This window comes from Promicromonospora sp. NPDC050262, assembly GCF_040655935.1.
Classification (GTDB): Bacteria; Actinomycetota; Actinomycetes; order Actinomycetales; family Cellulomonadaceae; genus Promicromonospora.
In genome coordinates this window covers 226,590-273,607 of the sequence record NZ_JBFAKX010000008.1, presented here as the reverse complement: position 1 = coordinate 273,607, position 47,018 = coordinate 226,590, and the positions used below count along the sequence as shown (strand labels likewise).

Annotated in this window: 43 protein-coding genes, 3 tRNA genes and 1 pseudogene (1 of these 47 only partly in view); 25 read left to right on the top strand and 22 right to left on the bottom strand. The window is 72.8% G+C overall.

What is annotated here, in order from left to right; all coding sequences use genetic code 11:
- Positions 1 to 144 precede the first annotated feature (144 nt).
- The 3 genes from AB0I29_RS14975 to AB0I29_RS14965 form a co-directional block, all read right to left on the bottom strand.
- Entirely contained in the window at positions 145 to 1,428 is a 1,284-nt protein-coding gene (locus AB0I29_RS14975) for a hypothetical protein (RefSeq protein ID WP_357482578.1), read from the bottom strand.
- A 126-nt stretch (positions 1,429 to 1,554) separates the two neighbouring features.
- Positions 1,555 to 4,338 carry a DUF3516 domain-containing protein gene (locus AB0I29_RS14970; RefSeq protein WP_357482575.1) on the bottom strand — a complete coding sequence of 928 codons (2,784 nt, stop codon included), beginning with the start codon at positions 4,336 to 4,338 and terminating at the stop codon, positions 1,555 to 1,557.
- Positions 4,339 to 4,397: 59 nt separating this feature from the next.
- Entirely contained in the window at positions 4,398 to 5,477 is a 1,080-nt protein-coding gene (locus AB0I29_RS14965) for an EamA family transporter (protein WP_357482572.1), read from the bottom strand.
- Positions 5,478 to 5,516: 39 nt separating this feature from the next.
- Here AB0I29_RS14965 and AB0I29_RS14960 point away from each other — a divergent pair, with 39 nt between their 5' ends.
- Entirely contained in the window at positions 5,517 to 6,065 is a 549-nt protein-coding gene (locus tag AB0I29_RS14960; RefSeq protein WP_357482569.1) for a CGNR zinc finger domain-containing protein, read from the top strand.
- On the opposite strand, the gene AB0I29_RS14955 is transcribed toward AB0I29_RS14960, so the two are convergent.
- Both AB0I29_RS14955 and AB0I29_RS14950 read right to left on the bottom strand, forming a co-directional pair.
- Positions 6,047 to 6,667, bottom strand: coding sequence for an AAA family ATPase (locus tag AB0I29_RS14955; protein WP_357482566.1), 621 nt, complete (start codon positions 6,665 to 6,667; stop codon positions 6,047 to 6,049). The two genes, AB0I29_RS14960 and AB0I29_RS14955, sit on opposite strands and share 19 nt — an antisense overlap.
- Positions 6,664 to 7,482, bottom strand: a complete 819-nt coding sequence (locus AB0I29_RS14950) for an aminoglycoside 3'-phosphotransferase (protein WP_357482563.1) — start codon at positions 7,480 to 7,482, stop codon at positions 6,664 to 6,666. Before AB0I29_RS14950 ends, AB0I29_RS14955 begins: the two co-directional genes overlap by 4 nt.
- A gap of 202 nt (positions 7,483 to 7,684) precedes the next feature.
- Here AB0I29_RS14950 and AB0I29_RS14945 point away from each other — a divergent pair, with 202 nt between their 5' ends.
- Positions 7,685 to 8,935 carry a DUF418 domain-containing protein gene (locus AB0I29_RS14945; protein WP_357482561.1) on the top strand — a complete coding sequence of 417 codons (1,251 nt, stop codon included), beginning with the start codon at positions 7,685 to 7,687 and terminating at the stop codon, positions 8,933 to 8,935.
- Here AB0I29_RS14945 and AB0I29_RS14940 read toward each other — a convergent pair.
- From AB0I29_RS14940 to AB0I29_RS14925, 4 genes are all read right to left on the bottom strand, one after another.
- Positions 8,914 to 9,852 (bottom strand): phosphotransferase, encoded by a 939-nt coding sequence (locus tag AB0I29_RS14940; RefSeq protein WP_357482558.1) that lies wholly within the window; start codon positions 9,850 to 9,852, stop codon positions 8,914 to 8,916. The genes AB0I29_RS14945 and AB0I29_RS14940 overlap by 22 nt on opposite strands.
- Positions 9,853 to 9,988: 136 nt before the next feature.
- On the bottom strand, positions 9,989 to 10,615 hold the full coding sequence (locus tag AB0I29_RS14935) for a lytic polysaccharide monooxygenase auxiliary activity family 9 protein (RefSeq protein ID WP_285107198.1): 627 nt from the start codon (positions 10,613 to 10,615) through the stop codon (positions 9,989 to 9,991).
- A 405-nt stretch (positions 10,616 to 11,020) separates the two neighbouring features.
- Positions 11,021 to 11,629: a lytic polysaccharide monooxygenase auxiliary activity family 9 protein gene (locus tag AB0I29_RS14930; protein ID WP_285107200.1), complete on the bottom strand. Its 609-nt coding sequence runs from the start codon at positions 11,627 to 11,629 to the stop codon at positions 11,021 to 11,023.
- Positions 11,630 to 11,796: 167 nt separating this feature from the next.
- Positions 11,797 to 12,717 (bottom strand): 3-methyladenine DNA glycosylase, encoded by a 921-nt coding sequence (locus tag AB0I29_RS14925; protein WP_357482553.1) that lies wholly within the window; start codon positions 12,715 to 12,717, stop codon positions 11,797 to 11,799.
- Between the two features lie 105 nt (positions 12,718 to 12,822).
- Between AB0I29_RS14925 and AB0I29_RS14920 the strand changes: the two genes are divergently transcribed.
- A complete protein-coding gene (locus AB0I29_RS14920) occupies positions 12,823 to 13,785 on the top strand; it encodes an aldo/keto reductase (protein WP_357482551.1) in 963 nt (320 codons plus the stop codon).
- Between the two features lie 110 nt (positions 13,786 to 13,895).
- On the top strand, positions 13,896 to 14,768 hold the full coding sequence (locus AB0I29_RS14915; protein ID WP_357482548.1) for a PhzF family phenazine biosynthesis protein: 873 nt from the start codon (positions 13,896 to 13,898) through the stop codon (positions 14,766 to 14,768).
- Between the two features lie 56 nt (positions 14,769 to 14,824).
- On the opposite strand, the gene AB0I29_RS14910 is transcribed toward AB0I29_RS14915, so the two are convergent.
- Both AB0I29_RS14910 and AB0I29_RS14905 read right to left on the bottom strand, forming a co-directional pair.
- A complete protein-coding gene (locus tag AB0I29_RS14910) occupies positions 14,825 to 16,243 on the bottom strand; it encodes a hypothetical protein (protein WP_357482545.1) in 1,419 nt (472 codons plus the stop codon).
- Positions 16,244 to 16,551: 308 nt separating this feature from the next.
- Positions 16,552 to 17,832, bottom strand: a complete 1,281-nt coding sequence (locus AB0I29_RS14905) for a heparan-alpha-glucosaminide N-acetyltransferase domain-containing protein (protein ID WP_357482542.1) — start codon at positions 17,830 to 17,832, stop codon at positions 16,552 to 16,554.
- 374 nt (positions 17,833 to 18,206) lie between these two features.
- Between AB0I29_RS14905 and AB0I29_RS14900 the strand changes: the two genes are divergently transcribed.
- Positions 18,207 to 19,022 (top strand): class I SAM-dependent methyltransferase, encoded by an 816-nt coding sequence (locus AB0I29_RS14900; RefSeq protein WP_357482586.1) that lies wholly within the window; start codon positions 18,207 to 18,209, stop codon positions 19,020 to 19,022.
- Here AB0I29_RS14900 and AB0I29_RS14895 read toward each other — a convergent pair.
- Positions 18,994 to 20,487, bottom strand: coding sequence for a serine hydrolase domain-containing protein (locus tag AB0I29_RS14895; protein ID WP_357482539.1), 1,494 nt, complete (start codon positions 20,485 to 20,487; stop codon positions 18,994 to 18,996). The two genes, AB0I29_RS14900 and AB0I29_RS14895, sit on opposite strands and share 29 nt — an antisense overlap.
- Positions 20,488 to 20,659: 172 nt before the next feature.
- Here AB0I29_RS14895 and AB0I29_RS14890 point away from each other — a divergent pair, with 172 nt between their 5' ends.
- From AB0I29_RS14890 to AB0I29_RS14845, 10 genes are all read left to right on the top strand, one after another.
- The gene (locus AB0I29_RS14890; RefSeq protein WP_285107212.1) at positions 20,660 to 21,442 is read left to right on the top strand and encodes a fumarylacetoacetate hydrolase family protein; all 783 of its coding nucleotides are present in this window, start codon (positions 20,660 to 20,662) and stop codon (positions 21,440 to 21,442) included.
- Position 21,443: 1 nt separating this feature from the next.
- Positions 21,444 to 22,049, top strand: a complete 606-nt coding sequence (locus AB0I29_RS14885; RefSeq protein ID WP_357482537.1) for an NUDIX domain-containing protein — start codon at positions 21,444 to 21,446, stop codon at positions 22,047 to 22,049.
- A 7-nt stretch (positions 22,050 to 22,056) separates the two neighbouring features.
- Positions 22,057 to 22,905, top strand: a complete 849-nt coding sequence (locus AB0I29_RS14880; protein ID WP_357482535.1) for a GNAT family N-acetyltransferase — start codon at positions 22,057 to 22,059, stop codon at positions 22,903 to 22,905.
- 92 nt (positions 22,906 to 22,997) lie between these two features.
- Positions 22,998 to 23,450, top strand: coding sequence for a hypothetical protein (locus AB0I29_RS14875; protein WP_357482533.1), 453 nt, complete (start codon positions 22,998 to 23,000; stop codon positions 23,448 to 23,450).
- Positions 23,447 to 24,919 carry a glutamate--tRNA ligase gene (gene gltX, locus AB0I29_RS14870; RefSeq protein WP_285107219.1) on the top strand — a complete coding sequence of 491 codons (1,473 nt, stop codon included), beginning with the start codon at positions 23,447 to 23,449 and terminating at the stop codon, positions 24,917 to 24,919. The genes AB0I29_RS14875 and gltX overlap by 4 nt, the downstream gene beginning before the upstream one ends.
- Before the next feature lie 108 nt (positions 24,920 to 25,027).
- Positions 25,028 to 26,242, top strand: coding sequence for a type II CAAX endopeptidase family protein (locus AB0I29_RS14865; protein WP_357482530.1), 1,215 nt, complete (start codon positions 25,028 to 25,030; stop codon positions 26,240 to 26,242).
- The gene (locus tag AB0I29_RS14860; protein ID WP_357482528.1) at positions 26,239 to 27,027 is read left to right on the top strand and encodes an HAD family hydrolase; all 789 of its coding nucleotides are present in this window, start codon (positions 26,239 to 26,241) and stop codon (positions 27,025 to 27,027) included. Before AB0I29_RS14865 ends, AB0I29_RS14860 begins: the two co-directional genes overlap by 4 nt.
- Before the next feature lie 190 nt (positions 27,028 to 27,217).
- Positions 27,218 to 27,289, top strand: a tRNA-Gln gene (locus AB0I29_RS14855).
- An 89-nt stretch (positions 27,290 to 27,378) separates the two neighbouring features.
- Positions 27,379 to 27,451 (top strand) — tRNA-Glu (locus AB0I29_RS14850).
- Positions 27,452 to 27,488: 37 nt separating this feature from the next.
- Positions 27,489 to 27,561, top strand: a tRNA-Glu gene (locus AB0I29_RS14845).
- Positions 27,562 to 27,685: 124 nt separating this feature from the next.
- On the opposite strand, the gene AB0I29_RS14840 is transcribed toward AB0I29_RS14845, so the two are convergent.
- From AB0I29_RS14840 to AB0I29_RS14830, 3 genes are all read right to left on the bottom strand, one after another.
- On the bottom strand, positions 27,686 to 28,780 hold the full coding sequence (locus AB0I29_RS14840; protein ID WP_357482526.1) for a PH domain-containing protein: 1,095 nt from the start codon (positions 28,778 to 28,780) through the stop codon (positions 27,686 to 27,688).
- 126 nt (positions 28,781 to 28,906) lie between these two features.
- The gene (locus AB0I29_RS14835) at positions 28,907 to 29,077 is read right to left on the bottom strand and encodes a hypothetical protein (RefSeq protein ID WP_020013705.1); all 171 of its coding nucleotides are present in this window, start codon (positions 29,075 to 29,077) and stop codon (positions 28,907 to 28,909) included.
- Positions 29,078 to 29,292: 215 nt separating this feature from the next.
- Positions 29,293 to 30,012, bottom strand: coding sequence for an IclR family transcriptional regulator (locus tag AB0I29_RS14830; RefSeq protein ID WP_026365378.1), 720 nt, complete (start codon positions 30,010 to 30,012; stop codon positions 29,293 to 29,295).
- Positions 30,013 to 30,104: 92 nt separating this feature from the next.
- On the opposite strand from AB0I29_RS14830, the gene leuC reads away from it, so the two are divergent.
- Both leuC and leuD read left to right on the top strand, forming a co-directional pair.
- On the top strand, positions 30,105 to 31,634 hold the full coding sequence (leuC, locus tag AB0I29_RS14825; protein WP_285107227.1) for a 3-isopropylmalate dehydratase large subunit: 1,530 nt from the start codon (positions 30,105 to 30,107) through the stop codon (positions 31,632 to 31,634).
- A gap of 14 nt (positions 31,635 to 31,648) precedes the next feature.
- Positions 31,649 to 32,284, top strand: coding sequence for a 3-isopropylmalate dehydratase small subunit (gene leuD / locus AB0I29_RS14820; protein ID WP_357482523.1), 636 nt, complete (start codon positions 31,649 to 31,651; stop codon positions 32,282 to 32,284).
- A 115-nt stretch (positions 32,285 to 32,399) separates the two neighbouring features.
- Here the strand turns inward: leuD and AB0I29_RS14815 are convergent, their stop codons facing one another.
- Positions 32,400 to 33,266, bottom strand: a complete 867-nt coding sequence (locus tag AB0I29_RS14815) for an LLM class flavin-dependent oxidoreductase (RefSeq protein WP_357482521.1) — start codon at positions 33,264 to 33,266, stop codon at positions 32,400 to 32,402.
- A 135-nt stretch (positions 33,267 to 33,401) separates the two neighbouring features.
- Between AB0I29_RS14815 and rnhA the strand changes: the two genes are divergently transcribed.
- Positions 33,402 to 33,869 carry a ribonuclease HI gene (rnhA, locus tag AB0I29_RS14810; protein ID WP_357482519.1) on the top strand — a complete coding sequence of 156 codons (468 nt, stop codon included), beginning with the start codon at positions 33,402 to 33,404 and terminating at the stop codon, positions 33,867 to 33,869.
- An 88-nt stretch (positions 33,870 to 33,957) separates the two neighbouring features.
- Complete coding sequence (gene lpdA, locus AB0I29_RS14805) at positions 33,958 to 35,361, top strand: dihydrolipoyl dehydrogenase (RefSeq protein ID WP_285107234.1); 1,404 nt, start codon at positions 33,958 to 33,960, stop codon at positions 35,359 to 35,361.
- Positions 35,362 to 35,546: 185 nt separating this feature from the next.
- On the opposite strand, the gene AB0I29_RS14800 is transcribed toward lpdA, so the two are convergent.
- Positions 35,547 to 36,182 (bottom strand): DsbA family oxidoreductase, encoded by a 636-nt coding sequence (locus tag AB0I29_RS14800; RefSeq protein WP_357482517.1) that lies wholly within the window; start codon positions 36,180 to 36,182, stop codon positions 35,547 to 35,549.
- Between the two features lie 280 nt (positions 36,183 to 36,462).
- Here AB0I29_RS14800 and AB0I29_RS14795 point away from each other — a divergent pair, with 280 nt between their 5' ends.
- From AB0I29_RS14795 to AB0I29_RS14785, 3 genes are all read left to right on the top strand, one after another.
- Complete coding sequence (locus tag AB0I29_RS14795) at positions 36,463 to 36,924, top strand: nuclear transport factor 2 family protein (RefSeq protein WP_116674311.1); 462 nt, start codon at positions 36,463 to 36,465, stop codon at positions 36,922 to 36,924.
- On the top strand, positions 36,917 to 37,546 hold the full coding sequence (locus AB0I29_RS14790) for a TetR/AcrR family transcriptional regulator (RefSeq protein WP_285107236.1): 630 nt from the start codon (positions 36,917 to 36,919) through the stop codon (positions 37,544 to 37,546). The genes AB0I29_RS14795 and AB0I29_RS14790 overlap by 8 nt, the downstream gene beginning before the upstream one ends.
- Positions 37,547 to 37,626: 80 nt before the next feature.
- On the top strand, positions 37,627 to 38,577 hold the full coding sequence (locus AB0I29_RS14785) for an NADP-dependent oxidoreductase (protein ID WP_357482514.1): 951 nt from the start codon (positions 37,627 to 37,629) through the stop codon (positions 38,575 to 38,577).
- A 233-nt stretch (positions 38,578 to 38,810) separates the two neighbouring features.
- Here AB0I29_RS14785 and AB0I29_RS14780 read toward each other — a convergent pair.
- Positions 38,811 to 38,939, bottom strand: a pseudogene (locus AB0I29_RS14780) (nitroreductase family deazaflavin-dependent oxidoreductase); the annotation flags it as partial.
- 93 nt (positions 38,940 to 39,032) lie between these two features.
- On the opposite strand from AB0I29_RS14780, the gene AB0I29_RS14775 reads away from it, so the two are divergent.
- Positions 39,033 to 39,323, top strand: a complete 291-nt coding sequence (locus AB0I29_RS14775; protein WP_357482512.1) for a hypothetical protein — start codon at positions 39,033 to 39,035, stop codon at positions 39,321 to 39,323.
- Between the two features lie 26 nt (positions 39,324 to 39,349).
- On the opposite strand, the gene AB0I29_RS14770 is transcribed toward AB0I29_RS14775, so the two are convergent.
- Positions 39,350 to 40,945: an SLC13 family permease gene (locus AB0I29_RS14770; protein ID WP_357482510.1), complete on the bottom strand. Its 1,596-nt coding sequence runs from the start codon at positions 40,943 to 40,945 to the stop codon at positions 39,350 to 39,352.
- Between the two features lie 120 nt (positions 40,946 to 41,065).
- Between AB0I29_RS14770 and AB0I29_RS14765 the strand changes: the two genes are divergently transcribed.
- Positions 41,066 to 42,541, top strand: coding sequence for an FAD-dependent oxidoreductase (locus AB0I29_RS14765; protein WP_357482508.1), 1,476 nt, complete (start codon positions 41,066 to 41,068; stop codon positions 42,539 to 42,541).
- Here the strand turns inward: AB0I29_RS14765 and AB0I29_RS14760 are convergent, their stop codons facing one another.
- The gene (locus AB0I29_RS14760; RefSeq protein WP_285107243.1) at positions 42,542 to 43,243 is read right to left on the bottom strand and encodes a hypothetical protein; all 702 of its coding nucleotides are present in this window, start codon (positions 43,241 to 43,243) and stop codon (positions 42,542 to 42,544) included.
- Between the two features lie 169 nt (positions 43,244 to 43,412).
- On the opposite strand from AB0I29_RS14760, the gene AB0I29_RS14755 reads away from it, so the two are divergent.
- Positions 43,413 to 46,331 carry an AAA family ATPase gene (locus AB0I29_RS14755; RefSeq protein WP_357482505.1) on the top strand — a complete coding sequence of 973 codons (2,919 nt, stop codon included), beginning with the start codon at positions 43,413 to 43,415 and terminating at the stop codon, positions 46,329 to 46,331.
- 44 nt (positions 46,332 to 46,375) lie between these two features.
- Here the strand turns inward: AB0I29_RS14755 and AB0I29_RS14750 are convergent, their stop codons facing one another.
- On the bottom strand, positions 46,376 to 46,648 hold the full coding sequence (locus AB0I29_RS14750) for a nickel-binding protein (protein WP_357482503.1): 273 nt from the start codon (positions 46,646 to 46,648) through the stop codon (positions 46,376 to 46,378).
- A gap of 23 nt (positions 46,649 to 46,671) precedes the next feature.
- Positions 46,672 to 47,018, bottom strand: partial view of a glycoside hydrolase domain-containing protein gene (locus tag AB0I29_RS14745; RefSeq protein ID WP_357482501.1) — the final stretch only. Its footprint extends 982 nt past the window's final position; only the last 347 of its 1,329 coding nucleotides appear in the window; the start codon falls outside the window, past its right edge; the stop codon is at positions 46,672 to 46,674.

Below are 47,018 nucleotides of genomic sequence, written 5' to 3'. Positions count from 1 at the left end.
AGCAGCCGCAGCTGTCCCCGCAGGTGCTGTCCGGGCTCATCCGCTTCGAGCAGAAGGACGACCAGCTCGTCACCATCGTGGACCGGCACCGGGTACAGGTCACCCCGGTGACCTGTACGTCTGACACCTCCGGAGCGGAGCGGGTCAGCGGAGCGACATGACCGGTTCGCCCGTCGGGCTCAGCTTCGCCGTGCCGAGATTGCCGACCGTGCAGCTTCCGCTGCGCGGGTTGCCGGCGTTCCAGACCTGGCGCAGGCAGTTGCGCATCGCGAGCTGCCCCCAGTAGCTGGGGTGCAGCGACTCCTGGACGTAGTAGGGCGAGTCGCCGATCGTGCTGACCGTCCGGATCTGGTTGACCCACTCGGTCCGGTCGACCGCGCCGGGCGACTGCCAGCTCGGCAGGCCTACCTCCTCGTAGAGACCGACCCCGGTCTCGCACAACCGCTTGCCGTCGAACGCGTGCGTCATGTCGAGGGTGCGGACGTTCGGCAGCCCGACGTCGGAGGCGGCGCCCAGCAGCGCGCCGTTGATGGTGGGCAGGGCCGTGGAGTTGGCCCAGTCGGCGTCCTGGTTCCAGAGGCCGCACCCGCCGGTGGACTGGCGCGTGTACCCGGACTCCGAGTAGCGGATCCCGGAGCCGTTCGGCACGGGCGACGGGTAGGTCTGGACCACGAGGGTCCACTGGCCGGTGCTGTACCCGGCGTTGCTCATCGCGGTCGCGACGTTGCGGAGCGCGCCCGCCACCCGGGCCCGGATCGTGGCGACGTTCGAGGCGGTGAAGTTGGCCGTGACCGAGCTGTCGTCGTGGCAGTAGTTCTTCCACCAGGTCGGCGACGTGAGGAAGTTGACGACGCAGCTCTGGACGACGCTCGCGAACTGGAAGTCGTTCCCGCCGATCGAGACGACAACCATGCGGACGTTCCTGGTGGCGGCTGCCTCCTGGAGCATGCGGGCCTGGCCCTTCCCGGCGGAGCCCCCGTAGAAGTCGATGCCCGGCTTGAAGTACGTGCCGGTCGAGGTGGCGGTCGTGGCCCCGCTGCAGGCGAGGTTGAGGCCGTTCACGCCGCCGCCGATGTGTGCCTCGGCGGAGGAGGCACGGTGGCAGCGCGCGATGGTCTCGCCCGTCCCGCCGGCGTTGTCGTAGTAGGCGGTCGGCCCCAGGGCGTCGGCCCGGTCGGAGTCGCTGTTGGAGCTGCCGGCCCAGCGGCCGGCCTCGCCGGAGATGTAGGAGTCCCCGAGGGTCACGACCCACGGGGTGCCGACGCCGGGGCCGTCGGCGGTCAGGGGAGCCGCGCCCGCCGGCCCCGCCGCCGCGACGGCCGTGGCGGCGGCGAGGCAGGTCGAGACGAGCAGGCCGAGGGTCCTGCGGGCGGACGGGTGTCGGTAGCGGTGGCTGGAGCGGTCGGGAGAGGGCAGGTGCGTCGTCATTGGCACTCCTGTGTCCAGGCAGTGCCGGTGCGGCACTGCTGACCGGATCTTCAATACCGGAGTTTATGCCACGGCCGAACTTGGGTAAATAGACGGTAAATCGCCCGGGAAATCTTCCCGCGGCGCCTAGATCTGGCCGACGGCGACCACCGTCAGCACGACCTCGCCGGCCTCGTCGCTCGCCGCCAGGTCGACCCGCGCGGTGATGGCCCAGTCGCGGTTGCGGTCGGCGTCGTCGAGCACCTGCCGCACCCACCAGGTGCCGGGCTCGACGCGGCCGGTCTCTCCGTCCGGCCCGCCCGGGCCCGCGCTGCTGGTCGGCAGCTCCGCGCCAGGTTCGAGGATCGTGAGCAGCGCGGCCGAGCGGGCCTCCGGGCCGATGCCGACGGCGTCGTCGCCCTGCTCCTCGAACAGCGGGTCCAGGGCGTCGCCCCAGGCGTCGGCGTCCCAGCCCTGGTCGAGCGCGGCCAGCGCCGGGTAGGCCTCGCGGGCGACGAGCTCGACGCGCCGGAACATCGCGTTGCGGACCAGGCGCCGGAACGCGCGCGGGTTGCCGGTGACGGGCCGGGCGGGCGCCTCGGCGCCGGCGTCGGCCAGCTCGCCGTCCGTCACGAGGTCGGCGTCGTCGTCCACAGGGTTGGCCAAGCGCTCCCACTCGTCGAGCAAGGAGGAGTCCACGCCGCGCACGAGCTCGCCGAGCCACTCGATGATCTCCTGCACCTCCTCGGTGCGGTGCTCGTCGGGGACCACCTGGCGCACGGCCCGGAACGCGTCGGCGAGGTAGCGCAGCACCACGCCCTCGGTGCGCTCCAGCCCGTACACGCTGACGATCTCGGCGAACGTCATGGCCTTCTCGACCATGTCGCGCACCACGGACTTGGGCGACAGCTCGGCGTCCGCGACCCACGGGTTGGTGCGGCGGTAGGTCTGGAACGCCGGCTCCAGGAGGTCGGCCAGCGGCTTGGGCCACGTGACCTCTTCCAGCAGCTCCATGCGCTCCTCGTACTCGAGCCCCTCGGCCTTCATGGCGGCGACCGCCTCGCCGCGTGCCCGGTTCTGCTGGCCCATGAGCACCTGGCGCGGGTCGTCGAGGGTCGCCTCGATGACAGAGACGACGTCGAGGGCGTGCGTCGGGCTCTCGACGTCGAGCAGGTCCATGGCCGCCAGGGCGAACGGAGACAGCGGCTGGTTCAGCGCGAAGTCGCGGGGGAGGTCCACCATGAGGCGGGCCGACGGGCGGAGCCGGCCGTCGCCGTCGGGCACCCGGACCTTCTCCACGACGCCCGCGAGCCGCAGCGAGCGGTAGATGCGGAACGCCTGCCGCACGTGCTCGGCCTGCTGCGTCTCCGAGTCGTGGTTGGCGGTCAGGAGGTGGCGCATCGCGTCCACGGGGTCGGTCGCGCCGCTGTGCCCAGCGCCGTGGCTGGACGCGCGGGCCAGCACGTTGAGCACCATCGCGTGGTTCACGCGGAACTGGGAGACCAGGGGCTCGGGATCGGCGTCGCGCAGGCGCTCGAACGTGGCGTCGGTCCAGTTCACGGAGCCCGACGGCGCCTTCTTGCGCACGATCTTCTTGAGCTTCTTCGGGTCGTCGCCGGCCTTGGCCAGGATCTTCCGGTTCTCGATGACGTGCTCGGGCGCCATGACGAGCACCTCGCCCACGGTGTCGTACCCGGCGCGGCCCGCGCGGCCCGCGATCTGGTGGAACTCGCGCGCGCTGAGGTGGCGCATGCGCTCGCCGTCGAACTTGACGAGGCTGGTCAGGAGCACGGTGCGGATCGGCACGTTGATGCCGACGCCGAGGGTGTCGGTGCCGCACACGACCTTGAGCAGGCCCTTCTGCGTGAGGCGCTCCACGAGGCGGCGGTACTTGGGCAGCATGCCCGCGTGGTGCACGCCCACGCCGTGCCGCAGGAACTTGCTGAGGATCTTGCCGAACCCGGTGCCGAACCGGAAGGCGCCCATCTCCGCGATGATCGCCTCCTTCTCGGACTTGCTGGAGACGTTCATCGACAGCAGCGACTGTGCCCGGTCGACGGCGTCCTTCTGCGTGAAGTGCACGACGTACACCGGGGCGCGGTGCGTGGTCACCAGCTCCTGGATCACCTCGGTGAGCGGCTCCACCACGTAGGAGAAGGTGAGCGGCACGGGGCGCTCGGCGCCCGCGACCTCCGCGACGGGCCGCCCGGTGCGCTCCTCGAGGTCTTCGCGCAGGCGGGTGGTGTCACCGAGGGTGGCGCTCATCAGGATGAACTGCGTGTTCGTGAGCTCCAGCAGCGGCACCTGCCAGGCCCAGCCGCGCTGCGGGTCGCCGTAGTAGTGGAACTCGTCCATGACGACCTGCGCGATGGCGTCGTCGTCCGCGGCGGTGTCGGTCTCGTCCGCGGCGTCGCCGCGGCGCAGCGCGAGGTTCGCGAGGATCTCCGCGGTGCAGCAGATGATCGGGGCGTCCGGGTTGACGGCGGAGTCGCCCGTCATCATGCCGACGTTCTTGGAGCCGAAGGCGGCGACCAGGTCGAAGAACTTCTCGCTCACCAGCGCCTTGAGCGGAGCCGTGTAGTACGTGCGGCCGCCGCGCCCGGACCGGTGGGCGGCCAGGGCGGCGAACTGCGCGCCCATCGCGACCATCGACTTGCCGGAGCCCGTGGGCGTCGCGAGGACCACGTGGGACCCCGTCATGACCTCCAGGAGGGCCTCCTCCTGGTGCGGGTAGAGCGCGCGCCCGCCCGCCGCGGCCCACTCGCCGAACTTCTCGAACAGGACGTCCGGGTCGGGGTCCTTGCCCGTGGGCGCGGGCAGGTAGGGGATCAGGGTCCCCGCGGGCTTCGGGGCGCCCGACGACGAGGCGGGCCGGTCGGTGGCGGAGGGGGCGGTCGAGGTTGTCGACGTTGTCGAGGAGGGCGCGGTCATGGTGCTGCCCATTCTTGCAGGCGGGTGAAGCGGGGCAGCGATGTCCGCCGGTCGTCCGGCTACGCGGGGGTCGTCCGGGCGACGGCGTCCGGCTGGTCGTCCGCGGGGGCGGCGTCGACCCGCTTCTCGCCGGCCTGGACCGCGATCACGCCGGCGAGGATCAGCACGCCGCCCACGAGCTGGACCGGCTGCGGCAGCTCGCCGAGCAGCAGCCAGGCGAAGCCGATGGCGGAGACGACCTCGAAGAGCCCGACGAAGGAGGACAGCCGCGGGCCGAGGAGCCGGCCCGCCGCGATGCCGGCGACGTAGGCGAACGCGGCGGTGACGACGCCGAGGCCGACCAGCGGCAGCCACCACGGCACCGCCGTGCCCGCGTAGACCGGGGAGGCCGTGCTGTACTCCAGCGGCATGAGCCCGGTCACGCCGAGCAGGCCCAGGGCCACGGTCGCGGTCGTCAGGCCGCCGGCCGCCAGGGCGAGCGGCGGCAGGCCGGTGTCGACGTTCGCGTTGATGACGAAGTACGTCGAGACGCCGAGCATCGCGACCAGGGCCCAGGCGATGCCGACCGGGTCGACGGCCGTGGCGCCCGGGGCGCCCGAGACCAGGTTCAGCACGAGCACGAGGCCGACGGCGGCGAGCAGCGTGCCGCCGATCGTCGCCCTCGTCGGGCGCTGACCGTGCCGGAGCCAGAACCAGAGCACCACGGCGGCCGGCGCCGTGTACTCGATGAGCAGGGCCGGCCCGACGGGCATGTGCTGCACCGCCGAGAAGTAGGCGAACTGGCAGCCCGCGACGGACACCGCGCCGTAGACCGCGATGAGCCCGAGGTTGCGGCGGACCGGCCGCCAGTCGCCGCGCAGCGACACGATGCCGAGCGGCAGCACCACCAGCGTGGCGATCGCCACGCGGACCAGCACCATCGCGCCGGGGCTCCAGCCCGTGTCCAGGAGTCCGCTGGCGAACACCCCGGACAGGCTGAACGCCACGGCCGAGGCGCCGGCGAACACCAGTCCCAGGGCGAGGTGGCGCGACGGTCCGGACCGGACGGCACGGAACGCGCGGAACCCGCGCGGCGCCGGCCCGCCGAGGCTCGGCCCGCCGGGGACCGAGCCGTTGATGTCAGGTGTCACAGCGCCCATGGGTCCTGACGCTACGGGTGGAGCGAGTAATGTGTCAACGTGGTTTTCACTCATGACACCGAGGAGTCGCTCCAGGCCGCCGTCGTGCTCGTGAACGCGGGCGAGCCACCGGTCACGATCGAGACGGTGGCCGACCTCGACGCGTTCTTCGCCGGGCAGGGCTACACGGGTCGGCACGACAGCACGCAGGCCGAGCTGGAGGAGGTGCTCGGGCTGCAGCCGCGGCTGCGTGAGCTGCTCACCGCCGACCGCGACGCGGCCGTCGCGCTGGTGAACGACATGCTGTCCACCGCCGGCGCGGTCCCGCAGCTCGTTCGGCACCCGCCGGCCGACTGGCACATCCACGCCGTGCCGAGCGACGCGCCGCTCGCCACGCGCATCCTGGTCGAGACGGCGATGGCGATGATCGACGTGATCCGGGACGACGAGCTCTCCCGCCTCGCGGTGTGCGCCGACGACGACTGCGCGGGGATCGTCCTGGACCTGTCCCGCAACCGGTCGCGGCGCTACTGCTCCACGACCTGCAGCAACCGCAACGCCCAGGCCGCCCACCGGGCCCGGCGCGCGGATCAGGTGTCGACGGCGTAGCGGGAGCGACCCGAGGCCATGGCCGCGACGATCGCGTCGGCCACCCCCGCGACGTCGTCCGGCAGGTCGGTCAGCACGGCCCCGGGTGGGGCGTCCGGGCCACCGGCGCCGGCCGCGTCGGGGCGCGACGTCGTCGCCCGGACGAAGTCGTCGTGCATGTGCTGCGCGGCGTCGAGGTCCGTGAAGCCGTGGCCGGTGCGCGTCTCGACCCGCTTGAGGCAGACCTCCGCGGGCGGCAGCAGCACCACGTAGTCGAGCACCGCGACGCCGGCGAGCCGTGCGAACGTGGGCAGGAACCACGGCCCAATCACGCCGTCGTAGACCACGGCCATGCCCCCGGCGGCGAAACCGCCCGCGGCGGCCGCCGCCGCGCGGACCGTCGTGTCGTTCTGGGCGTGCGACTCCGGGAGCCACGGCGGGATCATCCCGCGCCGCAGGAAGCGGAAGAACGCGTCGCCCTCCACCAGGACGCTCGGCTCCCAGCGGTCGGCCAGGGCCTCGGACACCGTGGACTTGCCGGAGCCGGGCGGACCGGTCACGACGAGCAGGCCCGGGGTGACGGTCCCCGTCCCGGCCCCGGTCTCGCGGTCGGTCCCGCTCATCCGAGGTCCCACAGGAGGCGGTACCAGGCCACCCGGTCCGGGTCCTCGTCGATCCCGTACGCCTCGTAGACCAGGTGGTCGTACCCGGGGCCGTAGTTCCACCCCAGGCTGTAGGTCGCGACGGCGAGGTCGGCCCAGCGGTCGGCGACGCCGAGCCCGCCGAGGTCCACGTGGCCGGCCCACGTGCCGTCGTCGGCGAGCAGGGTGTTGGGCGCGCAGGCGTCGCCGTGGCAGACGACGACCCGGTCGTGCTCGGGTGCGTCCAGGAGGCGCGCCCGCGCCTCGGCCGACCACCCGTCGGCGGCGTGGCCCCGGGCCGCCCGGTCCTCGGCGATCGCCATCCGGTCCTCGATGCTCCAGGTCCACGGGCACTCGTCGACGGGCAGCGCCTCGTGCAGCGCGCGGAGCCCGGCACCGATGGCCCGGGCCGCCGTCTCGGGCTCGGCGAGCCACCGCGGGTCGACGGCGGAGCGTGCGGGCATCGCGGCCGTGACCAGCCACTTCGCCTGCTCGTCGGAGCCGACGTCGAGGACGTGCGGCACCGGCGTCCAGGTCTCGGCCCAGCGCATCCGCGCGGCCTCGTTCGCCAGGTCGACCCGTTCCGTCGTGGCCCGGTCCGAGAAGGGCATCCACTTGACGTAGCAGGTGGACGACGGCGTCGGGTCTGTCGCGGGGTGCGTCGTGGGCTGTGGCGAGCGGTCGACCCGGAAGGTCAGGCCGCCCAGCTCGTTGCGCCAGGCCGGCGTGATGACTCCGTCGCCGGCCAGCTCGCGCACGACGTCGGGCACCGAGACCGCTTCGGCGGGGATCGTCATGGGCCCAGGGTGGCAGACCGGGCCCCGTGACCACGAGGTGAATTCCGGGTGCGCCGTCCGGGTGCGCCGTCCGTGTCCGCCGAACCGGCCTCCTCCGAACCGGCCTCCGCCGAACCGGCCTCCGCCGAACGATGTATGCCGCCGTGCGGAGATCGGCCGGATGGCCGACGCCGTGGTGCCCGGACCGCGACAGGCTCGGGAAATGCCCGCCAACCAGCCGTCGAGCACGGCCACACCAACCTCGACCGTCGTGTCGCGGACCCCGCCGTCCGCCGTCGTTCCCACGGGCGCGAGCGGCCGGATCCTCGCGCTCGACGTGCTGCGCGGGATCGCGATCCTCGGCACCCTCGCGAGCAACATCTGGCTGTTCACCACCCCGGGCGGTCCGGCGGCGTGGCTCTCGGACGGCTTCGCCACCGACGACTCGGTGCGGACCGTGCTGCAGGCGCTGTCCAACGGGAAGTTCCTCGCACTGCTCACCCTGCTCTTCGGGGTGGGGCTCGAGCTGCAGTACCGCTCCATGGTGCGGCGGGGCCTGCCGTGGCCCGGCCGGTACGTGCTCCGGGCCGCGATCCTCTTCGTCGAGGGCCTGCTGCACTACGTGCTGGTCTTCGAGTTCGACGTGCTGATGGGGTACGCGATCGCGTCGCTGCTCGCCGCCTACCTGGTCGGACGCAGCGACCGGGTGGTGCGTGCCTGGGGCGGCGTGGTGGCCGGCGTCTACGTCGCGGCGATCGTGGCGCTCACCGCACTGCTGGTCAGCACCTCGGACGCGGGAGGCGGACAGCAGGGCGGACAGGGCCAGCGGGGCGGGCAGGGCGCGTCGGCCGCCGCGGGCGACGGCGCAGCGAGCCTGTCGACCGCGAGCTGGCTGGACCAGGTGGTGCTGCGGCTCACGCACATGGACGTGTTCCGGATCGAGCTGCTCCTCATCGTGCCGTCGGCCACGGTGCTGTTCCTCGTGGGCTCACGGCTCGTCCGCGCCGGGATGTTCTCGACGACGGAGGAGGGGGCGCGGCTGCGTCGTCGGCTCGCGTGGATCGGGCTGGGGGCCGGTGTGCCGCTGAACGCGCTGACCACGTGGGCCGGGCCGGGCTGGGTCCTCGTGGACCGCTACCTGGTCCCGCCGCTGGTGGCGCTGGGGATCCTCGCCCTGGGTACGACGCTCGTCGCCCGTCTGCGGCCGGGCGGCTCGCCGAGCCTGCTGCGGCGCGGCGTCGAGGGGGTCGGGCGGACGGCGCTGTCCTGCTACGTGCTGCAGAACGTGCTCGCCTCGGTGATCTGCTTCGACTGGGGTCTCGGCCTCGCCGGAGGCGAGCCGTGGCAGGTCGTGCTGATCTGGGCGGGCATCTCGCTGACGCTGATGGTGGCGGCGCCCCTGTGGCTGCGCAGATGGCCGCGGGGCCCGATCGAGCTGGTGATGCACCGCGTCTACGACGCGGGCCGCAGGTGACGTCGCCGGCCGGGACCTCGTCGGCCGGGATCTCGCTGGTCGGGGCGGCGCGGGCCGGGCTGCTGCCCGACGCGCCGCACCCGGAGCGCCTCCTCGGCGTCCCAGAGGGCGCGGTAGTAGGTGGTGCGTTCGGGGTCGGGCGCGACGCCGTAGGCGGCCAGGACCAGCGGCTCCAGTCCTGGGCCGTAGCGGCGGGTGACGCTGCGCGTGGTCACCGCGATGTCGGACCAGCGGTCGGCCACGCCCAGGTCCCCGACGTCGACGTGGGCCGCGAACCGGCCGCCGCGGTCCAGCAGCGTGTTGGGCACGGTCGCGTCGCCGTGGCACACGACCAGCCGGTCCACCGGCGGCGGGCTGCCCAGCGTCGTCGCGATCGGCGCCCGGGACGCCGCGCCGGTCGTGGTCGTGAGGGCGGCGACGCGCAGCTCCGCCGTGCGGACGAACGGGCAGGTGTCGGTGGGGAGCGCGTCGTGGAACCGGCGCAGGCCCAGGCCGACGGCGATCGCCGAACGCTTCGCGAGGGCGCGCCAGCGGGGTTCGATGGCGGACGTCGCGAGCGTGCCGCCCACCTCGACGGTCTCGGTGAGCAGCCAGGAGCCGTGCGGGTCGCGTCCCACGGCGAGCACGCGGGGCACCGCCGTGAACGATCCGGCCCAGGTCAGCCGGTCCGCCTCGGCGAACGGGTCCGGGCAGGCCGAGGCGCGGGGGACCCACTTGAGGTACGCGCTCCGCCCGGCGGTGTCCGACGTCGGACCGGTCTCCCGCCGTGGGTCCTCGAGCCGCGCGGTGAGACCGCCGTACTCGTTGCGCCACACGGGAACGACCGTCGCGACGGGCCGCAGTCGTCCGGCCAGGTCGTGCACGACGGGCGGTACTTCGACAGGGGTCGGACTGATGCCGACCAGTGCGCTCGACACGCCATCATCGTCCCATAGAGCGGGTGAAAAATGGCTCCCCGTTCTCGACGCTGCCGGGTACTGGTCGACACGGTGGGGCCGGGTGGCCGGCGCGCGGATCGGCGTCGGGCACCCGGCCCCGGGTGGTTCCCGGGCGTCAGACGGCGGTCAGCGCCCCGCGCGTGCCGAGGGCGGTGGGCGCCTGCGTGTCCGCGCCGGCGTCGGCCGCGGCGGCGCCGGTCACCGTGACGTCGACGCACTGGTAGAACGCGTTGACGGTGTTGGCGATGTTCCAGCGGGCGAAGATCGTGTGGTCGCCGGCGGGCAGGCCGGTCAGGGTGTGCTCGACGGTCGCGCCGGGCTGGGCGCCGCCGTCGTCCACGGTCTTGAAGAGCTGGCCGTCCACGAAGTACTCCCACGTGGAGGTGGCGTGCCGGGCGGTGATCTGCCAGCGGAACGTGGTGTCGCCGCCGATGGTGGTGCGCGGCCAGGGCAGCGAGTCGTCGTCGACCACGGTGAAGCCGCTGCCGCCCGAGCACTGCGTGGAGCCCTTCGGGGCCTCGATGCTCTGCGGCTCGTACTGGAGGCCGCCGCAGTCGAAGCTCACGGCGCCGGTGGCGCAGTGGTCCGCGCGGCTCGGCGGGCTGGTGATCCAGCCGTGGGCCTGCGCCTGCGGCAGCAGCGCGCTGGGGGCGGCAGTGAGGAAAGCCGCCGCGAGTGCCAGGGCGGCGAGCGCGGAGAGCAGGAGGCGGGTCTGCGGGCTGGCGGTTCGTGCACGGTTCACGGTGATGCCTTCCGTTGTGCGAGCGGGACGCCCGGCCCGGGCGAGGCCCTGGGGTGGGTGGGCCGCGTCCGCGTCGAGCGGGTGAAATTTTCCGGGTGGGCATCGAACCTAGGAAATGGTCGCTTTGCTGACAATGAGGGTGAATTCGTACGCGGTTCCCCGTATTTTCGGCCGTGGGTGCCCGAACGGGTCGTCACGCACGTGATCAGGACCGGCCATCTGACTCACCGCACCGCGCTCGCCGAGTCAGCGGGGCAGTCCGACCGAGCGACTGACTCGCCGCATTCCGCGCGGCGAGTCAGTCACGCGGTCGTCTGTCGTAGGACAGGCGAACGGCCGGCCTCCCCGGCGGTGGAGACCGGCCGTTCCGGCCGTCGTTCCTGGCGGCCGTCTACCGGCGAACGGTCACAGCTGGGCGGCCAGCAGGCGCCCGTCGACCGCCGTCTGGCCGGCGCTCGGGCTGCCACCACCGATGTTGACGTCCATGCAGGCGTAGAACGCCATGGCGGTGTCGTACACGTTCCACCGGGCGAGGATCGTGTGGTTGCCGCTCGGCAGGCCCGTGAGGGTGTGCGTGACGGTCGCGGGCGGTGTGGCCCCGTTGTCGTTCACCGTCTTGAAGAGCTGACCGTCCACGAAGTACTCCCAGCTGGCCGTCCGGTGGAAGGCCGTCAGGGTCCACCGGAAGGTGTGCGTGCTGCTGATGCTGGTACGGGGCCAGGCAAGGGAGCTGTTGTCCAGCGTGGTGAAGCGGCTGCCGCCCGAACAGAGCTTCGACCCCTTCGGTGCCTCCACGCTCTGCGGCTCCCATTCGACGCCGTTGCAGGACCAGCTCACGGTCCGCTTGGCGCAGTGGTCCTGCCGGCTCGGTGGTGAGACGACCCAGCCGTGGGCCTCGGCCCTGGGGGTCAGGGCGTTCGGCGTGGCGACCAGCGCCGTCAGGGTCAGGGCCAGGACGGCGAGGACGCCGAGCAGGACTCTGACGACGGGTGTCTGCGGTGCGGTGACTCTCATGGGGCTCACCTCGTGATCTGTAGTGGGGAACTACGAACTTGGGAACTTCCTGGAGTGCTCCTGAGTGCTCGGGTGCGACAGACACGACGCTAGAAAGGGGGAGGACCCGGCGACAAGTAGGGCAACTACGTACTCGCGCGGGCCCGAGATCCGCGGATCGGCGCCGGTTACGGCGTGCCGAGCACCGCGTCACAGGCCTGGAGCAGGCGCTGCCGGAGCGCGCCGGACCGGCGCGCGAAGTCGCGCTGCCGGCGCACGTACTCGGCCTTGCCGTCGGGCGTCTCGATCCGGACGGCGGCCACGCCGTACTCGGAGACGTCGTACGGGGAGGCCGCCATGTCGGTCCAGCGGATGTCGCGGGCCAGCTCGAACGCGTCGAGCAGCAGGTCGCCGGGCACGGCCGGGCCGAGCTTGAGGCACCACTTGTAGAGGTCCATGTTGGCGTGCAGGCAGCCCGGCTGCTCCATGCCGACCTGGGCGGCGCGCGTCGGCTGGAGCTGGTTGCGCGACGTCGCCTCCGGCGTGAAGAACCGGAACGCGTCGAAGTGCGAGCAGCGCACGGGGTTGGCCTCGACCACGGCGTCCGTGCCCTCGTGCCCGAGCCGGAGCGGCAGCGGGTGCCGCTGGTCGCGGCCCGCCTCGCGGTCGCGGTAGACCATGGCCCACTCGTGCAGCCCGAAGCAGCCGAACGTGCCGGGCCGCGACGCCGTCGCCGACAGCAGCTCGCGGACGTACCGCACGGTGTCGCCGCGGTCGGCGAGGAACGCGTCGAGGTCGAGCGTCACGGCGCCGTCCGGCCGGGACACCCGGTGCCACCGCCAGGCGGTGCGGTCCTCCGGGTCGGGCACGCCCCCGCCGTCGGGCAGCGTGAGGGCGACGCCCGCACCCGGGTGCCAGCGGCGCAGGTGTGCGACGCGCGTGGGGTAGTACGTGAACAGGAAGTCCTCGATCGCGTGCTTGCGCCCGGCCGCGCGGGCGGCGCGCCAGACCGCGGTGAGCGCGTCCGCGCGCTCGGCGTGGGCGGCGGCGAGGGGCACCCACTCCTCGGGGAGCAGCGCCGCGGTCGGCCTGCCGAGGACTGTGGTCACCGGTCCAGGGTACGGCGGCCGCGACACCCGTCCGGGCGCGGCCGGCGGCGCGCGACGGCCCGGCACCGCGGTCGCGCCGCGCCGCGCGACGCATAGGGTGCGACCATGTCCGACCTTCCTCTGCGCCGCCTCGGGCGCTCCGGCCTGTCCGTTCCCGTCGTCGGCCTGGGGTGCAACAACCTCGGCCGCCCCGGCACCGTCACCGAGACCGCGGAGGGGGCCACGGCCCTGGTCGACGCCGCGGTCGACGCGGGCGTGACCTTCTTCGACACCGCGGACGCCTACGGCGCCCGGCCCGGCCTGTCCGAGGAGCTCCTCGGCGCCGCGCTCAAGGGGCGCCGCGACGACGTGCTCATCGCCACGAAGTTCGGGCTCGACGTGCACGGCGCGAACGGCCAGGACTTCGGGGCGCGTGGGTCGCGCCGGTACATCGTGCGGGCGGCCGAGGCGTCGCTGCGCCGGCTCGGCACGGACTGGATCGACCTCTACCAGCTCCACGCGCCCGACCCGGCGACCCCGGTCGACGAGACGCTCGCCGCCCTGGACGACCTCGTCCGCTCCGGCAAGGTCCGCTACGTGGGCCACTCGAACTTCCGCGGCTGGCAGGTGGCCGACGCCGAGCACGTGGCCCGGGCGGCCGGCGGCACCCGGTTCGTCTCCGCGCAGAACCAGTACTCCCTGCTCAGTCGGGGTCTGGAGCGCGAGGTGCTGCCGGCCGCGCGGGCCTACGGGATCGGCGTGCTGCCGTTCTTCCCCCTGGCGAACGGTCTGCTCACCGGCAAGTACACGGGCGGCGCCCGGCCGGACGGATCCCGGCTGGTGGTCCAGAAGCGCGACCTGCTGGAGACCGCCCCGTGGGCGGTGCTCGACCGGTTCGGCGCGTTCTGCCGGGAGCGCGGCGTCGCCGAGACCACCGTCGCGTTCTCGTGGCTGCTGTCCCGGCCCGAGGTGTCGTCGGTGATCGCCGGCGCCACCTGGCCCGAGCAGGTGCGCGGCAACGCCCAGGCCTGGACGTGGACCCCGACGGCCGAGGACCTCGCCGAGCTGGACGAGATCTTCCCGGCCTGACCTGTCAGCCCTCGAGCACGTGTCAGATGTACAGGTCACTCGGGTGTCCTGTACATCTGACACGTGGGGCGCGGTCTGACACGTGGGGCCGGCTGGGTAGCGTGGGCGGCATGAGTCATCCGTTCCGTCAGGTCAACGTCTTCTCCGCCACCCCGACGGGCGGCAACCCCGTCGCCGTCGTGCACGGGGCCGACGGCCTCACCGACGAGCAGCTGGCCGCCTTCGCCCGGTGGACCAACCTCTCCGAGACCACGTTCCTGCTCGACCCGACCGAGGCCGGGCGGACCGCCGGCGCCGACTACCGCGTGCGGATCTGGACGCCGGGCGGCGAGCTGCCGTTCGCCGGTCACCCGACGCTCGGCACCGCGCACGCCTGGCTGGAGGCGGGCGGCGTGCCCCGCGGGCCGGACGTGGTCCAGGAGTGCGGCGTGGGCCTGGTGCGGGTGCGGCGCGAGGACACGGGCGCGGGGCAGCGCCTCGCGTTCGCCGGTCCGCCCCTGACCCGGTCGGGCGCCGTCGACGACGCCGACGTGGAGCAGATCGCGCGCTCGCTGCGCCTGGAGGTGTCCGACGTCGTCCGCTCGGCCTGGGTCGACAACGGTCCGGGCTGGGTCGCGGTTCAGCTCCGCGACGCCGGCACGGTGCTCGGCCTGGAGCCGGACCTCGTGGCGATGGGCGACCTCAAGCTGGGCGTCGTCGGCGAGTACCCGAGCGGTCACGGGAGCGGTGACGCCGACGCGCCCGCCGTCGAGGTGCGTGCGTTCGTCCCGTCCATCGGGGTGGGGGAGGACCCGGTGACCGGCAGCCTCAACGCGGGCCTCGGGCAGTGGCTCGCCGGCGACGTGCTGCCGTCGTCGTACGTCGCGTCGCAGGGGACGGCGCTGGGGCGCGCCGGGCGCGTCCACGTCGAGAAGCTGTCCGACGGCGAGGTGTGGGTGGGCGGCGACACGTTCACGACGATCGTCGGCGAGGTGACGCTCTAGCTACCCGGCCATGACGTTGGTGACGTTCACCTTGTCACGCAGGGGGTAGAGCTGGATCACGACCCCCCGCTCGCTGCAGCGCCGTGCTCCTTCGACGTGCGCATCCGGCGCGCGACGGCAAGGAGGACGGCGCCCGTGCCGAGCAGCGCCGTCGCGAGCAGACCCGGTGTCACCCAGGAACTGCCCGTCGCGGCGAGGCCGCCCGACTCGCCCGCGCCGCTGCCCGGGTCGGCCGGTCCCGCGGAAGGTTCGGGACCCGTGGTCGGCGCGCCGGTCGGTGCGGGTTCCGGTGTCGGCGTGGGCGTTGGGGTCGGGCTGGGTGTGGGCTCGACCGCCTGAATGTCGAGAGACCCCAGCGCCGTGCAGTCGCTGGCTGCTCCGCTCACCTGAATCTCCTTGGCGCCGGGGGCGACGTCCTCCGGGACGTCCAGGTCGCCCGCGACGTCTCCCGACTCGTCCGCCGTCAGCCAGCCGAGCGGCGTCGCCTCGGGGTACAGGACCGCGAGGACGTCCTCGCCCGCCTGGAAGCCGGAACCGGTGACCGTGACGGTGCCCCCGCCGGTGAGTGCATCGGGATCTACGGCGAGCGCCGCGTCCGGGGTGGCCGTGGGTTCCGGCGCCACCTCCTCGTCGGGGTTCGCCGGGCTCGGGAGCTCGCTGTCGAACACCTCGTAGCCGATGTCGGCGAACAGGAACCCGTTCCCGGCCGTCCCCGGAGCGGGCGGAAGCCCCGTGAGATAGCCGACGCCGCTCTCCGAAGGAGCGCTCGTGGTCAGCCGGAACGTCAGCTCGTCGACCAGCGCGTCGGTGGCGTTGCCAGTGACCCGGAAATAGTTCTCCCAGGTCGTGACGCCCGAGCAGGCCGAGACGAGCTCGCCGTCCACCAGGATCCGCACGACGTCGCTCGCGTCGGCACGGAACAGGGCAGAGATGTCGATGGTGTGCGGCACCGACGGATCGACGACGGCGAACGTCTCCGAGCGCCACTGGCGGAGGCCTGCCCCCGTCGCCTCCGGCGGCAGCCAGAAGCTCCCGATCTCGAGCCCGGCGGCCGTGTGCCGCAGGACGATCACGCCTCCGTACCTGGACGCGGAGTCGATCGGGACCTCGAGCAGCAGACCGTCCTGCACAGCGCCGGTCGCCGATGCCACCGTGTACCGCGCGGCGAACGTGTTGGCCGTGGCTCCTGCCACTCCCGGCTCTCCCGCGCTGTCGATGATCGGCGACCGGAGAAACCTCGTGCCCGGGATCGTCGCGTTCGAGACCCTCAGGCTCCGTCCCGCACCCAGGCCGGAGCCGGGAAAGGACGAGTTCTCGACGAGTGCGAGGTCGAAGCCCGTGCCGTTGGCCAGCCACCCGTTCTGTCCGGACGGGCTACCCGGGCCGATGGTGTACCCCGGGTCGTCGAAATCGATCACGATCGACGGTGCGGCGAACGCCGCGGACCCGATCCCCAGCACCGCGAGAATCCCCACGGCAGCGCCTGTCGCGACCGCCTGCCATCGTCGGGGGCCGCCGGACAGCTCTCGTCGAACACCAGTCATGAGGGGACCACCCGTCGAGGTCGTTGACGCGAGCGGAACATGCCCGCGGGCTGGAGCCGCCGATTCAAAATAGCCCGGGGTCCGAGGTCCCGCGATCGGTACGGACTCAAAGGAACCGCCGCAGGGACGCCCGCACGACAGGTTCGGGTCCAGACACCTCAGCACTGCGCACTCGTAAGTTATGTGACAGACGATCCTCCAGCCGGTCGGGCGTCCGGACCGGCCGTCCGGTCCGGGCGCTACGGGAACGCCATCCGGGCGACCCACCCGAACAGGCGCTCCAGCGGGCCGCGGCCCAGCAGAGCCCGCCACAGCGTCGCCACGACGAGGGTGACGAGCACCATCCAGCCCAGCGGCGTGTTGGTCGCGGGGTCGAGGAGGTCCCAGTAGGTGCGGGTCCACCACCAGATGGTGACGATCTGCAGGGAGTAGACGGTCAGGGCCAGCGCGCCGACGGCGGCCAGCGGCGTCACGAACGCCAGCACGACGACGCGAGCGGCCCGCAGGACGCCGCCTGCCTGCGCTCCGTCCCGTGCCGCCGCGTTGGCCCCGGCCCCCGCGACGGCCCCGGCCGACCAGCCGTCCCGCGCCACCCCGCCGAGCAGCAGGCACAGCCCGAGCACGCCGAGCGCGAACCCGCCGGAGCCGAGCGCCTCGAACATCGTGTCGTCGTGCGGCCCCTCCAGGTACAGCCCGGACACGGGCGGCCAGGGGTCCGACCAGGCGGGCGGGGATGCCGCGAACTCCGACGACGTCACGGTGACCTGCCCCTCGATCGCGGTGAGACCCCCGGCGTCGGCCACCAGGACCGCCGAGGCGACCGCAGTCAGGGCGGCCACCCCGAACCCGCCCGCCACCAGGCCCAGGTGCACCGTGGGCGACCGCAGGTCGCAGCGCCCCAGCGCGAGCCCGGCGAGCACGTACGCCATCCAGACCAGGGCGGGGTAGTGGCCCGTGAGGAGAAAGTCGGTGGCCGCGCCGGAACCGTCGTGCGGCGCTCGCAGGCCGGCGCGGGCCAGTGCCTCCGGCCCGTAGTAGACGAGGACCGGCCCGACCACCGCGACCAGCACGGCGATCGCCGCCAGCCGGCCCGGCGGCACGCGCAGGAACGGCAGCGCCAGCACGAAGTAGGCGGCGTAGAAGCCCAGGATGAGCAGCACGCGGGTGCCGAACAGGTCGAGCACCGCGACCAGGGCCAGGAGCAGCACGACGCGCACGAGGATCCGGGCGCGGGCCGTGCGCATCCGCTCGCCGGTGAACGGTGTGGAACCGCCCGTGACCAGGGCCAGGGACAGGCCGGCGACCGTCGCGAACAGGATCGACGACCGCCCGTGCGCGAGGCTCAGCCAGCCCTCGAACGTGCCGAGATCGTCCGAGGTGACGCCCACGTGCGCCGTGAACATGCCGAGCACCGCGACGCCCCGCGCGATGTCGGCGCCGAGCACGCGGCCCGGGCCGCCGAGCAGGTGGTCGCGGAGGGTGCTCCGCACGCGGGAGGACGGCTGGGCAAGCGTGGACATGCGCGCATCCTTGCGCGTCGCGCGGACCGGCGCGCGGGGGCCACGCCGGGTGATCAGCTGGACAACCGTCCCGAAGGATGAGAACGCGGATGTGCACGCCCGTGCGGCGCACATACAGTGCGGCCATGACCGGCAGCGCCAACGAGCACGACTCGGCCCGCATCGACCCGTCCGTCCCGACGCCCAGCCACGAGCTCGGCAACCGGTTCGGCGGCCGATTCGGCGATCCCGCCAACGACGGCAGCGGCGGCCCCGCCCGCGACCGGACGACGCCCGCGGGCACCGACCCCATCGACGCGGTCGACGCCCCCAGCAGCCTGACGAGCCTGACCCGCGGTGCGGAGAGCCCCGACAACCCGGGCGCGGGGACCGACCTGACCAAGGAGTCCGAGTCCTACACGCACGGGCACCACGAGTCGGTGCTGCGCTCGCACCGGCGCCGGACGGCGGCGAACTCCGCCGCGTTCCTGCTGCCGCACCTGCTCTCCGACATGACGCTGCTCGACGTGGGCTGCGGCCCCGGCACCGTCACCGTCGACTTCGCCGAGCGGCTGACACAGGGCAGCGTCGTCGGCGTCGACGCCTCCGACGACGTGCTGGAGTCGGCCCGCGGCCTCGCCGACGCGCACGGCACCAAGAACATCACCTTCGAGCACGCCAACGCCTATGAGCTGCCCTTCGAGGATGACTCGTTCGACGTCGTCTTCGCCCACCAGCTCCTGCAGCACCTCTCCGACCCGGTCGCGGCCCTGCGCGAGATGAGGCGCGTGGCCAAGCCGGGCGGGTTCGTCGCGGTGCGCGACGCCGACTACGAGGCCATGACCTGGTACCCGGAGTCCGCGGAGCTCACCGAGTGGAACATGCTCTACCACGAGGTCACGCACACCTACGGCTTCGAGCCCGACGCCGGGCGCCGGCTCGCCTCGTGGGTGCGGGACGCCGGTTTCGACCCCGCCACGATCGAGCCCGGAGCGAGCGTCTGGTGCTACGCCACCCCCGACGACCGCACCTGGTGGGGCGGGCTGTGGGCCGAGCGCTGCACCGAGTCGAACTTCGCCGTGCAGGCCAAGGACTCGGCGCTCGCGGACGACGTGGCCCTCGAGCAGCTCGCCCAAGGCTGGCGCGAGTGGGCCGCGGCGCCGGACGGCTGGTTCGCGGTGCTCAACGGCGAGGTCCTGGCGCGCGCCTGACCTGTTCGCCCCGGAGCCGGACGAGGCGGGCGGCGAGCCCGCCGCCCGCCGCCAGCACGAGCGCCACGCCCAGCAGCACCACCGCGGGGTACAGCCACAGCACGACGCGGTAGGCGGCCACGGGTTCGGACAGGCCCATGAGCGTGGCCCCGAGCCAGGGGAGCGCCGCGCCGAGGAGCGTGACCAGCGCGAGCGGCACCAGGCGCAGCACGGTGGCGCGCCGGGAGCCGGCGGCGCGGCGCTCCGCCCACCGGCGGGAGCGGACGACGACGAGCACCCCGGCCAGCAGGACGAGCGCGGCGACGCCCACGAGGACGGCGTTGAACGGGTCGAACGGGTTGGTCATCGGCAGGGGCGTGCCGCCGTCGACCGCCACGACGGCGTCGTGCGTCAGTGCCATGGGATCCCCGGCGGCGTTGGCGAGCACCACGGCGCCGGTCCCGGTCACCGGGGAGAACTCGATCCCGGACGCGAAGGTCGCCAGCGTGCCGCCGTGCCCGACCAGGGGCGCGTCGTCACCGTCGGCCGTGGTGCCGTGCCAGCCGTACCCGTACTCCGTGCCGCTCGCCGGGACGTCGTGGAACGCGCGGAAGGTCTCCTCGCGCAGCAGCCGCTCGCCCGTCGCGGACGTGCCGTCGCCCACCTGGAACCGCAGCCAGGCCGTCATGTCCCGGGCGGTCGAGACGATGCCGCCGCTCCCGGCGCAGGCGAGCGGGAGCTCCGGCACGCCGACCCGCACGGGACCCAGCAGGGAGAAGCCCCGGTCGAGGCCGGCCGGCTCGGCGTCGCAGCGCTCGGTGACGGTCGTGGACGACATGCCGAGCGGCTCGAAGACGTTCTGGTCGAGGTACGGGCCGAAGTCGGCGTCGGCCGTGCGCTCGACCAGCCGGGCCAGCACCGCGTAGCCGGCGTTGCTGTACAGGGTGGTGGTTCCCGGGTCGGCGGCCAGCTTCTCGGGTGCCAGCCGGCCGACGGTCTCCGCGGGCGCCGACGCCGGGTCCGAGGAGTACTCCAGCCCCGTCGCGGCCAGCCCCGACCGGTGGGTCAGGAGGTGCTCGACCGTGATCGAGCGGTACCGGTCGTCGCCCAGCCGGAACTCCGGGAGCACCTCGACGACCGGGTCGTCGAGCTCGAACCGCCCGGCGTCCACCTGCTGCAGCACCGCCAGCGCGGTGAACGCCTTGCTCATCGAGCCGATGCGCATCGGTGTGTCCTCGCCGACCGGTGCACCGCTGCCCGTCGTCCCGTGCACCCGCACGCGCGCGTCGCCGTCGGCCAGCGTCACCAGGGCCAGGCCCGGGGCGCGGTGCACCCGGACGTACTCGGCCAGGTGCCGGTCGACGTCGGCGTCGTCCGCCGCTGCCGACGCCGCCGGGGCGAACGCGACCACCGCCGCCGTCAGGAGCGCGACGCCCTGTGCCGCGCGGAGGCGCACCCGCCGCGCCCCGGTCCGGTCGTTCCTCATCCGAGCTCCTCGTCGCCGTGCCCGGCGCCGTGCGCGGCCGGGTCGTCCCGTGCGTCACGCTATGGACGTGGGCGGGCCCCCGGCATCGGGGATGACCTGGGCTGGGGCCCTGAACCGCCCCTGACCCACCCCTGACGGGGGTCCACGGCCTCGCGCGGCTTACGCTGAGCCCGTGCGTATCGCGAGATTCACCACCGGAGACGACCCCCGCTTCGCCCTCGTGCAGCAGGAGGGCGACAAGACCTTCCTCGCCGTGCTGGGTGGCGACCCCCTCTACATGCCGGCCATGCCGACCGGCGAGCGCATCGAGCTGGGCGACGGCGTCCGGCTGCTCGCCCCGGTGATCCCGCGCTCCAAGATCGTGTGCGTGGGCAAGAACTACGCCGACCACGCCAAGGAGATGGGCGGCGATGTCCCGACCACGCCGCTGCTGTTCTTCAAGCCGAACACCGCCGTGGTCGGCCCGGACGACCCGATCGTGCTGCCGGACTTCACGCAGGAGGTCTCCTACGAGGCCGAGCTGGCCGTCGTGATCTCCAAGGTCTGCAAGGACGTCACCCCGGAGAACGCGTCGTCGTACATCCTCGGGTACACCGTCGCGAACGACGTGACCGCGCGGGACGCCCAGCGCACCGACGGCCAGTGGGCCCGCGCCAAGGGCTTCGACACCTCGTGCCCGCTCGGCCCGTGGATCGACACCGACCTGAACCCGGAGGACGTCGCCGTGCGCTCGCGCGTCAACGGCGAGCCCCGCCAGGACGGCCGCACCCGCGACATGGTGTTCGACGTGCCGTTCCTCGTCTCGTACATCTCCGAGGCCATGACCCTGCTGCCCGGCGACGTGATCCTCACCGGCACCCCCGCCGGCGTGGGCCGGATCGACCAGGGCGACCGCGTCGAGGTCGAGGTCGAGGGTGTGGGCGTCCTGGCCAACCCGGTGCTGCGGCGCCGCTGAGGTGGGCCGCGAGACTCAGCCGGGAACACGGCCAGGGACGCTGCCCGGCACGTCGCTGCACGCCGACGCCCTGGCGACCCTGCGCTCCTGGACCGGGCCGACGCCGGAGCAGGAGCGCCTCCGGGCGCGGTACGTCACCCACCTCGAGGCGCACGACGACGGGGTGTTCCGGGAGTCGGTGCCGGACCACCTGACGGCGTCGACCGTGGTGCTGTCGCACGACGGCGCGCGGGTGCTCCTCACCCTGCACGCCAAGGCGCGGCGCTGGTTCCAGCTCGGCGGCCACCTGGAGGCCGGGGACGTGTCGCTGGCCGACGCCGCCGCCCGCGAGGCGCGCGAGGAGTCCGGGATCGCGGGGCTCGTGCTCGACGCCGTCCCGGTGCACCTCGACGAGCACGTCGTGCCGTTCTGCCGGCCGGGCACCGGCGACCCGGCCCGGCCGGTGCACCACCTGGACGTGCGGTTCGTCGCGGTCGCGGCACCCGGCGCGGAGACGGCGGTCTCGGACGAGTCCCTGGACCTGCGCTGGTGGCCGGCCGACGCGCTGCCCGAGCCCGAGCTGACCGAGCTGGTCGTGCTGGCCCGCGCCCGGACCCGTGGAGCATGATCGAGCAATGATCATCAGGCGCTCCACGGCCCGGATCCGGCCCGGGCTGCTCGACGAGTTCCGCACGTTCATCGAGGCGGGCACCGCCGGGTTCGCGGCGCTCGACGGCTTCGTGAGCGACGAGATCGTCGTCCGCCGGAGGAGCGCGGCCCCGGACGGCCCGACGCCCGACACGCTGACCTACGTGAGCCGCTGGCGCGATGCCGCGGCGCTCGCGGCGTACGCCGGGCCGGGGTGGCGCACCGAGCCCGTCGTGCTGCCCGACGAGGACCGGTTCCTCCTCGAGCCGCTGCGCGTGCGGCACGTCGAGCTCCGGCACGCCGTACCGGCGGACGCCCCGGCGATCGCCGCCGTCTGGCACGCCGCCTGGGGCGACGGCCACCGTGGCCTCGTGCCGTCGGCACTGGAAGCGGTCCGGACCCGGGAGTCGTTCGGCCCCCGCGCGGCGGCCCGGGTCCCGGGGACGACGGTGGCCGTTGCCCTCGCCGCACCGGCGGACGGCGGAGCGGCGGACGGCGGGCCGGCGGACGGCGGGCCGGCGGACGGCGGGCTGGACCAGGACACCGTCGCCGGTTTCGTGACCGTCAAGGGCGAGGAGCTGGAGCAGCTCTTCGTCGCCGCGGCCCACCGGGGCTCCGGGATCGCGTCCGACCTGTTGTCCGCGGGGGAGGCCCGGATCGCGGCCGCCGGGCATACCGAGGCCTGGCTCGCCGTCGTGACGGGCAACACGCGGGCCCGCCGGTTCTACGAGCGGGCGGGTTGGTCGGACGGCGGCCCGCTGGACTACCAGGCGGAGACCTCCGAAGGGCCCGTACCCGTGGCGACGCGGAGGTACGTCAAGCGGCTGTCCCGCTGACCGATCGGGCGCGACCGCTCCCAGCCGTCCGCCCCGGGCACCCCCGCCGACATTCGTGGTCAGCGCGGTGCCCGGCACGCATCATGGTCCCCGTGGAGACCGCACGACGATTCCTGGCACTGGCCCCCGTGGCATTCGGCATCACCGCGGTGGTGCTCGTGTACCTCCAGACGAGCGGCGATATCGCGTGGGACGGCGTCGGGTTCGGTCTGGTGAGCGCGCTCGTGGTGACGGTCGGCGCGCTCGTGTCGATCGTCGCCGCGGCCGCCCTGCTCCGGCTGCTGGAGGTCCGCAACGACTGGGCGTCGCTGGGTGTGGGCCTCGTCCTGGCCACGGTCGTCCTGGCGGTCGCCTACTTCGTCGTCGCCGTGTCGCTGCCGGAGGGGGACGAGGGGTGGCCCCTGCTCTTCGTCCTGACTCCCGCCTTCGCGTCGATCCCGGTGTGGCCGGGCTTCGCGGTCGCGCTCCTGATCCGTGGCCGGTGGGGCCGGGCGGCCCGGCAGGCGCCGCCGTCGGGCCCGGCAGCGCCTAGGCTTGGCCCGTGACTTCCGTGACCGACACCCCGACCCAGCCCGCTCCCGACGGCGCGGCCGTGCGCGTCCGCTTCGCGCCGTCCCCGACCGGCATGTTCCACGTGGGTGGCGCTCGTTCCGCGCTGTTCAACTGGGCCGTGGCGAAGCAGCAGGGCGGCACGTTCGTGCTGCGCATCGAGGACACCGACGCCTCGCGGAACCAGCCCGAGTGGGTGGACGGCATCCTGTCGGCCATGGAGGCGCTGGGCATCCGCAAGGAGGACCCGGCGTTCGAGGGGCCGTACTTCCAGTCCGAGAACGCGGGCATCCAGAAGGACGCCGCCCAGCGGCTGTTCGCCGAGGGCAAGGCGTACTACTGCGACTGCACGCGGGACGCCCTGATCGCGCGCACCGGAAACCAGCAGACCGGCTACGACGGCTTCTGCCGCGACCGCGGCCTGGAGTACGCCGAGGGCCGCGCGCTGCGCTTCCGCACGCCGGACGAGGGGGAGACGCAGGTCGTCGACCTGATCCGCGGCAACCCGACGTTCCCGAACGCGAACCTCGAGGACTTCGTGATCGCACGCGGCAACGGCTCGCCGGTGTTCCTGCTGGCCAACGTGGTGGACGACATCGACGAGAGCATCACGCTCGTCATGCGCGCGGAGGAGCACCTGCCCAACACCCCCAAGCAGCAGCTGCTCTGGGAGGCCCTGGGCCACACCCCGCCGCAGTGGGCGCACATGCCGGTGATCGTCAACGAGAAGCGGCAGAAGCTCTCCAAGCGTCGCGACAAGGTGGCCCTGGAGGACTACCTCGCGGAGGGCATCCTGCCCGACGCGATGGTCAACTACCTGATGCTGCTGGGCTGGGCGCCGGGCAACGACGAGGAGATCCTGCCGTTCGACGAGCTGGTGCGCCGGTTCCGCGTCGAGGACATCAACTCCTCGTCCGCGTTCTTCGACGTCAAGAAGCTCACCGCGTTCAACGGCGAGTACATCCGCGCCCTGAGCGTCGAGGACTTCGCCGCGGCCTGCGCGCCGTGGCTGCAGGCCCCCGCCGCGCCGTGGACGCCGGAGCAGTTCGACCAGGGCGTGTTCGACGCCGTCGCGCCGCTCGCGCACTCCCGCGTGGCCCTGCTGTCCGAGATCACGGCCAACGTCGACTTCCTGTTCCTGGACGACCCGATCATCGACGAGGACTCCTGGAACAAGGCCATGAAGGCCGGCGCCGCCGAGCTCCTCGCCGACGTCCGCGTGGCCCTGGCCGACGCGGCCTGGGAGGCCGAGCCGCTCAAGGACGTGGTCACGGTCGTGGGCGAGAAGCACGGCATGAAGCTGGGCAAGGCGCAGGCCCCGGTCCGCGTCGCCGTGACCGGACGCCGCATCGGCCTGCCGCTCTTCGAGTCGCTCGAGGTGCTGGGCCGGGAGCGCACGCTCGCGCGGGTCGACGCCGCCCTGGCTCGCCTCGCCGAGACGGCGTCGGCGAACGTGGCGTCCTAGTACCCGGGAGTCCTGAGGTCCGGGGGTCTGGCGCCCCGGGAGTCTTGGCATCCGGACGCCCTGGCGTCCGGCGCCTCGACCGGGGCGTTCTGGACTAACGTGGCAGACGTGACCGACGCCATGACACCTGACGCCGTGCCGCCCACGACCGATCAGCCCGCAGCGGCCCCGAGCCCGACCGCACCACAGCCGACGCCGCAGTCCTCGTTGCCGGGGGCTGCGGCGCCGTCGTCCCCGACGGTGTCGTCGGCATGGGCCCCTGCCGCGCCGCCGCAGGTGCTGCCGTCGGGGCCGCGGGAGTACCCGCAGGCCCTCCGGGGCCCGCGGCACCGCTGGTGGCGACCCCTGGTCGGGCTGGCCGCGGTCACCGTCGGCGTGATCGTGGTGTTCGGGGCGATGCTGCTGTACGCCCTCGTGTGGATCGTCGCCCAGGCGCTGGGCACCCAGCTCCCGGACCCGGGCAGCGTCACCGATGCCTGGTTCGTGTCGCCGGCCGGCCTGCTCGTGACGAACCTCGGGCTCGCGCTCGGCATCCCGCTCGCGCTCGTCGCGACCTGGGCGCAGGCCCGGCGTGCCGGCCTGGTCTCCTCCGTGCTGGGGCGCGTGCGCTGGCGCCTGCTGCTCGGCGGGCTCGGGATGTCGCTGCTGCTCCTGGTGCCGCTCACGATCGGCACGAGCATCCTGATGGCCCTGCTCGGCGCGCCCGACGCCGGTGCGGGCGCCGGATCGGGCGCCGACGAGGCCGGCCTGTGGCCGCTCACGCCGGCGTCCGGCTGGCTGGTTCTCGCGCTCGTGATCCTGCTGACGACGCCGCTGCAGGCGGCCGGCGAGGAGTACTTCTTCCGCGGCTGGCTGACGCAGTGGATCGGCAGCATGCTGCGCCGGCGGTGGGTCGCGGTGCTGGTGCCCGCCGCGGCGTCGGCCCTGCTGTTCGCGATGGCGCACGGCGCGCAGAGCCCCTGGCTGTTCGCCGACCGGCTGGTGTTCGGCCTGGTCGCGAGCCTGCTCGTGTGGCGCACCGGCGGGCTGGAGATCGCCGTCGCGCTGCACGCGGCCAACAACCTGGTGGCGTTCGGCCTCGCGATCGCCTACGACGGGCTCCAGGACTCGCTGCTGATCACCGAGGTGGCGCCGTCCGAGGGAGCGGTCAGCATCGGTGTCACGCTCGTCACGACCGTGGTGCTGCTGTGGTGGGCACGACGCCGCAGGCCGACGCTGGTGGTGACGGATCCTGTGCCGGTGGTGGGTCCGGTGGTGGGTCCGGTGGTGGGTCCGGTGACGGGGCCGGTGGAGTACGAACGGGCAAAGGGAGAGACGGCATGACGACGGACGGCATCCTGTTCGACGTCGACGACACCCTCGTCGACACCAAGGGCGCCTTCGCGCGGGCGCTCGAGGCCGTGCGGGCGGAGCACCTGCCGCACGTCCCGGCCGAACGCGACCCGGAGATCCTGTCGCACTGGCGCACCGACCCGGGCGGCTTCTACGGCCGCTACACCCGCGGCGAGATGGACCACGTGACGCAGCGTCGGCACCGGGCGGCGCTGCTGCACGAGACGTTCGGCGCCGCGCCGGTCACGGAGACGTCCTTCGAGGCGTGGGACGCGCTGTTCTGGGGCACCTTCGAGCGGTCGTGGACGGCGCACGACGACGCCCGCGCCGCCGTCGACGCCGCCCTCGCGGCGGGCCTCCGCGTCGGTGTGGTGACGAACGCCGCGACGGAGCTCCAGGAACGCAAGCTGAAGGCCGCCGGACTGGGCGACCTGCCCGTGCTCGTCGGGGTCGACACCCTGGGCTTCGGCAAGCCGGACCCCCGCGTGTTCCTGGAGGGCGCGCGCAAGCTGGGCGTCGAGCCGTCCCGGACCGCCTACGTGGGTGACGAGCCCGCGGTGGACGCGCTGGCGGCCCACGAGGCGGGCCTCACGGGGGTCTGGCTGGACCGGGCGGGCCACCGGCGGGGTCCGGGCTACGGCGGCCACGCGGGGCCGCGCACGGTCCTGCAGGGCGACCCGCAGGACCCGGAGGTGCTGCGCGCGGCGGGCGTCGTGGTGGTCGAGACGCTGGCGGAGCTCCCGGGAGCGCTGGGCTACGGGACCGGCCTCGGCTGACGCCCGGGCGCTTCGAACGGTGCTGGGAACGGTGCTGGGAACGCGCTCGGCGGACCCGATCCGACACGGGTGACGGACGGCACGCCCATTCCGTTTTGCCCACCGTCCGAGGTCAGGTAATGTTCTCCAGCGGTAGGGCCCCCACGGAATGCCTGTCGGAGACAGGTGTATCCAGGCGGTCATACCCCCATGGGGTATGGTGTAATTGGCAGCACGAGTGGTTCTGGTCCACTTAGTCTAGGTTCGAGTCCTGGTACCCCAGCGCAGAGCATTGCGCATCCCACACCGACGCAAGTTGGTCGTAGGGTGCGCTATCGTTCTCACGGTGCCGGTTCATACCGGTAGTTCAAGGCCCCCATCGTCTAGCGGCCTAGGACGCCGCCCTCTCACGGCGGTAACGCGGGTTCAAATCCCGCTGGGGGTACGCAGTCCACCGGCTTCGGTCGGCGGACGAGTTCAAGGCCCCCATCGTCTAGCGGCCTAGGACGCCGCCCTCTCACGGCGGTAACGCGGGTTCAAATCCCGCTGGGGGTACAGATGAAGGCCCGGTCCGCGAGGACCGGGCCTTTTGCTTTCGGGAGCAGGGCGTCGAACGTAGGGTTCGTCGCTCTCTGGGCTTTCTTGGGCCGACGATGCCTACGTTCGCCAGCCGGCCGCGTCAGCGGATCTTCGGGTCCTTGCCGCCCTCGATGAACGGGCTGGGCAGGGCGTCCGACCCGTCGGTCGCGGACGTCGGCCCGCCGGGCACGTGGTCGCCGCCCTTGCCGTCGCTGGTCCTGCCCGGCAGCCTCGTGCTGCCCGAGGAGGCCGCCACCGCGGCCGTGCCGTTCGCCGGCGGCCGCACGGCGCCCGTGGGCTCGCCGCCGCCCGGGCGGGTGCCGCCCGCGCCGTCGTGCGCCGCGCTGCCGGAACCCACGCCGGCCTGCCCCGCACCGGCCTGCCCCGCACCGCGGGCGAGCGGGTTCCCGGCCGCCCCGCGGTCCGGAGCGACGCCGTCCGAGACGACGCCGTCCGAGATGACACCGCTCGGCGCGACGCCGTCGGAGGCCACGCCCGAAGCCCCGGGAACCGGGCCCGCCAGGTCGCGCAGCGCCGGGACCTCGATGCGCTGCGTCGGCGGGTTGCTGCGGCGGCCGATCCGCGGCATGAGCGCGGGTGGCGCGGCGGGCGCCGGCTCGACAGGCGGTGCCGCCTGCGGGCGGAAGTCGGGGTCGGCCTGGGCGGCGGCCTCGGCGTCGGCGGCGTCCGGGTGGAAGAGCGTCGCGATGATGAGGCGGTACCGCGAGTCGGGGCGCGGGATCCAGGTGACGCGGTCGAGCGCCTGGTCCTGGCCCGCGGTCTCGAAGATGAAGGTGCCGAAGCCGAGCACCTGGCCGAGCGGGGTGCGCTCGTACCCGAGGTCGGTCACCTTCTCGGCCGGCATCATCGCCACCCGGTGCACCAGGAGCCCGGTGAGCAGGATCAGCCGGCGGTCGGTCATCACGAACCACTCGGCCCGCCAGTCCAGCCACTTGTAGAGCAGCCGCAGACCGAGCACCAGGAACGGCAGCCACACCCAGGCGAGGCTGTCGCGGACGTCCGGGTCCACCGCGACGAGGATCGCCAGCCCCAGGACGAACGCTCCGGTCGTCGTGAGGATCGGCTCCCAGAGCCTGGCCCAGTGCCGTCGGGTGGCGACGATCACCTTCTCGTCCGCGAGGATGTACCGCTGCAGGGCGCGATGACGGATCACGAAGTCCGCTGCTGCGCTCATGCGGGTCTCCCCGGGTGCGTTCGGAATGGTCCTCTTGCCGTGGGCACGCCCGCCGGCGGACCCACGGGACGGGCCGACGGCGGGTCTGCCCGAGGAACCCCGAGCCCCGCCGCCGACCCTACGTCGTCACCGGCCGATGGACCCGGTGAAGAGCTCCTCGAAGAAGGTGCCGATGTTCGCGATGGCACCCCAGATGACGTCCCAGAGGGCGAGCACGACGTCGGCGGATCGCTCGGGGTCGTTGATGACCGAGTAGAGCAGGAAGATCACCACGACCCAGATGATGATGAGTCTCACCTTTGGCGGCATCAGATTCCTCCGACGTTGGTGCGCGCGCACCGGGTGTGCGCACGTCGCGGACGAGACTACTGACACCACCCGGACCTGGGGAATCACCGCGCCCGGCGTGGCGGCCCAACGCTCACGGACCGCTCACCGGCCGCACACGTCGCGCTCACCGGCCGCGGCCGCGGAGGCTCGGCGGGCGCCGTCCGTCGGACGGCGCCCGCGCGTCACTCGCCGGACCGGTGCAGCACCTCGGTGAGCTTGTTCGCGGCGGCGACGACGGCGGCCGAGTGCAGCCGGCCGGGCTGCCGCGAGAGCCGCTCCACGGGCCCGGACACGCTGACGGCCGCCACGACTCGGCCCGAGGGGCCGCGCACCGGCGCCGAGACCGAGGCCACACCGAGCTCACGTTCTGAGACCGACTGTGCCCAGCCCCGGCGTCGGACACCGGAGAGGATCGTGGCCGTGAACGTGGCGTCGCGCAGGCCGCGGTGGAGGCGGTCCGGCTCCTCCCAGGCGAGCAGGACGTGCGCCGCGGAACCCGCGCTCATGCTGAGCGTGGCGCCCACGGGGATGGAGTCGCGCAGGCCGACCGGGCGCTCGGCGGCGGCGACGCACACGCGGTGATCGCCCTGCCGGCGGTAGAGCTGCGCGCTCTCGCCCGTGTGGTCGCGCAGCGCTATGAGCACCGGGTTCGCTGCCGCCAGCAGGCGGTCCTCACCGGCGGCCGTGGCCAGCTCGTTGAGGCGCGGGCCCAGTACGAACCGCCCCTGCATGTCCCGTGCCACGAGGCGGTGATGCTCCAGAGCCACCGCCAGGCGGTGCGCCGTCGGGCGAGCCAGGCCGGTGGAGGAGACGAGCTGCGCCAGGGTGGCCGGGCCGGCCTCGAGTGCCCCGAGGACGGACGCCGCCTTGTCCAAGACGCCGACTCCGCTAGTATCGTCCATACCGCGATATTGCCGTCTCGGAACGTGAGATTGCAAGTCGAGGCCCAAAGTTGTTTCTGACAGAGGTAGTTTTGACAGGGAGGCGAACCGCAATGGCCGGCACGCTGGCGGAGAAGGTCTGGGAAGCGCACCTCGTGCGTCGAGGCGAGGACGGCTCGCCTGATCTTCTCTACATCGACCTGCACCTGGTCCACGAGGTCACGAGCCCGCAGGCGTTCGAGGGTCTGCGCCTTGCCGGACGGCAGGTGCGGCGACCCGACCTCACGATCGCGACCGAGGACCACAACACCCCCACGCTCGACATCGACCGGCCGATCGCCGACGCGACGAGCCGCACGCAGATCGAGACGCTGCGCGCCAACGCCAAGGAGTTCGGCGTCCGGCTGCACAGCCTCGGTGACGCGGACCAGGGCATCGTCCACCAGGTGGGACCGCAGCTGGGGCTGACCATGCCCGGCCTCACCGTCGTGTGCGGCGACTCGCACACGTCCACGCACGGCGCGTTCGGCGCGCTCGCGTTCGGCATCGGCACGTCCGAGGTGGAGCACGTGCTCGCCACCCAGACGCTGCCGCTCGCGCCTTTCAAGACCATGGCGATCACGGTCAACGGCGCGCTGCCCGCCGGCGCGACCTCCAAGGACATCATCCTGGCGATCATCGCCAAGATCGGCACCGGCGGCGGCCAGGGCTACGTGCTCGAGTACCGCGGCGAGGCCATCCGGGCGCTGTCGATGGAAGCCCGCATGACCATCTGCAACATGTCGATCGAGGCCGGCGCGCGCGCCGGCATGATCGCGCCGGACGAGACCACGTTCGAGTACCTCAAGGGCCGCCCGCACGCGCCCGAGGGCGAGGACTGGGACACCGCCGTCGAGTACTGGAAGACCCTGCGGTCCGACGACGACGCGGAGTTCGACGCCGAGGTGGTGCTCGAGGCGGCCGACCTGGAGCCGTTCGTCACCTGGGGCACCAACCCGGGCCAGGGCCTGCCGCTGTCGGCGTCCGTGCCCGTCCCGGCGGACATCGCCGACGAGGACGAGCGCCTCGCGGCCGAGCGGGCCCTGGAGTACATGGGCCTCCAGGCGGGCACGCCGCTGCGCGACGTGAGCGTCGACACGGTGTTCATCGGCTCCTGCACCAACGGCCGCATCGAGGACCTCCGGTCCGTCGCGAAGGTCGTCAAGGGCCGGAGCAAGGCCGAGTCCGTCCGGGTCCTGGTGGTCCCGTCGTCGGCCCGCGTGCGCCTGCAGGCCGAGGCCGAGGGCCTCGACGTGATCTTCAAGGAGTTCGGCGCCGAGTGGCGCAACGCCGGGTGCTCCATGTGTCTCGGCATGAACCCGGACCAGCTCGCGCCGGGGGAGCGGTCGGCCTCGACGTCGAACCGCAACTTCGAGGGGCGGCAGGGCAAGGGCGGGCGCACCCACCTGGTGTCGCCGCTGGTGGCCGCCGCGACGGCGATCCGGGGCACGCTCTCCAGCGTGGGCGACCTGGACCTGCCGTACGACATCGACATCACCACGTTCGACGGCACGCCGCTCGACGGCGTGGGCGTCTCCCCGCTGGGTGAGTCCGTCGTCGTCGACCTGCCCGTTCCCGTAGCGATCCAGCCCGCGCTGCGCTGAGAGGACCACTGACCATGGAGAAGTTCACCACGCACACCGGCGTCGGCGTCCCGCTGCGGCGCAGCAACGTCGACACCGACCAGATCATCCCGGCCGTGTACCTCAAGCGGGTCACGCGCACCGGGTTCGAGGACGCGCTGTTCGCGGCGTGGCGCGGCGACCCGTCGTTCGTGCTGAACCAGGAGGCGTACTCCGCGGGGTCCGTGCTCGTGGCCGGCCCGGACTTCGGTACCGGCTCGTCGCGCGAGCACGCCGTCTGGGCGCTCAAGGACTACGGCTTCCGGGTCGTGCTGTCCTCCCGGTTCGCCGACATCTTCCGCGGGAACTCGGGCAAGCAGGGCCTGGTCGCGGGCATCGTCTCGCCCGAGGACATCGAGATCCTGTGGAAGATCCTGGAGACCAAGCCGGGCACGGAGGTGACCGTCGACCTGGAGGCCAAGACCGCCACGGCCGACGACGTCACGGTGCCGTTCCAGATCGACGACTACACGCGGTGGCGGCTCATGGAGGGGCTCGACGACATCGGGCTCACCCTCCAGGAGGCCGACAAGATCACGGCGTTCGAGGAGACCCGGGCGTCGTGGCGCCCGAAGACACTGCCGGCCCGGCACCTGCCGTCCGTCGAGATCGAGGCGGCGCGCCCGGTCTGAGGTCCGGCTTCCGCCCGACGTCTCTCGCTCGCGCCCCTGCTGCGGTCAGTCTCCTGACCGCAGCAGGGGCGCGAGCGCGTTCGCGATGTAGGGCCCGGGTCGACGATGGCGCCCGCTACAGGGCCGGCGGACCCTGGCGTACCTTCTGCAGGAGCGACTCCGCCGAGTCCTTCGCCGGGTCCCACCAGGACTCGATCCACCAGGTCACGCCGGCGTCCGCCATGGCGCGGGCCTGCTCGGCGGCCTGGGCGGGGTCGCTGGACAACTTGCCCTGCAGGATGACGTCGAACGGGCGATCGGCATCGTCTGGGCTCGCCGGCTCCGGCCGGTTCGCCGTGAGCCACTCGACCAGCCCGGCGATGTCGTCCGTCGTCAGGTCGTCCGCCGTGCCCCGCAGCTGCGGGACGATCCCGTCCCAGCGCAAGGCCCGCCGCAGGTTCTTGGCGGGAGGGCGCTCGGCGTCCCAGACACCGACCGGCCACACCGGGATGCGGCCGTTCACCGGGGGCTCGGGAAAGCGGAACGGACCCGTGGTGATCTGCCCGCCGGAGACCTCGAACTCCTCGCCCGACCACGACTTCTCCAGCCACGCCAGCGTCTCGTCGAGCAGGGCTGCGCGGTCCTTCAGCTCCGTGGCCTGGCCCGGGACGGACGTGAAGCCCCGGTCGTCGGTCACGCCGACGCCGACGGGCAGCACCAGACGTCCGCCCGAGAGCCGGTCCACGGTGAGCGCCCGCTGCGCGAGCTCCCACGGCCGGTGCCGGGGCACGGCGAACACCATCGCGCCGAGCGTGATCCGTTCGGTCACGACCGCCGCGGCCGCCAGGATGGCGAACGGGTCGTAGACCGGCATGGCCCACTCACCGCCGAGGTTGATGGCGTCCCAGGTGAAGTAACCGTCCCAGCCGTGCTCCTCGATCTCGCGGGCGAGTGCCACGTGCTGGTCGATGGTGCCGAAGCTGCTGATGAACCCGAACTTCATCGGTCCTCCTGATGCGTCGTCGTACGGGGGCCGACTCACACGCTATGCCGGACCACTGACACTCGGCCCGGTGGTGGCCCGGCGGCGGTGCCGGTCGCGGCGTGCGTCGTCGGCCCGCCGGTTAGGGTGAGCCCCGTGACCAGCACGAGCACCAGCACGAGCGCGACGCGGCCGACCGCGGAGATCTGGACCGACGGAGCCTGCAAGGGCAACCCTGGCCTGGGTGGATGGGGCGCGCTGCTGCGTTCCGGCACGCACGAGAAGGAGCTGTTCGGCGGGGACCCGGTCACCACGAACAACCGCATGGAGCTCACCGCCGTCGTCGAGGCGCTCAAGGCGCTCAAGGGCCCCACCGTCGTCACGCTGCACGTCGACTCGACGTACGTGATGAACGGGATGAAGACCTGGATCCACGGCTGGAAGCGCAACGGCTGGAAGACGGCGAGCAAGCGGCCCGTCAAGAACGTGGACCTCTGGCAGGCGCTCGACGCCGAGGTCGCCAGGCACGAGGTGAGCTGGGTCTGGGTCAAGGGCCACGCGGGCGACCCGGGCAACGAGCGCGCCGACGCGCTCGCGAACAAGGGTGTCGACAGCGTGCGCTGACGCACGGCAGGGCACGTCGGGCCGCAGGTCCGGCCAACGAGACAGAAGTCACGTCACCACGATTCGCGCGCACCAATACCCTTGAGTCATGGCTTCCCACTACGACGTCGTACTCCTCGGTGCGGGCCCCGGCGGCTACGTCGCCGCCATCCGCGCTGCCCAGCTCGGCAAGTCCGTTGCGATCATCGAGGAGAAGTACTGGGGTGGTGTCTGCCTCAACGTGGGCTGCATCCCCTCCAAGGCTCTGCTCCGCAACGCCGAGCTGGCCCACATCTTCACTCACCAGAAGGACTTCTTCGGCATGGCCGGAGACGTCACGTTCGACTTCGGGAAGGCCTGGGACCGTTCACGCACGGTCGCGGACGGCCGCGTCAAGGGCGTCCACTTCCTGATGAAGAAGAACAAGATCACCGAGCTCGACGGCCGCGGCACGTTCCGCGACGCGAACACCATCGAGGTGGCCCTCAACAAGGGCGGCACCGAGACCGTGACCTTCGACAACGCGATCATCGCGACCGGCTCCGAGGTGCGCCTGCTGCCCGGCGTCGAGCTGTCCGAGAACGTGGTCACCTACGAGAAGCAGATCCTCACGCGCGACCTGCCCAAGTCGATCGCCATCGTCGGCGCCGGCGCGATCGGCATGGAGTTCGCCTACGTCCTGAAGAACTACGGCGTGGACGTCACGATCATCGAGTTCCTCGACCGTGCGCTGCCGAACGAGGACGCGGACGTCTCCAAGGAGATCGCCAAGCAGTACAAGAAGCTCGGCATCAAGGTGCTGACCTCGACCGCCGTCCAGACGGTGAAGGACGAGGGCTCGTCCGTCACGGTCTCCTTCAAGGGCGTCAAGGACGACAAGCCGGGTGAGCTCGTGGTCGACAAGGTGCTCATGGCCGTCGGTTTCGCGCCGAACGTCAAGGGCATCGGCCTGGAGAGCGCCGGCGTGCAGCTCACCGACCGCGGCGCCATCGGCATCGACGACTACATGCGCACCAACGTGCCGCACATCTACGCGATCGGTGACGTCACCGCCAAGCTCATGCTGGCGCACGTGGCCGAGGCGCAGGGCGTCGTCGCCGCCGAGACCATCGCCGGGGCCGAGACCCAGACGCTGGGCGACTACCGCATGATGCCGCGCGCGACGTTCTGCTCCCCGCAGATCGCGTCGTTCGGCCTCACCGAGCAGCAGGCCAAGGACGAGGGCTACGACGTGAAGGTCGCCTCGTTCCCGTTCATGGCCAACGGCAAGGCGCACGGCCTGGGCGACCCGACCGGCTTCGTCAAGCTGGTCGCCGACGCCAAGTACAACGAGATCCTCGGCGCCCACATGATCGGCCCGGACGTCTCGGAGCTGCTGCCCGAGCTGACGCTCGCGCAGAAGTGGGACCTCACGGCCGACGAGATGGCGCGCAACGTGCACACCCACCCGACGCTGTCGGAGGCGCTCCAGGAGTCGATCCACGGCATCGCGGGGCACATGATCAATTTCTGAGTCCGGCTGCCCGGCCTGCCGGGCGCCGAACCTGGCCAGAGGCCCGGATCCGCGGGATTCCGCGGGTCCGGGCCTCTTCGCGTCCTGGGTGTCGTGGACACCAATGGCCCTGTGATCGGAATCTCGGGCGCCGGATCTACCGGAGTACGCCCCGACGTAGAGGCTCGGAATGTTTGACGGTCGGTCTATCGCTCGGCCCAGGCCCGTTGGAGCACCCCTAGGAATGTGGCTGTGGTTTGCGCGCCGGAGAGGCCGTACTTCCGGTCGACCACGAAGAATGGCACGCCTGTGATGCCCAGCCGGGCCGCCTCGTCCTCGTCCGCACGCACGTCCTCGGCGTAGGCACCGGCGTCCGTCAGGACGGCGCGGACCTCGGCCTCGTCGAGCCCCGCGCGGATGGCGAGTTCCACCTGGTGCTCCGGGTCGTAGATGCTTCGCTCGGCGGAGAAGTTGCCCTCGTAGAACAGAGCGAGCAACTCGTCGCCGACACCACGGTCGGCCGCCAGGTGCAGCAGCCTGTGCAGGTCGAAGGTGTTGCCGTGATCGCGGAAGTCGACGAGGTAGTCGAGCCCTTCGGCTCGGGCGAGTCGGGCGAGGTCCTCTTCGGCGGCGCGGGCCTGCTGCGGTGTCATGCCGTACTTCTCCGCGTGCTTCGGCCCGGTCGTCGGGCGCGTCTCGGCCAATCGGCGGTCGAGCTCGAAGGAGCGGTGGACCACCTCGACGTCGTCGCGGTGGGGGAAGGCGACCAGAGCCTTCTTGAAGCGTGCCTTGCCGATGAAGCACCAGGGGCAGGACACGTCGGACCAGATCTCGACGCGCAATGCACTTACTCCTTGGGTTCTGCGGGATGCGCCGACCTCTGCCGGGTCCGACGGGGCGGGCGCTCGTTTACGGACGACAGTCGTCCGCTTCTGTTGGAGTGTAAGCGGACGACGCTCGTCCGTCTGGTTGTAGTGGGCAGATCATGTGTCGCCTGGCTCACAGCAGCCTCCGGGAATTCGGACGATGGCCGTCCGGTTAGGCTCGGTACGCAAGCGGACGAGAGTCGTCCGAATGTCTTGGCGCCCGGTACGGCGCCGGAACACCCGAGGAGACATGGATATGAGTGACCTGGCTGAGCTCACCCGGCGCCTGGACGCGCTGGAGGCGGTCGAGGAGATCAAGAAGCTGAAGGCGCGGTACTTCCGCTTCGTGGACGAGAAGAAGCATGACGAGCTCGCGGCGCTGTTCACGCCGGACGCCACGCTGGTGACCGACGGGATCACCTGGGGTTCCCCTCGTGAGTTCGCGGACACCATCCGCGACCTGACGGGTGACGCGCCGTCGGTGCACCACGGGCACATGCCGGAGATCGAGATCCTGGGCGAGGACTCGGCGTCCGGTATCTGGGCGATGGAGGACTTGCTGACCTTCCCCGTCGGGCCCGAGGCCCCTGAGGGGCACAACGGTTACGGGCAGTACCGTGAGACCTATCGCAAGGTCGACGGCCGGTGGCTGATCGACTCGGTGCTGCTGACTCGCCTGCGGATGGACGCTCTGGAGAACTGGGACCCGGATGCCTGACCTGGATACCACCACGGATGTCCGCGCCGACGCGCGGCGCAACCGGCGCCAGCTGATCGTCGCGGCCCGGGAAGCTATCGCCTCCCGCGGCCTCGACGTATCGGCGCTGGACATCGCGACCGCCGCGGGAGTGGGGGTGGGCACCCTCTACCGCCGCTTCGGCACCAAGGACTCGCTTTTGGACGCCGTCGTCGTCGGCCTGTACGACGAGATGCTCGAAAGCGCGCAGGAGTGCCTGCGCATCGAGGATCCCTGGGAAGGGCTGAGCCGGTTCGTCATGGAGCTGGCCGGCGCCCACCGCGACAGCCGAGGTGTGGCCGAGGTGACCGCCGCGTGCGACACCGTGCCCACGCCCGAGATCGAGGAGCGGACCACGGCCCTGCAGGACGCCGTCATCCGGCTCACCGACCGGGCGTACGCGGCCGGCGCGCTGCGCGCGGACGTGACGTGGCAGGACGTCATGATCAGTTCGCGCGCGGGGTTGGACACCGACCACTGCCTCGGCGTCGACGCGGGACCCGACGGATGGCGCCGCGTCATCACGCTCCTCCTTGACGGGATGCGCGCCCCCGGACACACGCCCCTGAGCGGCACCGCGCCCCACCTGCACGACAACTCCTAGCACCAGGCCGACCAGGCCACGGCACGTACGAGGTCGTGGCTGGTTCCCGTGCGCCCAGAACTGAGTGAGGAAGAACCGGCATGAGAGCCATCGGAATGACGACATTCGGCGGACCAGACGTCCTGCGCGAGCTCGACCACCCCGAGCCGGAGGTGGGTGACGATGAGGTACGGATCCACGTGGCGGCCGTGACCGTCAACAACGGCGACCTCAGGATGCGCCGCGGCGAGGTGCACCAGCTTCGCCACGACGCCCCGTGGGTCCCGGGGATGGAGGCCGCGGGGGTCGTCGACGCCGTCGGAGCGCGGGCTGCGGACCGGTTCCGCGTCGGCGAGGCGGTCACGGCACACGTGTGGCCGATCGACCCACGCGGTGGCGCCTACGCGGAGCTCACCGTCGCCGACATGAACCGTGTGGTGCGCACACCCCACGGCGCCTCGATCGCGCAGGCGGCGACCCTGCCGATGAACGGTCTGACCGCCTACCAGACCGTCGAGGCGATGGGGCTCGAGCGGCCGGGCACGGTGGCCGTGATCGGCGCCGCGGGCGCGGTCGGCGGCTACATCGTGCAGCTCGCCGTCGCCGCCGGGCACCGCGTGGTCGCGGACGCCGCGGACACGGACCGGGCGCTGGTCGAGAGCCTCGGCGCGCACGTCGTCGTCCCGCGCGGGGACGGTGTGGTCGACGCGATCCGTGCGGCGGTCGGCGAGGTGGACGCCGTCGCCCTGGCAGCCATGCCCACGCTCGATGTCGCGGAGATCGTCCGCCCCGGTGGTGCCGTGGCGTCCGTCGTCGGGTTCGGCGATCCCGGCCAGGTCATGGCCGCGCGCCGCCGTCGCGTCCGGCTCGCTCCCGTGGTGGTGGACGCCATCGCCGAGCCGGCACCGATGCTCCGGCACCTCGGCGAGCTCACCGAGCGCGGCGAGATCACGCTACGGGTCGCGGACGAGCTCCCGGCCGAGGACGCATCCGAAGCCCATCGCCGTCTGGAGTCGGGCGGCGTCCGCGGGAGGATCGTCCTCAGGTTCTGAGGCGGTGCCGCGATCCAGGAGTGGGCCCGGCGCCGGGCCGGCCCACTCCCGGGCCGCCGAAAGGCCACGGAGGCTGCTGGGCGCGTACCAGCTCGACCACCGGTATCAGCCGGTCGGTCATGCTCTGGTACCCAGCGAACTGCGGCTGGACGGCGGACTGCTTTGGCGAGGTACTCCTCGCTTCCGCCCTTGCTGGCGAAGGCGAGGATGCGGCCGTTCTCACCGAAGTGGACCAGGGGCGTGATCCGCTCCTTGACGGACTTGGCGCCGACGTTGTGCACCAGGACCAGAGGCTTGTCCGCGAAGACGCCTCCGGCGCGGCCGCCGTTCGCACGAAACTCGGCGATCACGGTCTGGTTCATGGCATCGCGTCTCTGTCCCGGTTCGATAACGGCCCCCGAGCAGCGCGACCGTGATGTGCTCTCACCGTCGAGGTTCGTGGATGATGACTGCTCATGGACGCCAGAAAGCCGCTGTCGGGTCTCTACGCCCCGATGCCCGAGGTAGGCACGAAGAAGTTCTGCGTGTTCTGTCGCGAGCCGGTGACCCTGGAGCGGGCGGCGTCGGGGTGGCACTACTGGACGGCGGTCGGTGACCCGGTGGACGGCGGCCGGCACTGCTACGGCGGCACGATGGGCAACGTCCACTCGCCGGCACTGCGCACCCTGCACCTGCCGCTGGCGGAGTCCGACGACCAGAAGTGGGCCTGGCGGTACTCGCCGGAGGGCCAAGGCCGGTTGCAGTAGCACGCGTGCGCGGCGTGCCCGCCGGCTCAGAACGGCCAGATCAGCGGCACGTACCACACCGCCGCCGCGAGGAACACGAGGGCCAGCGGCAACCCCAGCCGCCAGTAGTCCCCGAACCGATACCCGCCGGGCTGCAGCACCATCAGGTTGACCGGTGTCGCGATCGGGGTGAGGAACGCGGCGGCCCCCACCACCGCGAGGGCCATCATGAACGGCTGCACGCTCACGTCGAGCGTCTGGGCGAACGACACCGCGACCGGCGCCATGACGAGCACGGTCGCGACGTTCGAGATGAACTGGCCGAGCACGAGCGTGAGCGCGCACAGCGCCAGGAGCGCCAGATGTGGCGAGCCGCTGCCGGTGAGGCGCATCACGACGTTTGCCATCGCCTCGGCCGCGCCCGAGGACACGAACGCCGTCGACAAGGGGATGAGCGCGGCGATGAGGATGACCGTGTCCCACGAGATCGCCCGGAGGCTCTGGGGAACGGTGAGCACCTTCAGCAGCACCAGCGCCCCCGCGGCCAGCAGCCCGACGATCACCGGAGGGACGGCGCCAGTCGCCAGGAGCCCGATCGTCGCGATCAGCACCCCCAGGCAGCGCCTCCAGCCGGTCCCGAGCGGCACGCTCCGCTGGAGGCTCTGCGACGCCTCGACGGCGATGACGTCCGGTGACCGGGTGTAGCGGTGCAGCGCCTCCCACGGCCCGCGGACCAGGACGGAGTCACCGGCCTGCAACGACAACGCTCCCGACGAGGCCGAGCCGTCGGAACCGGCCGAGGAGTCGCTGCCGCGGCGCAGCGCGACCACCACGAGATCCTCGTCCCGCGTGGTCATGCCCGGGCTGACGCGACGCCCGATCAGGGTCGAGCGCGGCGCGATGAGCACCTCGACGACTCCGGCCGTGTCCGTGAAGAGGCGGGCCGCGTCGAGCTCCGCGGTGTAGCTCTCCCGCCACGAACGCACCCGTTCGTGCGGGTCGGCCGCGACGTCGACCAGGTGCTCCGGGACCCGCTCCGGCAGGAGACGCTCGCCGAGGGTCACGACGAGGAACATCGTGACCAGGACGAGCGGCAGGCCCACCAGCGCGAACTCGAAGTACCCGAACTCGCGGCCGCCCGACTCCGCGGCGACCTCGGAGACGATGACGTTCACCGGGGTCCCGGTCAGCGTCAGCATCGACCCCGCGCTGGCGGCGAACGCCACGGGGACGAGCATCCTCGACGGCACGATGCCGGCCCGCGCGGCGGCGACGACGGCGACGGGCAGGAGCGCCGCGACGGCTCCGTTGATGCTGATGACCGCCGCGAGGACCGCCGTGCCGCCGACCATCGCCACGAGCAGCCCGGCGCGCCCCCACGACGAGCACTTCTCGAGCTGCGTCCCGATCCACGCCGTGATCCCCGTCGTCGCCAGTGCCTCACCGAGCACGAACAGCGTGGCGATGAACAGGACGATCGGATCGCTGAAGCCGGACAGGGCCTCGCCCAGGTCGAGCACGCCGGTCGCCCACAACGCGACCGGCACGAACAGCGCGACGATCACGAGCGGCACCCGGTTGGTCGCGAAGCCGAGCACCGCCAGCGACAGGATCACGAGGGTCGCGACCAGGGGGTCGATCATGCCTGTCCCGTCGGTCGAGGGTGTCGTTGCACGAGCCCCATCGTCGCACCCGGCCGGACGGGACGGGCGGGCCGGGACGCCGCGCTGGTCGTGATCCGGGCCACCCGGCAAGATCGACGCATGACCAACCTCGCTGACGAGTCCGTGACGACCCGGTCCGCCGAGCTCGACGTCGACCTCGCGGTGGTCGGCTTCGGCAAGGGCGGCAAGACCCTCGCGGCCACCATGGCCCGCCACGGCAGCCGCGTCGCGATGATCGAGCAGTCCGACCGCATGTACGGCGGGACGTGCATCAACATTGGGTGCGTCCCCACCAAGGCCCTCGTGCACTACGCCGAGAACGGCTCGGCCGACGTCCCCGGTCCGGACCGGTACCGCCGCGCCGCGGAGCACACCGACGCCCTGACCACGCTGTTGCGCGGCAAGAACTTCGCGATGCTCGACACCCTCGACACCGTGACCGTCATCACCGGCACCGCGGCCTTCGCGGACCCCCACACCCTGGTCGTCACGGCCGGCGACGACACCCTGCGGGTCACGGCGCGGACGATCGTCGTCAACACCGGCGCCGATCCCGAGCTCCCGCCGGTCCCGGGACTGCGCGAGAGCGAGCGCGTGGTCACCAGCACCCAGCTGCTCGCCCGCACCGAACGGCCCGACGAGCTCGTCGTCCTCGGCGGCGGGTACGTCGCCGTCGAGTTCGCGTCGATGCACGCCGCGTTCGGCGCGCGCGTGACCCTCCTCGCCCGGGGGCCGCGCATCCTGCGGGCCGAGGACGACGACGTCGTCGCCACCGCCACCGAGATCCTGACCGACGCGGGCGTCACGATCCGCACGGGAGCCACGGTCACCGGCGTCGCCGACGAGGACGGCGTCGCCGTCGTCAGCTACACCGATCAGGCAGGCGGGCCGCAGACGGTCCGGGGCGACACGGTGCTCGCCGCGCTGGGACGTCGTCCGCACACCGCCGGTCTCGGTCTCGACGCCGCCGGGATCCGGACGGACGCCCGCGGCGCCGTCGTGGTCGACGAGCACCTGCGCACCACCCAGCCGCACGTCTATGCGGTCGGTGACGTCAACGGCGGGCCGCAGTACACCTATGTCTCGCTCGACGACCACCGGATCGTGCTCGACCACCTCACCGGGGAGGGCCACCGCACCACCACGGACCGCAGGGCCGTCGCCTCCGCGCTCTTCATGACCCCGCCCCTGGCGCGGGTCGGCCTCACCGAGGCCGAGGCCCGCGCGTCGGGCCGCCCGCTCCTCGTCGCCCGGAGGCGGGTCGCCGACATGGCGACCGTGCCCCGGGCGCGGATCGTCCACGATCCGCGGGGCGTCATGAAGGCGGTCGTCGACGCCGAGACCGATCAGATCCTCGGCGTCACGATGCTCAGCCACGACGCCCACGAGACGATCAACACGGTCGCGCTCGCCATGCGCCACGGCGTGACGGCCGGCGAGCTGCGCGACGAGATCTACACCCACCCGTCCATGACCGAGGCCCTCAACGACCTGTTCGCCAACCTCCGGCCGGTCGAGGACCCGGTCGACGACGGTGCGCCCGGCCGGTCACACGGACCGGCCGGGACCGAGTGATCACCGCGGGACGTATCCCAGCGACGACGCTGCGCCGTCACCCCGGGTCCCGGCAGGGACCAGCGTGAGCACCAGCGCGTCCGCCGCGTCCATGGATGCGGCTCCGCCGTCCGGGCCACGTGGGGCCTGTGCCTCGGCCAGGAGGTTGCCCGGGCCCTGGGCGACCACGTAGGCCCGCTCGACGGTGCACGGCGTGCCCAGCACCACCTTGGCGTCGCCCTCGCCCGTCAGCGTGGTCCTGTTCGCCGTGTCCGCCTGCCACGGCAGCGCCGTGCAGGAGGACGCCCCGCTCGCCGAGGAGTCGACGTCGAGGACAGCGAGCGCGCCGGAGGGCCGTTCGAGGTACCTCGGCGCCGTGATGCCGGGGGCCTCGGCCAGCGCCGGAACGAGGCCGTCCGCGCCGGCCGGGTCGGCCGTCGGGCCGACCACCGCGTCGACGACGACGCGGACGCGTGCGGCGCCGGAAACGAGCACGAGCCGGTCGGGCGTCTCGGTGACGATCGACCACCCGCCGGCGGCCAGCTCGCCACTGTCCAGTGCGGCGCGGCCGCCCAGCACGAGCCTCGGCCCGTTCGTCTCCTCGTCCTCCAGGGGCCGTGCGGTGGCCGGTGCGCCCAGCGCGAGCGTCGCGGCGCCCACCGCGGCGAGCATGCCCGCCAGCAGGCCGGCGCGACGCGTGTCCCGAGGGTTCTGTCCAGTCATGGTTCCGTTCCTTCGTGATCGGACCCCTCCGGACGGAGCCCTGGTACGAGCGACGCTAGGAGCGGGCGCGAGACGGGACATGACCGGAACGGACCATCTTCGAGGGCCGGCGCACATGGTCAGATCTGACCATCGACCCGTTCGAGCGCCCCGGCGTAACGTTGCTGACGTGGCCGGTTGGTCGGCGCAGGAGCAGCCGCGCCGCGGCGAGGCGGCTCGGGGCCGGTTCGTCGGGCGCCGGGCCGAGCGCGCCCAGCTCCAGGAGGCCTGGGCGGCGGCGCGCGCCGGGTCGCGCCAGGTCAGATTCGTGGGCGGCGAGCCGGGGGCCGGGAAGTCGCGCCTCCTGACCCAGCTCGCGGCCGAGCTGCCGCGTGACGGGGTGACGGTGCTCACCGGCGCGTGCCCGAGCACGCTCGCGTCACCCTACGAGCCGTTCGTGGCCCCGGCCGCCGCGATGCGGGCGGCGATCGCCGACGGCGCGCTCCCGCTGGCCCGCCCGTCGCCCGACGAGCAGGCCGTGGCGGGCACGGTCGCGCTCCTGGGCACGGTCGTGGGCGAGCGTCCGGCAGGCCGCGCGTCCCGCCGCGACCTGCTCGACGCGGTCGTCACCTCGGTGCGTTCGGCGGCCGCCGTCGAGCCGCTCGTGCTGCTGCTCGACGACGTGCACTGGGCGGGCGAGACCGCCTGGGAGCTGCTCTCGTACCTCGTGGAGCAGACGGCGGACCTCCGGCTGCTCCTTGTCGCGACCCACCGCGTGACCGCGACCGACCGGACCGACCACCTCGTGAACCATGTGGCCCGCCTCTACCGGCTCGACGGTGTGCGCCGCGTCGACCTGCCGCCGCTCGCCGCGGCGGACGTCGAGGAGTATCTCCAGAAGGAGGCGAACGTGCCGGCCGCGCTGGCCCGGACCGCCGCCGTGGACCTGCGCGAGCGCACCGGCGGCAACGCGTACTTCGTCCGCGAGCTCGTGCAGACCCTCGCGGCGGAGGGCCCCGCCGGGTTCGTGCAGCCGGGCGGGCGGATGCCGCCGTCGGTACAGGACGCGGTCGAGGCACGGCTGGGCGCGCTGGACGCCGAGGCGCGGGGGACGGTCGAGCGTGCGGCCGTCATCGGCGACGTCGTGGACGTGGACCTGCTGGTCGCCGCGGGCGAGACCCAGCCCGAGGCAGCGCTCGGTCACCTCGACGCCGCGGTCGACGCCTACCTGCTCGAACCGGTCGACGACGCGCCGACCGCCGTCCGCTTCCGGCACGCCATCACGCGGGACGTCGTGCTCGGCGCGATGCCGTCCGCCCGCCGCACGGTCCTCCACCTGCGGGTCGCCCGCGCGCTCGAGGCGCGCGGCGGCCGCGGCGCCGCGCATGCGGCCCAGGTGGCCCACCACTTCGAGGCGGCCTATGTGCTGGGCCACCGCGCGGAGGCCGTGCGCTACCTGCGCCTCGCCGCCGTCCTGGCGGCGGAGGGCCTGGCGCACGACGAGGCCGCCGACCTCTACGAGCGCGCCGCGGCGATCGACGACGACAGGGCGCGGGCCGACGACGCCACCCTGCTCGCCTCCCGGGAGCGCATGCTGACCGGCGCGTTCGTACGGTCGCGGGCGCTCGCGGAGCCGGTCGCGGACGACGCGGCGTCCGCGCACAGGCTCCGGGCCGCCGTGCAGTACGAGGACGCCAACTGGCGGACCAACGTCGCCGGGGGCAGGTCGGTCGCGCTGCTGCGTGCCGCACTCGACTCGTCGGACGACCAGGACGAGGAGCTCCGGATCCGCGCGAAGGCGGGCCTGGGCCGCGCGCTCGCCTTCGACGGCGAGGACGAGCCGGGCCGTGTGCTGTTCGAGCGCTCGATCACGCGTGCCCGCGAGCTCGGGGGCGATGACCTGCTCGGGGATGTCCTGGTCGCCTCGCTCGTGCTCGGCAGCGCCGTCACCGACGCCGACGTCAAGCTCGGCCGTGCGATCGAGCTGTCCGAGCTCTGCCTGCGAACCCATGACCTCTTGCGCCTGGGCCCGGCGGCCTCGTACCGCACGCTGCTCGGCTACCAGCGCGGGGACACGGCTGTCGTCCGGGCCGGTCTCACCGACCTGCGCCTGGCGGTCGAGAGCACCCACCAGCGCTACTTCGGCTATCTCGCGGGCTGCGTGGACTTCTCGGACCACCTGGCCGCCGGACGCCTGGCACGAGCGGCCCAGGTGTCGGAGGCGCTGCTCGAGATCGGCCATGCCGTGGAGCTCGACGAGCACGTGGGCCCTGATGGCCAGTACGGCGTGCAGCAGTTCGTGCTCCGCCGGGAGCGGGGTGAGCTGGACGAGGTCCGCGGGCTCGTCAGCGGCGACGACGACTTCGGCGGACGGTGGGTGCCCGGCCTGCTCGCGCTCTACACCGAGCTCGGGATGCACGACGCCGCGCGCCGTGCGCTGTGGTGGCTGATCGAGTCCGGGACAGCCGAGTCGTCACCCGGTACCCGCGCGGGCGTCCTGGCGTTCCTGTCCGACGCGGCGGTCGCGCTCGGCGACCTGGAGGCGGCCCGGGTGGTGCGCACCGCGCTCGCACCCTACGCCGGGCTCAACATCATGTTCGGCTCGCTCGTCAGCGCGATGGGCAGCGCCGACCGCTACCTGGGCTCCCTCGACGCCCTGCTGGGCACGGAGGGCTGGGAGGCGGAGTTCGCGCGGGCCGAGGCGATGGACCGCGCGATGGGAGCGCACCTGCACGTGGCTCACACCCTGGCCGCGCACGTGGCGGCGCACCTCACGACGGGCGCGGACGGCTGCGACGTCGGGGCGCTCGCCGCCGAGGCGCGGCGCATCGCCACGTCGGTGGGGTCACGACGGGTGCTCCGCATGCTCGACGCCGCGCTCGGGGAGCCCGTCGGTGTCCGGGCGCGGCGCGCCGACGGGCTCACCGAACGTGAGATCGAGGTGCTGCGGCTCGTGGCGCAGGGACTGAGCAACCGCGAGGTGGCGCGCTCGCTGGTCATCAGCGAGAACACGGCCGCCAACCACGTGCGCAGCATCCTGCTCAAGACGGGCTGCGAGAACCGGACCCGCGCCGCGCGGTACGCGGCGACCCAGGGCCTGCTCGACTGACACGGAGGACGTCCGACGGCCGGGACCGTCGGACGGTCGGGCCCTCAGACGACCGGTTCGAGCGCACCGGACGGCAGGATCCGCCCGGCGACCTCGACCACGCGGTCCGCCGGGATCCCTGCCGCCGCGGCGGCGCTCAGGATCAGCTCGGCGGTCGGCGCCTCGTAGAGGCAGTACGACTTGCGATGGTCGAGCGAGAGGAACGAGTACAGCCAGCGCACCCCCTCGTTGGCGTTGATCTCGTTGAGCTTCTCGAAGGCGCCCAGGTAGGGCTCGACGCGTTCCGCGTAGGTTCGCTCGATGACATAGAGCGGCACGATGGACCTCCTTCAGCCCGGTCTCACGGACAGCGCGGCACCGGAGCGCTCCACGTGGTGTTCGACCGGTTCGAGACGTAGTAGTCGCTGACCCAGCGGTTGCCGTACAGCTTGTTCCACACCGAGGTGGTGCCCACAAGGCTCCCCGTCGCCTGGCACATCACGGGGGCCAGGGCGCCGCGGCGCAGCGGGCTGCCGGTGGTCGGGAACGACGCCCCCGGGCCGGTGCGCGCGTTGAGCGAGTCGACGGTCACCTGCCCCGGGTAGAGGCACCGCGGCAGCCCCGAGGAGAACCCGGTGTTCGACGGCGTCGAGACGTAGTAGTCGCTCGCCCACGCCCCGTTGGTCAGCCGGTCCCACACCGACGTCG

Excerpts from the sequence above, each read along its gene's own strand:
- AB0I29_RS14975 (WP_357482578.1), bottom strand. The coding sequence starts at position 1,428 with ATGACGACGCACCTGCCCTCTCCCGACCGCTCCAGCCACCGCTACCGA.
- AB0I29_RS14970 (WP_357482575.1), bottom strand. The coding sequence starts at position 4,338 with ATGACCGCGCCCTCCTCGACAACGTCGACAACCTCGACCGCCCCCTCC.
- AB0I29_RS14965 (WP_357482572.1), bottom strand. The coding sequence starts at position 5,477 with ATGGGCGCTGTGACACCTGACATCAACGGCTCGGTCCCCGGCGGGCCG.
- AB0I29_RS14955 (WP_357482566.1), bottom strand. The coding sequence starts at position 6,667 with ATGAGCGGGACCGACCGCGAGACCGGGGCCGGGACGGGGACCGTCACC.
- AB0I29_RS14950 (WP_357482563.1), bottom strand. The coding sequence starts at position 7,482 with ATGACGATCCCCGCCGAAGCGGTCTCGGTGCCCGACGTCGTGCGCGAG.
- AB0I29_RS14945 (WP_357482561.1), top strand. The coding sequence starts at position 7,685 with ATGCCCGCCAACCAGCCGTCGAGCACGGCCACACCAACCTCGACCGTC.
- AB0I29_RS14930 (WP_285107200.1), bottom strand. The coding sequence starts at position 11,629 with ATGAGAGTCACCGCACCGCAGACACCCGTCGTCAGAGTCCTGCTCGGC.
- AB0I29_RS14920 (WP_357482551.1), top strand. The coding sequence starts at position 12,823 with ATGTCCGACCTTCCTCTGCGCCGCCTCGGGCGCTCCGGCCTGTCCGTT.
- AB0I29_RS14915 (WP_357482548.1), top strand. The coding sequence starts at position 13,896 with ATGAGTCATCCGTTCCGTCAGGTCAACGTCTTCTCCGCCACCCCGACG.
- AB0I29_RS14905 (WP_357482542.1), bottom strand. The coding sequence starts at position 17,832 with ATGTCCACGCTTGCCCAGCCGTCCTCCCGCGTGCGGAGCACCCTCCGC.
- AB0I29_RS14895 (WP_357482539.1), bottom strand. The coding sequence starts at position 20,487 with ATGAGGAACGACCGGACCGGGGCGCGGCGGGTGCGCCTCCGCGCGGCA.
- AB0I29_RS14880 (WP_357482535.1), top strand. The coding sequence starts at position 22,057 with ATGATCATCAGGCGCTCCACGGCCCGGATCCGGCCCGGGCTGCTCGAC.
- AB0I29_RS14860 (WP_357482528.1), top strand. The coding sequence starts at position 26,239 with ATGACGACGGACGGCATCCTGTTCGACGTCGACGACACCCTCGTCGAC.
- AB0I29_RS14840 (WP_357482526.1), bottom strand. The coding sequence starts at position 28,780 with ATGAGCGCAGCAGCGGACTTCGTGATCCGTCATCGCGCCCTGCAGCGG.
- AB0I29_RS14830 (WP_026365378.1), bottom strand. The coding sequence starts at position 30,012 with ATGGACGATACTAGCGGAGTCGGCGTCTTGGACAAGGCGGCGTCCGTC.
- leuC (WP_285107227.1), top strand. The coding sequence starts at position 30,105 with ATGGCCGGCACGCTGGCGGAGAAGGTCTGGGAAGCGCACCTCGTGCGT.
- leuD (WP_357482523.1), top strand. The coding sequence starts at position 31,649 with ATGGAGAAGTTCACCACGCACACCGGCGTCGGCGTCCCGCTGCGGCGC.
- AB0I29_RS14815 (WP_357482521.1), bottom strand. The coding sequence starts at position 33,266 with ATGAAGTTCGGGTTCATCAGCAGCTTCGGCACCATCGACCAGCACGTG.
- lpdA (WP_285107234.1), top strand. The coding sequence starts at position 33,958 with ATGGCTTCCCACTACGACGTCGTACTCCTCGGTGCGGGCCCCGGCGGC.
- AB0I29_RS14795 (WP_116674311.1), top strand. The coding sequence starts at position 36,463 with ATGAGTGACCTGGCTGAGCTCACCCGGCGCCTGGACGCGCTGGAGGCG.
- AB0I29_RS14790 (WP_285107236.1), top strand. The coding sequence starts at position 36,917 with ATGCCTGACCTGGATACCACCACGGATGTCCGCGCCGACGCGCGGCGC.
- AB0I29_RS14785 (WP_357482514.1), top strand. The coding sequence starts at position 37,627 with ATGAGAGCCATCGGAATGACGACATTCGGCGGACCAGACGTCCTGCGC.
- AB0I29_RS14775 (WP_357482512.1), top strand. The coding sequence starts at position 39,033 with ATGGACGCCAGAAAGCCGCTGTCGGGTCTCTACGCCCCGATGCCCGAG.
- AB0I29_RS14770 (WP_357482510.1), bottom strand. The coding sequence starts at position 40,945 with ATGATCGACCCCCTGGTCGCGACCCTCGTGATCCTGTCGCTGGCGGTG.
- AB0I29_RS14765 (WP_357482508.1), top strand. The coding sequence starts at position 41,066 with ATGACCAACCTCGCTGACGAGTCCGTGACGACCCGGTCCGCCGAGCTC.
- AB0I29_RS14760 (WP_285107243.1), bottom strand. The coding sequence starts at position 43,243 with ATGACTGGACAGAACCCTCGGGACACGCGTCGCGCCGGCCTGCTGGCG.